The sequence below is a fragment of the Rhizobium sp. 0TCS1.26 genome (assembly GCF_050455525.1).
In the GTDB taxonomy this organism is placed as follows: Bacteria; Pseudomonadota; Alphaproteobacteria; order Rhizobiales; family Rhizobiaceae; genus Neorhizobium.
This window is the reverse complement of record NZ_JBCIYV010000003.1, coordinates 627,781-683,526: the sequence shown is the minus strand read 5'-3', so window position 1 is coordinate 683,526 and position 55,746 is coordinate 627,781. Positions and strand designations below refer to the sequence as shown.

56 protein-coding genes (2 of these 56 cut by a window edge) are annotated in these 55,746 nt (G+C 63.9%); 25 read left to right on the top strand and 31 right to left on the bottom strand.

The genetic code is table 11. The features are described from left to right. From AAIH46_RS17210 to AAIH46_RS17165, 10 genes are all read right to left on the bottom strand, one after another. Positions 1-800 carry the 5' portion of a sugar ABC transporter ATP-binding protein gene (locus AAIH46_RS17210; protein WP_430307232.1) on the bottom strand. Its footprint begins 715 nt before the window's first position, so the window shows 800 of its 1,515 coding nt (coding positions 1-800); it begins with the start codon at positions 798-800; its stop codon lies off the left edge, out of view. A gap of 124 nt (positions 801-924) precedes the next feature. Next, positions 925-1,815, bottom strand: a complete 891-nt coding sequence (locus tag AAIH46_RS17205) for a substrate-binding domain-containing protein (RefSeq protein ID WP_430307231.1) — start codon at positions 1,813-1,815, stop codon at positions 925-927. A gap of 150 nt (positions 1,816-1,965) precedes the next feature. Beyond that, positions 1,966-3,021 (bottom strand): ABC transporter ATP-binding protein, encoded by a 1,056-nt coding sequence (locus tag AAIH46_RS17200; protein ID WP_430307229.1) that lies wholly within the window; start codon positions 3,019-3,021, stop codon positions 1,966-1,968. A gap of 33 nt (positions 3,022-3,054) precedes the next feature. Continuing rightward, positions 3,055-3,999, bottom strand: a complete 945-nt coding sequence (locus tag AAIH46_RS17195; protein WP_430307227.1) for an SIS domain-containing protein — start codon at positions 3,997-3,999, stop codon at positions 3,055-3,057. Between the two features lie 14 nt (positions 4,000-4,013). Continuing rightward, on the bottom strand, positions 4,014-4,865 hold the full coding sequence (locus tag AAIH46_RS17190; protein WP_430307225.1) for a carbohydrate ABC transporter permease: 852 nt from the start codon (positions 4,863-4,865) through the stop codon (positions 4,014-4,016). After that, positions 4,865-5,764: a carbohydrate ABC transporter permease gene (locus AAIH46_RS17185; protein ID WP_430307223.1), complete on the bottom strand. Its 900-nt coding sequence runs from the start codon at positions 5,762-5,764 to the stop codon at positions 4,865-4,867. Before AAIH46_RS17185 ends, AAIH46_RS17190 begins: the two co-directional genes overlap by 1 nt. Further along, the gene (locus tag AAIH46_RS17180) at positions 5,764-7,011 is read right to left on the bottom strand and encodes an extracellular solute-binding protein (protein WP_430307221.1); all 1,248 of its coding nucleotides are present in this window, start codon (positions 7,009-7,011) and stop codon (positions 5,764-5,766) included. Before AAIH46_RS17180 ends, AAIH46_RS17185 begins: the two co-directional genes overlap by 1 nt. A gap of 17 nt (positions 7,012-7,028) precedes the next feature. Then, positions 7,029-7,946: an N-acetylglucosamine kinase gene (locus tag AAIH46_RS17175; protein WP_430307219.1), complete on the bottom strand. Its 918-nt coding sequence runs from the start codon at positions 7,944-7,946 to the stop codon at positions 7,029-7,031. Continuing rightward, the gene (locus tag AAIH46_RS17170; RefSeq protein ID WP_430307218.1) at positions 7,943-8,728 is read right to left on the bottom strand and encodes a DeoR/GlpR family DNA-binding transcription regulator; all 786 of its coding nucleotides are present in this window, start codon (positions 8,726-8,728) and stop codon (positions 7,943-7,945) included. Before AAIH46_RS17170 ends, AAIH46_RS17175 begins: the two co-directional genes overlap by 4 nt. Positions 8,729-8,872: 144 nt before the next feature. After that, positions 8,873-9,886, bottom strand: a complete 1,014-nt coding sequence (locus AAIH46_RS17165; RefSeq protein WP_430307217.1) for a zinc-binding alcohol dehydrogenase family protein — start codon at positions 9,884-9,886, stop codon at positions 8,873-8,875. 103 nt (positions 9,887-9,989) lie between these two features. On the opposite strand from AAIH46_RS17165, the gene AAIH46_RS17160 reads away from it, so the two are divergent. Beyond that, entirely contained in the window at positions 9,990-10,400 is a 411-nt protein-coding gene (locus AAIH46_RS17160) for a winged helix-turn-helix transcriptional regulator (RefSeq protein ID WP_430307215.1), read from the top strand. Positions 10,401-10,424: 24 nt separating this feature from the next. Here AAIH46_RS17160 and phnF read toward each other — a convergent pair whose 3' ends face one another. Beyond that, positions 10,425-11,159, bottom strand: a complete 735-nt coding sequence (gene phnF, locus AAIH46_RS17155; protein ID WP_430307214.1) for a phosphonate metabolism transcriptional regulator PhnF — start codon at positions 11,157-11,159, stop codon at positions 10,425-10,427. A 114-nt stretch (positions 11,160-11,273) separates the two neighbouring features. On the opposite strand from phnF, the gene phnG reads away from it, so the two are divergent. The 14 genes from phnG to AAIH46_RS17085 all read left to right on the top strand — a co-directional run bounded on the left by phnG (position 11,274) and on the right by AAIH46_RS17085 (position 24,629). Further along, positions 11,274-11,726, top strand: coding sequence for a phosphonate C-P lyase system protein PhnG (gene phnG, locus AAIH46_RS17150; protein WP_430307213.1), 453 nt, complete (start codon positions 11,274-11,276; stop codon positions 11,724-11,726). Beyond that, positions 11,726-12,319, top strand: coding sequence for a phosphonate C-P lyase system protein PhnH (gene phnH / locus AAIH46_RS17145; protein ID WP_430307211.1), 594 nt, complete (start codon positions 11,726-11,728; stop codon positions 12,317-12,319). Before phnG ends, phnH begins: the two co-directional genes overlap by 1 nt. Positions 12,320-12,324: 5 nt before the next feature. After that, positions 12,325-13,422, top strand: a complete 1,098-nt coding sequence (locus AAIH46_RS17140; protein ID WP_430307210.1) for a carbon-phosphorus lyase complex subunit PhnI — start codon at positions 12,325-12,327, stop codon at positions 13,420-13,422. After that, positions 13,419-14,297 carry an alpha-D-ribose 1-methylphosphonate 5-phosphate C-P-lyase PhnJ gene (locus AAIH46_RS17135; protein ID WP_430307208.1) on the top strand — a complete coding sequence of 293 codons (879 nt, stop codon included), beginning with the start codon at positions 13,419-13,421 and terminating at the stop codon, positions 14,295-14,297. The genes AAIH46_RS17140 and AAIH46_RS17135 overlap by 4 nt, the downstream gene beginning before the upstream one ends. Continuing rightward, entirely contained in the window at positions 14,294-15,067 is a 774-nt protein-coding gene (phnK, locus tag AAIH46_RS17130; RefSeq protein WP_430307207.1) for a phosphonate C-P lyase system protein PhnK, read from the top strand. The genes AAIH46_RS17135 and phnK overlap by 4 nt, the downstream gene beginning before the upstream one ends. 1 nt (position 15,068) lies before the next feature. Then, positions 15,069-15,815, top strand: coding sequence for a phosphonate C-P lyase system protein PhnL (gene phnL, locus AAIH46_RS17125; RefSeq protein ID WP_430307205.1), 747 nt, complete (start codon positions 15,069-15,071; stop codon positions 15,813-15,815). Then, positions 15,812-16,426, top strand: a complete 615-nt coding sequence (locus tag AAIH46_RS17120; RefSeq protein WP_430307204.1) for a DapH/DapD/GlmU-related protein — start codon at positions 15,812-15,814, stop codon at positions 16,424-16,426. Before phnL ends, AAIH46_RS17120 begins: the two co-directional genes overlap by 4 nt. Before the next feature lie 84 nt (positions 16,427-16,510). Beyond that, positions 16,511-17,353, top strand: a complete 843-nt coding sequence (phnC, locus tag AAIH46_RS17115) for a phosphonate ABC transporter ATP-binding protein (protein WP_430307203.1) — start codon at positions 16,511-16,513, stop codon at positions 17,351-17,353. Positions 17,354-17,378: 25 nt separating this feature from the next. Then, the gene (phnD, locus tag AAIH46_RS17110; protein WP_430307202.1) at positions 17,379-18,377 is read left to right on the top strand and encodes a phosphonate ABC transporter substrate-binding protein; all 999 of its coding nucleotides are present in this window, start codon (positions 17,379-17,381) and stop codon (positions 18,375-18,377) included. 137 nt (positions 18,378-18,514) lie between these two features. After that, positions 18,515-19,261 carry a phosphonate ABC transporter, permease protein PhnE gene (gene phnE / locus AAIH46_RS17105; RefSeq protein WP_430307201.1) on the top strand — a complete coding sequence of 249 codons (747 nt, stop codon included), beginning with the start codon at positions 18,515-18,517 and terminating at the stop codon, positions 19,259-19,261. 42 nt (positions 19,262-19,303) lie between these two features. After that, entirely contained in the window at positions 19,304-20,443 is a 1,140-nt protein-coding gene (locus AAIH46_RS17100; protein WP_430307200.1) for an alpha-D-ribose 1-methylphosphonate 5-triphosphate diphosphatase, read from the top strand. Then, positions 20,436-21,038 (top strand): phosphonate metabolism protein/1,5-bisphosphokinase (PRPP-forming) PhnN, encoded by a 603-nt coding sequence (gene phnN, locus AAIH46_RS17095; protein ID WP_430307199.1) that lies wholly within the window; start codon positions 20,436-20,438, stop codon positions 21,036-21,038. The genes AAIH46_RS17100 and phnN overlap by 8 nt, the downstream gene beginning before the upstream one ends. A 136-nt stretch (positions 21,039-21,174) precedes the next feature. Further along, the gene (locus AAIH46_RS17090) at positions 21,175-24,273 is read left to right on the top strand and encodes a PAS domain S-box protein (protein ID WP_430307197.1); all 3,099 of its coding nucleotides are present in this window, start codon (positions 21,175-21,177) and stop codon (positions 24,271-24,273) included. Beyond that, positions 24,270-24,629: a response regulator gene (locus tag AAIH46_RS17085; RefSeq protein WP_430307196.1), complete on the top strand. Its 360-nt coding sequence runs from the start codon at positions 24,270-24,272 to the stop codon at positions 24,627-24,629. Before AAIH46_RS17090 ends, AAIH46_RS17085 begins: the two co-directional genes overlap by 4 nt. Before the next feature lie 21 nt (positions 24,630-24,650). Here the strand turns inward: AAIH46_RS17085 and AAIH46_RS17080 are convergent, their stop codons facing one another. Together AAIH46_RS17080 and araD are read right to left on the bottom strand one after the other, a co-directional pair. Further along, a complete protein-coding gene (locus AAIH46_RS17080) occupies positions 24,651-25,376 on the bottom strand; it encodes a ribonuclease activity regulator RraA (protein WP_430307195.1) in 726 nt (241 codons plus the stop codon). Positions 25,377-25,396: 20 nt separating this feature from the next. Then, positions 25,397-27,133: an L-arabinonate dehydratase gene (gene araD / locus AAIH46_RS17075; protein ID WP_430307194.1), complete on the bottom strand. Its 1,737-nt coding sequence runs from the start codon at positions 27,131-27,133 to the stop codon at positions 25,397-25,399. Positions 27,134-27,415: 282 nt separating this feature from the next. On the opposite strand from araD, the gene AAIH46_RS17070 reads away from it, so the two are divergent. Continuing rightward, on the top strand, positions 27,416-28,102 hold the full coding sequence (locus tag AAIH46_RS17070; protein WP_430307193.1) for a GntR family transcriptional regulator: 687 nt from the start codon (positions 27,416-27,418) through the stop codon (positions 28,100-28,102). Between the two features lie 31 nt (positions 28,103-28,133). Here the strand turns inward: AAIH46_RS17070 and AAIH46_RS17065 are convergent, their stop codons facing one another. Continuing rightward, positions 28,134-28,592, bottom strand: coding sequence for a MarR family winged helix-turn-helix transcriptional regulator (locus AAIH46_RS17065; protein WP_430307192.1), 459 nt, complete (start codon positions 28,590-28,592; stop codon positions 28,134-28,136). A 127-nt stretch (positions 28,593-28,719) separates the two neighbouring features. Between AAIH46_RS17065 and AAIH46_RS17060 the strand changes: the two genes are divergently transcribed. Then, positions 28,720-29,151 carry an organic hydroperoxide resistance protein gene (locus AAIH46_RS17060; protein ID WP_430307191.1) on the top strand — a complete coding sequence of 144 codons (432 nt, stop codon included), beginning with the start codon at positions 28,720-28,722 and terminating at the stop codon, positions 29,149-29,151. 106 nt (positions 29,152-29,257) lie between these two features. Here AAIH46_RS17060 and AAIH46_RS17055 read toward each other — a convergent pair whose 3' ends face one another. The 3 genes from AAIH46_RS17055 to AAIH46_RS17045 all read right to left on the bottom strand — a co-directional run bounded on the left by AAIH46_RS17055 (position 29,258) and on the right by AAIH46_RS17045 (position 31,335). Beyond that, positions 29,258-29,788: a DUF4142 domain-containing protein gene (locus AAIH46_RS17055; protein WP_430307190.1), complete on the bottom strand. Its 531-nt coding sequence runs from the start codon at positions 29,786-29,788 to the stop codon at positions 29,258-29,260. An 11-nt stretch (positions 29,789-29,799) separates the two neighbouring features. Continuing rightward, positions 29,800-30,747, bottom strand: coding sequence for an alpha/beta hydrolase (locus AAIH46_RS17050; protein ID WP_430307189.1), 948 nt, complete (start codon positions 30,745-30,747; stop codon positions 29,800-29,802). Positions 30,748-31,059: 312 nt separating this feature from the next. After that, positions 31,060-31,335 carry a pentapeptide MXKDX repeat protein gene (locus AAIH46_RS17045; RefSeq protein ID WP_430307187.1) on the bottom strand — a complete coding sequence of 92 codons (276 nt, stop codon included), beginning with the start codon at positions 31,333-31,335 and terminating at the stop codon, positions 31,060-31,062. A 164-nt stretch (positions 31,336-31,499) separates the two neighbouring features. Between AAIH46_RS17045 and AAIH46_RS17040 the strand changes: the two genes are divergently transcribed. Together AAIH46_RS17040 and AAIH46_RS17035 are read left to right on the top strand one after the other, a co-directional pair. Next, positions 31,500-32,072, top strand: coding sequence for a sigma-70 family RNA polymerase sigma factor (locus AAIH46_RS17040; protein WP_430307186.1), 573 nt, complete (start codon positions 31,500-31,502; stop codon positions 32,070-32,072). After that, positions 32,059-32,700, top strand: coding sequence for an NrsF family protein (locus AAIH46_RS17035; RefSeq protein WP_430307185.1), 642 nt, complete (start codon positions 32,059-32,061; stop codon positions 32,698-32,700). The genes AAIH46_RS17040 and AAIH46_RS17035 overlap by 14 nt, the downstream gene beginning before the upstream one ends. A gap of 33 nt (positions 32,701-32,733) precedes the next feature. Here AAIH46_RS17035 and mnhG read toward each other — a convergent pair whose 3' ends face one another. Genes mnhG through AAIH46_RS17005 form a run of 6 tightly spaced genes read right to left on the bottom strand, consistent with a single transcriptional unit; the run spans position 32,734 to position 38,794 of the window. Further along, positions 32,734-33,156 (bottom strand): monovalent cation/H(+) antiporter subunit G, encoded by a 423-nt coding sequence (mnhG, locus tag AAIH46_RS17030; protein WP_430307184.1) that lies wholly within the window; start codon positions 33,154-33,156, stop codon positions 32,734-32,736. Continuing rightward, on the bottom strand, positions 33,153-33,434 hold the full coding sequence (locus AAIH46_RS17025) for a K+/H+ antiporter subunit F (RefSeq protein WP_430307183.1): 282 nt from the start codon (positions 33,432-33,434) through the stop codon (positions 33,153-33,155). The genes mnhG and AAIH46_RS17025 overlap by 4 nt, the downstream gene beginning before the upstream one ends. Then, a complete protein-coding gene (locus tag AAIH46_RS17020) occupies positions 33,431-33,907 on the bottom strand; it encodes a Na+/H+ antiporter subunit E (protein ID WP_430307182.1) in 477 nt (158 codons plus the stop codon). Before AAIH46_RS17020 ends, AAIH46_RS17025 begins: the two co-directional genes overlap by 4 nt. Then, the gene (locus AAIH46_RS17015) at positions 33,907-35,538 is read right to left on the bottom strand and encodes a monovalent cation/H+ antiporter subunit D (protein ID WP_430307181.1); all 1,632 of its coding nucleotides are present in this window, start codon (positions 35,536-35,538) and stop codon (positions 33,907-33,909) included. The genes AAIH46_RS17020 and AAIH46_RS17015 overlap by 1 nt, the downstream gene beginning before the upstream one ends. Then, positions 35,535-35,873 carry a Na+/H+ antiporter subunit C gene (locus AAIH46_RS17010; protein WP_430307179.1) on the bottom strand — a complete coding sequence of 113 codons (339 nt, stop codon included), beginning with the start codon at positions 35,871-35,873 and terminating at the stop codon, positions 35,535-35,537. Before AAIH46_RS17010 ends, AAIH46_RS17015 begins: the two co-directional genes overlap by 4 nt. After that, positions 35,873-38,794 carry a monovalent cation/H+ antiporter subunit A gene (locus tag AAIH46_RS17005; RefSeq protein ID WP_430307351.1) on the bottom strand — a complete coding sequence of 974 codons (2,922 nt, stop codon included), beginning with the start codon at positions 38,792-38,794 and terminating at the stop codon, positions 35,873-35,875. The genes AAIH46_RS17010 and AAIH46_RS17005 overlap by 1 nt, the downstream gene beginning before the upstream one ends. Before the next feature lie 102 nt (positions 38,795-38,896). Between AAIH46_RS17005 and AAIH46_RS17000 the strand changes: the two genes are divergently transcribed. The 4 genes from AAIH46_RS17000 (at position 38,897) to AAIH46_RS16985 (ending at position 43,477) form a co-directional block, all read left to right on the top strand. After that, positions 38,897-39,181 carry a helix-turn-helix domain-containing protein gene (locus AAIH46_RS17000; protein WP_430307177.1) on the top strand — a complete coding sequence of 95 codons (285 nt, stop codon included), beginning with the start codon at positions 38,897-38,899 and terminating at the stop codon, positions 39,179-39,181. A gap of 178 nt (positions 39,182-39,359) precedes the next feature. Then, positions 39,360-39,695 carry a hypothetical protein gene (locus AAIH46_RS16995; protein ID WP_430307176.1) on the top strand — a complete coding sequence of 112 codons (336 nt, stop codon included), beginning with the start codon at positions 39,360-39,362 and terminating at the stop codon, positions 39,693-39,695. Between the two features lie 85 nt (positions 39,696-39,780). Next, positions 39,781-42,294, top strand: a complete 2,514-nt coding sequence (secD, locus tag AAIH46_RS16990) for a protein translocase subunit SecD (protein ID WP_430307175.1) — start codon at positions 39,781-39,783, stop codon at positions 42,292-42,294. A gap of 160 nt (positions 42,295-42,454) precedes the next feature. Beyond that, entirely contained in the window at positions 42,455-43,477 is a 1,023-nt protein-coding gene (locus tag AAIH46_RS16985; protein ID WP_430307174.1) for an LLM class flavin-dependent oxidoreductase, read from the top strand. Between the two features lie 52 nt (positions 43,478-43,529). On the opposite strand, the gene AAIH46_RS16980 is transcribed toward AAIH46_RS16985, so the two are convergent. From AAIH46_RS16980 to AAIH46_RS16960, 5 genes are all read right to left on the bottom strand, one after another. Further along, positions 43,530-44,330, bottom strand: a complete 801-nt coding sequence (locus tag AAIH46_RS16980) for a phosphodiesterase (protein ID WP_430307173.1) — start codon at positions 44,328-44,330, stop codon at positions 43,530-43,532. A gap of 71 nt (positions 44,331-44,401) precedes the next feature. Next, complete coding sequence (locus AAIH46_RS16975) at positions 44,402-45,697, bottom strand: ABC transporter substrate-binding protein (RefSeq protein WP_430307172.1); 1,296 nt, start codon at positions 45,695-45,697, stop codon at positions 44,402-44,404. Between the two features lie 45 nt (positions 45,698-45,742). After that, positions 45,743-46,564: a carbohydrate ABC transporter permease gene (locus AAIH46_RS16970; RefSeq protein WP_430307171.1), complete on the bottom strand. Its 822-nt coding sequence runs from the start codon at positions 46,562-46,564 to the stop codon at positions 45,743-45,745. Further along, positions 46,564-47,463 (bottom strand): carbohydrate ABC transporter permease, encoded by a 900-nt coding sequence (locus AAIH46_RS16965; protein WP_430307350.1) that lies wholly within the window; start codon positions 47,461-47,463, stop codon positions 46,564-46,566. The genes AAIH46_RS16970 and AAIH46_RS16965 overlap by 1 nt, the downstream gene beginning before the upstream one ends. Positions 47,464-47,495: 32 nt before the next feature. Then, the gene (locus tag AAIH46_RS16960) at positions 47,496-48,644 is read right to left on the bottom strand and encodes an ABC transporter ATP-binding protein (protein ID WP_430307169.1); all 1,149 of its coding nucleotides are present in this window, start codon (positions 48,642-48,644) and stop codon (positions 47,496-47,498) included. 246 nt (positions 48,645-48,890) lie between these two features. On the opposite strand from AAIH46_RS16960, the gene AAIH46_RS16955 reads away from it, so the two are divergent. Next, positions 48,891-49,403 (top strand): PAS domain-containing protein, encoded by a 513-nt coding sequence (locus AAIH46_RS16955; protein ID WP_430307167.1) that lies wholly within the window; start codon positions 48,891-48,893, stop codon positions 49,401-49,403. Between the two features lie 174 nt (positions 49,404-49,577). On the opposite strand, the gene AAIH46_RS16950 is transcribed toward AAIH46_RS16955, so the two are convergent. The 3 genes from AAIH46_RS16950 to AAIH46_RS16940 form a co-directional block, all read right to left on the bottom strand. Continuing rightward, on the bottom strand, positions 49,578-52,760 hold the full coding sequence (locus AAIH46_RS16950; RefSeq protein WP_430307166.1) for an efflux RND transporter permease subunit: 3,183 nt from the start codon (positions 52,758-52,760) through the stop codon (positions 49,578-49,580). A 220-nt stretch (positions 52,761-52,980) separates the two neighbouring features. Then, positions 52,981-54,159 carry an efflux RND transporter periplasmic adaptor subunit gene (locus AAIH46_RS16945; protein ID WP_430307165.1) on the bottom strand — a complete coding sequence of 393 codons (1,179 nt, stop codon included), beginning with the start codon at positions 54,157-54,159 and terminating at the stop codon, positions 52,981-52,983. Positions 54,160-54,406: 247 nt separating this feature from the next. Beyond that, positions 54,407-55,204: an alpha/beta hydrolase fold domain-containing protein gene (locus tag AAIH46_RS16940; RefSeq protein WP_430307164.1), complete on the bottom strand. Its 798-nt coding sequence runs from the start codon at positions 55,202-55,204 to the stop codon at positions 54,407-54,409. A gap of 151 nt (positions 55,205-55,355) precedes the next feature. Here AAIH46_RS16940 and AAIH46_RS16935 point away from each other — a divergent pair, with 151 nt between their 5' ends. Next, on the top strand, positions 55,356-55,746 hold the 5' end (the start) of the coding sequence (locus AAIH46_RS16935; protein WP_430307163.1) for a LysR family transcriptional regulator. Its footprint extends 545 nt past the window's final position; 391 of the gene's 936 nt are visible here — the first part of the coding sequence; its start codon is at positions 55,356-55,358; the stop codon falls past the right edge of the window.

Below are 55,746 nucleotides of genomic sequence, written 5' to 3'. Positions count from 1 at the left end.
GACAGGATCGGGGGGACAGACGGCTCGGGAGCCGCGGCGACGCGTTCGGGATAGATCTCGTCCATCGTGCGGCCGACCATCAGCGCAATGAGGTCCTCGATCGTTGTCTCTTCGCGGCGCTTGGTGGCGATATAGGTGCCGTCACGGATGACGGTGATGTCGTCGCTGAGCCGCATGATCTCTTCCATGCGGTGGGAGATGTAGATGACCGCGACGCCCTTCGCCTTCAGCCGCTCGATGATGCGGAAGAGGATTTCCGCCTCGCTGTCGCTCAGGGAGGATGTCGGTTCGTCGAGAACCACCACGCTTGCCTCGATGCTCAGGCCCTTGGCGATCTCGACCAGCTGGCGTTGCGCGATCGACAGGTCGCCAACCTTGTCGGTGACGTCAATCGGCAGCCCGAGATCCTGGACGATGCGCCGCGCCTGGGCGACAAGCGCCCGGTCGTTGATGAAGCCGGCGCGCGACGGCTCCCGGGTTGCCAGGATGTTTTCGGCGACCGTCAGGTTGTTGCAGAGGCTGAGTTCCTGGAAGACGATCGTCACGCCGAGCGCGGCAGCCTCCTGGGGATTTCCACAGTGGTACGGCCGGCCGTTCAGATGAATGCTGCCGGAGGACGGCTGGTAGACGCCGCTGAGGATCTTCATCAGCGTCGATTTTCCAGCGCCGTTCTCGCCCAGCAGGGTGTGGACGCGACCGCGCCTGACGTCGAGGCGCATGCTCTTCAGCGCGGTGACGGGACCGAAGGTCTTGGTGATGTCGCTGATCCGGAGGACCGTGTCGTCATCGGCTGTGCCCATCACAACCTCTCCTCATCTCGGTATCAAATGGCGGCTCCCGACGGTTCACTGACGCCGAGGTGCAGCGGGAACGGCCGGTTGCCAGAAGCCGCCGAGCGCAGGCCCGGCGGCTCCGGATGCGGCATTACTTCTTGGTGTAGACGCCGGGAACGATCGGCTGTTCGGCCGGAACTTCTTCTCCGGCGATCACCTTGATCGCCGAGTCGACGGCCTGCTTGCCCATCTGGTCCGGGAACTGCTGGATGACGCCGACCATGACCGGGTTGCTGTCGACGGCCTTGCGGGCTTCTTCCATACCGTCGAAGCCGATGACCTTGACCTGGCTCTCCAGATTGGCTGCCTTGACGGCAACAGCGGCGGCAAGTGCCGCGTCGTCGCCGAAGCCGAAGATGCCGGCGATCTCGGGATCTGCCTGCAGCATGTTCTGAGCGGCGGCCAGCGCCTCGGCGCGGGTGATGCCGGTCTGGATGGCGACGATCTTCATCTCGGGATGCTCGGCGATGGCCTTCTTGAAGCCCTCGACGCGGTTCACCACCGACTGGACGGTCGGGTAGTCGATCACTGCGACCTTGCCCTTGTTGCCGAGTTCCTTGGCCATCAGCTCGCCGGCCTTGACGCCGCCGGTGAAGTTGTCGGTGCCGATGTGCGACGTGACCTTGGCGTCCTTGGCCGGCACGTCGACGGTAATCACCTTGATGCCGGCACGCTCGGCCTTGGTGATGGCTGCGAGGACGCCCTGGCTATCGACCGGCGAGATGACGATGACATCGACGCCCTTGACGATGAAGTCCTCGACGTCGGCCAGCTGCTTGCTGAGGTCCTGGTTGGCGATCGCCACTTCCAGCTTGACGTTCTTTGCCGTCGCCTCCTGCTTCATGGCGTTGGCAAGCTCGATGTAGAACGGATGCTGCTGCGTCAGAAGCGACGCGCCGATGCCGTCCGCATGCGCGGATACGCTAGCGGCCGACAGCAGGCCGAATGCGAGGATGGCCTTGAGAATGGGGGTGCGGTTCATAGTTCCTCCCGAACTTTTCGCGGGTCTGCAGTCAGATGGCGCAGTCGGGACGCAGACCCTCCTCAGGTCCCGATCACACGGTCCGAAAAATCATAAATATTTACGCGCGTCAAATTTAAAATATTAGCGCGCTACTCTTGAACTTTGCGATCACTCGATCCGCAAACCAGTCCCGGCGTCGAACAGATGCTGTCGCGTCGGATGTGCCTTCAGATAAAGGACGTCGCCCTTTGCGACTTTGGGCCGGTCAGTGAACAGCGCCGTCAGCGTTAGTCCGTCCGTCTCAGCGAGGATGAAGGTGGCGTGGCCGGTGCTCTCGACGCCGGTAACGCGCATGGCAAACGCGCCGTCGGTATCGGCGGCAGCCAGTTCCAGATGCTCCGGCCGGATCCCCCAGATGACTTCGCCCGAGGCGTTTACGGGTGCCGGAACCGAAAGAATGGCACCGAGCCGGATCATGCCGTCGCTGGCGTGGCCCTTCAGCAGGTTCATCGCCGGAGAGCCGATGAAGCCGGCGACGAAGACGTTGCCGGGACGGTCGTAGAGATCGAGCGGAGCGCCTGCCTGCTCGAGGCGACCCGCCCGCAAAACGACGATGCGGTCCGCCATCGTCATCGCTTCCACCTGGTCGTGGGTAACGAAGATGGAGGTCGAGCCGAGACGGTCGTGTAGCGCGCGGATCTCGGCGCGCATCTGCACCCGCAGCGCGGCATCGAGGTTCGACAGCGGCTCGTCGAAGAGGAAGACTGCCGGGCGCCGGACGATGGCCCGGCCCATCGCCACACGCTGGCGCTGGCCGCCGGACAGCTGGCGCGGCATCCGTTCCAGGTAGTCGCCAAGACCCAGAATGGCGGCCGCTTCCTCGACGCGCGCGGTGATCTCCTCCTTTGGCGCCTTCCGCAGTCGCATCGAGAAGCCCATGTTCTCGCGGACCGTCATATGCGGATAGAGCGCATAGTTCTGGAACACCATGGCGAGGTCGCGATCCTTGGGCTCGACCTCGTTGACGACGCGCCCGGCGATCGAGATCGTTCCGCCGGTGACCTCCTCAAGGCCGGCGATCATCCGCAGAAGCGTGGACTTGCCGCAGCCCGACGGCCCGACCAGCGCCACGAACTCGCCGTCCGCGACATCGAAGCTTACGCCATGCATCACCTGATGCGTCGCGTAGGCCTTGACGAGATTTCGCAATTCTACCTGGGCCATGTTCTCTCCGTTACCGAACCGCGCGTGCCATCCTCAAGCGAGGACGACGACCTTGCTGAGGTGGCGGGGTGCTGCGGTATCGACGTTCTTCTGGTTGGCGACGCGTTCTCCGAGGATCTGCAGCGCCGGCAGCAGTTCGAGCGCCCGCGCGGCGCCGGTCCGGACAAGCGGAATGCTGAGATCGCCCGGTCCGCCGAGACCGATGACGCGGGCGCCCTTGGCCTGCACTTCGCTGGCCACCTTCGCCTCCTCGTCGGTCGTGTCGGCCGAATAGAGAAGAACGACGAGCGAGGTCTCGTCGATCAGGCTGATCGGCCCATGGCGGTATTCGAGTGGGTGGAAGGCCTGGCTGTAGGTGATCGACATTTCCTGAAGCTTCAGCGAGCCTTCAGTCGCCATGCCATAGAGTGCACCGCCGCCGAGATAGACGAAGTGCGAACGCCCGGCGATGAGCGGAACGGCGGCTTCCGCCGCACCCAACGCGGCCTGCGCCTCGGCCACGGTGCCGACCTCGACCCCCGCCATACGTAGGCCGGCCAGCAGCATCAGCGAGGCCGAAACGGTCATGACGATGCCTTCCTCGGCATGCGTCGGGATGTAGACCGGCACGTCGGCCACCTCCAGCAGCGCCGTGTCCGGCGCGCAGGAGATGCCGATGGTGCGGATGCCGGCAGCCCGCGACGCCTCAAGCGCCTGCACGGTTTCGGTCGTCGTGCCGGAGCGCGAAAGTCCGATCACCGTGACATCCGCGCGATCGGCCAGATAGTCGTCCATGCGGCGCGCCCATTCGGCGCCCGGCACGGCGATCGCGTTGCGGCCGTTGTGGTTGAAGGCGGTGGCGATCGACTGGGCAAGGAAGAAGGAGGTTCCGCAGCCGGTGACGACGACGGTCTTGCCAGGGACCTCGGGCAGGCTTTGCAGCAGCGCCTTTTCCCAGAACGGGAACTGTTCCTTGATGACTTTTTCGGTCAGATTCATTGCAGTCATACCCTTTATTTGCTCGCGCCGGCCATCAGGCCCTGCACGAGGAAGCGATTGAGGAAGATCACCAGGAGCACCGGCGGCACGATGGCGACGATGCCGGCGGCGTTCATCAGGCCGTAGTCGACATAGTTGCGGGTGACGAATTCGGGGATCAGGACGGTGAGCGGCTTGGTGGACAGCGTCGGCGAAAACACCAGCGGCACCATGAACTGGCCCCAGGCCGACAGGAAGGTAAGGATCGCGGTGGCGACCAGTCCGGGGCCGGCAAGCGGCAGGACGATGCGCACGAGCGTGTGGAGTTTCGAGGCACCATCGAGCCAGGCTGCCTCCTCCAGCGACAGGGGCATCGCCTGATAGACGCTGCGCATCAGCCAGAGCGCCAGCGGCAGGAAGGCCGAGACATAGATCAGCGTCACGCCGACATAGGTATCGACGAGCCCGGCACCGATCATGATCCGGTAGAGCGGGATCATCACGGTATAGGCCGGAACGCCGAGCGTCGCGACGATGATGACGAACAACGCGTCGCGGCCGGGAAAGCGCAGCCGGACGAAGGCCCAGGCACCGAAGGCGGCAACGATAACCGTGACCAGTGTCGCCGCCAGCGAGGTGACGATGCTGTTGGCAAGCGCCCGCGAGAACTGCGGCCAGACGGACTGCACCTGGTTGCCCTGGCTGATCGAGGCCGCACCGAACAGCTTGCCGTAGTGTTCGAGGGTCGCGGCTTCCGGCCAGAACCTGAGGCCGGTTCCGACGAGCGCGTTGGGCGGCGTCAGCGAGGTGACGAGCGACCAGTAGATGGGGCCGACGGACCACAGGATGAGGATCGCGACGGCGAGAAGATATCCGAGACGCCGCATCAGTCGTACCTGGTTTCTTTGTAGACGCGCAGCACGTAGAGCGCCGACACCGAGAGCGAGGCGATCATCGCCAGGATCGACAGCGCCATGCCGAGCGAAAACTTCATGTTCTGGAAGGCCGACAGATAGACCTGGATCATCACGCTGCGGGTTCCGAGCGAACTGCCGTTAAGGATCCATGCCTCGTCGAAGAGATTGAAGGCGAACACCGTCGACTGGCTGAGCGCGATGGCCAGCCCGCCGGCAATCAGCGGCAGGGTGATCATCGTGAACTGGCGCCAGCGCGAGGCGCCATCCAGTCGTGCAGCCTCGTAGAGGTTCGTCGGGATCGACTGCAGCGCGGCGAGCAGGATGATTGCCGTCAGCGGCATCATCCGCCAGGCGTGCACGACCGACACGAGAAAAAGGCCCGTGAAGCGGTCATTGAACCAGACCTGGTTGGTCGACGTCAGGCCAACCGCCTGGAGCAGGCTGTTCAGCAGTCCGTAGCTCGGGTTGTAGATCCACAGCCAGATGATCGCGTTGACCACCGGCGGCAGGCACCACGGCAGGATGACGATGGCGAGCAACCAGCGCCGGCCGATCGACGCATGATGCAGCAGCAGCGCGGCGGCCAGCCCGCCGACGGTCTCGATGGTCACGGCAATGAGCACATAGGCGAAGGTGTTGACCCAGCTCGTCAGCACGTTGCTGTCCGACATCAGGGCAATGTAGTTCCTGAAGCCGACAAACGGCGTACCGGGCCGCATCGGCTCGATGCGGAAGAAGCTGTCGAACACCGTGATGACGAGGGGCAGGATCACCAGCCCCCCCATCACCGCGATGACCGGAGCGGTGAGGCCGAGACCGAGCCGCGCCTCCCGTCCCAGGAGGCGCTTCGCTGGGAAGCTGAACGCCATTACTGCCGTGCCTCTTCGGCTGCGGCGGCAATCGCCTGAACCGCATCGGCGACCGACATCTGGCCCTTGGCGGCGGCATTGAGGTTGGTCGCAACGGCGCTCGAGAACTCCGGATACCAGCCGGGCGTACCGCCGGCAAACAGCGGCTCGACCAGGGCAGCCTGAGCGATCAGCACGTCGCCCTGCTTCAGCTTGCCGTCCTTGTTGAGCTTTTCGAGCACGGAGATGCGCGTCGGCAGGTTGCCGAGCTTTTCGTAGTTGTCGATCATGGTTTCCGGATCGAGCATCCAGTTGATGAAGGCGTGCGCCGTCTCCTTGTCCTTGGCCGAGACCGGGACGCCGAGCGCACCGGGCAGGCCGATCGTGCGCGACTTGCCGGAGACGTTCGGCAGCAGGGCTGCGGCGGCATCGGCCGATACCTGCGACTTCGACGCATCGGTATAGACCGCAAGGTTACCGGCCCAGCCGGCAACGTCGAATGTAGTCTTGCCCGATTTGAACAGTTCCTGGATCTCGACATCCTTCAGCGACGTCGCCGCAGGGTCGATGAGACCGGCCTTCAGCGCTTCCACCTCGAATTCCATGGCTTTGTAGCCGGCGCTCGACGCCTCGGTGAACAGCGGCTTGAACTCCGCATCGAAGAGATCGCCGCCGAACGCCTTGGTGAGGAGGTACCAGGCAGTGGCCGAGCCTTCGGTCGCCGAAAGCGGCAGGCCGATCGGATATTCAGCGATGCCCTTGGCCTTGACCGCCTTGGCGGCGGCGAGCAGCTCATCCGGCGTCTTCGGAACCGTGGCGCCGGCCTTTTCGAGATGCGCCTTGTTGTAGATCATTACCCGGTAGTCGTTGTTATAGGGGATGCCGACCAGCTTCCCGTCGAAGGTGAAGATCGAGGTAGTCGGCAGATCCTTCTTCAGGTCCTCGGACAGCAAGCCCGACAGATCGTCATACCAGCCGGCGCTGCCGAACTGGCCAACCCACGACCAGTCGACTTCGGTCGCCGATGCCGGCGCCGTGCCGGCGACCATCGAGGTGATGATCTTGGTGCGGATCTCGTCCCAGCCGAGCGTCTGGATATCCAGCGTGCCCTTGGTCTTGGCGGTATATTTGTCGGTCATGTCCTTGGGCAGCGTGACCCAGGGCGGCAAGAGGACGGAGAGCGCTTCGGCGGCGTGAGCGCTCATCGTGCCAAAGCTCGTGGCAAGCCCGAGCAGTGCGGTGGAAGCAAGGAATGTGCGGCGTTTCATCAGCTGTTCTCCTGTTATTATGGTTGAAGGCATGCAGAAACAGTCGGTGCGAAGCGGTCCTCCATCGGCCAGCCCGCCAAGGTGCCGGCGCGCCAGATGGCGCCTCCGACTGGTGGCAGCTTCGGCGTGGAGGACGCGCCGAGCAGTGTTTCGAGATGGTGGGTGATCGTCCGCGAGCCGAACACGCTGCCGGCATGCGACCAGGCGAGCGTCGGATCTGCCAGCCGCAACCGGGCCGCCTCGACATGGGCGGCGAGAAATTCCGCGGCACCGATGAGAAGCTGGACTGCGGATGCATCGCCGCTGTCGGCCATCGCATCCACATGCCGTGAAAGGCCGCCGACGCCGGCACGGGAATTCTGCTGCGCATAGGCCCAGTCGATCAGTGTCTCAGCCGTACAGCCGCAGGCGGAGAGGATGCCCTGGGCAAAATCATGAGCGCGGCTGCGGCCGTCGAGTGCCTGGGACGCCAGCGACAGCGCCTGACGGCCGATCCAGAAGGCCGACCCTTCGTCGCCGAACGCATCGCCCCAGCCGCCGACCCTCAGGCTTCTCGCCCCTGCCTTCGCCCAGGCCATGCTGCCGGTTCCGGCCAGCAACAGCACGCCGCTTTCTCCGGTGAAGGCGCCATCATAGGCGACCTCGACATCGTTGAGGACGAGATGCGGGCAAGGCAACAGCGTGCCCGCCACGCGCTGCTGCTGTTGGCTGAGAGACACGATCTCGCCATGCATCGGCAGGCCGAGAACGGCCGCTTCCGGCGTTTCGCCGCCGCAAACCTCGGCAATTGCTCCCGCCAGCAGGGACTGCCAGTCGGACACGTGGTGCGGATCGAGGCTCGGCCCCTCAAATCGGCGACGCACGGTGCCACTCGGATCAGCGATGGCTGCGATCGTCTTGCTGCCGCCGGCATCGAGCCCGAGGACGAAGCTCATGGCCGCACCGCATCCTGGAGCGCAGCAATCGCGATTTCCGTCCCAAAGGCTTCGATCCGCTCGATCCATTCGGCGCCAAGGCCATTGTCGGAAATGATCGTCTGCAGGCGCGACAGAGGCGCGACCTTGTAGGTGAGCCGAGCGCCGAACTTGCTGGAATCCGCCAACAGGATGCGTTGCTCGGCGCGGCTCAGCATTACCGTGTTCAGCCGCGACTCGTTCTCGTCGACCGAATAGATGTTACCATCCTCGGCGATCGCGCCGCCGCCGAGGAAGAGCTGCTTGAACCACAGGCGGTCGAGCATTTCCTCCGCAAGCGGGCCGACGAGGGAGGAATTCTCCTTGCGCAAATGCCCGCCGAGAAGCGTCACCTTGACGCCCTCGACATCGATCAGCAGCTGAGCAGCCGGCAGGCAGTTGGTGAAGATGTTGAGCGGCAGCGGATCAAGCCGGATGCGCCGTGCCAGCTGAAGCACGGTCGTGCCGGAATCGAGGAATACCGAGGTTCCCGGCTGGAGCATGTCATAGGCGAGATCACCGATGGCGCGCTTTGCCGCCAGCCCCTGCGCCTCGCGCTGCTCGAACGCCACCTCGCCCTCGAAATGATCCGAAAGCCGCGCGCCGCCGTGGGTCCGGACGATGACACCCTGCTCCTCGAGCTGGGTCAGATCCCGGCGAAGCGTCGGCACGGAGGCACCGACTGCTTCGGCGATCGCCGCGATCTGCGACGAGCCGTTGGAGAACAGGAACTGACGGATGGCTTGAGCGCGGTCGCTTTTCATCGGTGGCCGTTCGTCTTGCTTGAACTGGCCAAACTATCGATGGGCGGCGGATCAATGTCAATCACTTTTGTGATCGTTATTGATCGTTTTCAGCTTCTGAAACGGTGAGTGCGGCGCGCCAACCTAGGCGGCGCGCCGCAAGGGTTAGAACCCTTCCAGCACGATCTTGCCCTTGGCCCTGCCGCTCTCGATCGTGGCGTGCGCCTTCCTGAGGTTTTCGGCGCTGATGGGCTTGAGCACCTCGGTCACGGTGGTGCGGATCCGCCCGTCGTCGATCAGCTTTGCCACCTCGTTCAGAAGCGCTCCCTGCTCGCCCATGTCCGGCGTTTCGAAGAGGCTGCGGGTGAACATCAGCTCCCAGTGGATGGAGACCGCCTTGCGCTTGAACCCCACCACATCGAGAACGTCCGGATCGTCGATCAGCCCGAACCGCCCCTGCGGCGCGATCAGATCGATGATCTCCTTCAGATGCCGGTGGGTTTCGGTGGTGGAGAACACGAAGGCCGGAGCGCCGATGCCGAGTGCTTCCACCTGGGCAGCAAGCGGTTGGCTATGATCGATCACGTGATGAGCACCGAGATCTTTGACCCATGCCTGGGTCTCAGGGCGCGATGCCGTGGCGATCACCGTCAGGTCGGTCAGCGCCCGCGCCAGCTGGATGGCGATGGAGCCTACCCCGCCTGCCCCGCCGATGATGAGAATGGCGTTCGCGGCGCCCGGAACCGGCTTGCGCACGTCCAGCCGGTCGAACAGCATTTCCCAAGCCGTTACCGCCGTCAGCGGCAGCCCGGCGGCCTCGGCATTCGACAGTGTCTTTGGCTTGTGGCCGACGATCCGCTCATCGACGATGTGGAACTCGCTGTTGACGCCCGGGCGGCCAAGCGCGCCAGCATAGAATACTTCGTCGCCGGGTTGAAACGCTGTGACGTCCGGTCCGACTTCGGCGACCGTGCCGACGGCATCCCATCCGAGGACTTTCCAGCCATTGTCTTCAGGCCGGGCGCTACGGCGAACCTTGGTGTCGACTGGGTTGACGGCGACAGCCGCTACCTGAACCAGGATGTCGCGGCCGGAAGCGCGCGGCCGCTCGAGTTCGATATCCTCAAGTGCATCATCCCGATCGATTGCACCGGGGATCCTGTATCCGATCGCCTTCATCGTCTTCTCCTTTGACGGCAGTTGTTGTCGCCTCAAAATGTGCTAGCCTCGGAAAACTGCAATACGCACAAGCAACGCTAATACTATCAAAAAGGATAGTGTGATGGCCAAAGTCCGGCACTCGCGCTTCGACTGTAGTCCGGGCTGTTCGGTGGAAGCAGCCGTCGGCCTGATTGACGGAAAATGGAAGTCGGTGATCCTCTACCATCTGCTCGACGGCACGCTGCGCTTCAACGAGATCCACAGGCAGATCGTCAATGTGACGCCGCGCATGCTGACCAATCAGCTGCGCGAACTGGAAAGCGACGGGCTGATCGAGCGCAAGGTTTATGCCCAGGTGCCGCCGAAGGTGGAGTACAGCCTGTCGCCGCTCGGCCGGAGCATGGAGCCCATCCTTCTATCGCTGAAGGCCTGGGGCGATGCCAATATCGGCCTCTACGGCAAGCCGACCGCCGCACCCGCCAATGACGAAAAAGCAGCCTCGGCCGGCGGCCGTCTGAACGACTGCGCCTGATCGGGAGACGGAAGGCCAATCGCGTCAGGATTGCTCGGATGGGTTGGCAAACACCAGTTCCATCCGGTCTGCGAGGAACCGGGTCACCACGCTCTGAACCGTGCGGTCCTCCGCATCGACATCGAGTGCACGGCTGACAAGGACGATGCTGTCGGCAGCGCACTGGAGAAATTCCGCATCCCGCGCGGTGATCCGCTCCGCCGTCAGCCGTGTCTCCTTCCGCCGGTAGTCCGCCAGCCCCTCCTGCAGGAATGCCTTGGTGATCGATCCGCTCTCGGCATAGGCGGCAATGATGCCCGGGAATCGATCGGCTGAAAACCACGACGTCGATCGCGACAGAGGCGCGCCTTCGACGACCGACAGCCGTTCGAGCCGGTGCAGCGGCGCGCCCATGCGGCAGCCGAATAGTCGGGCCTGGGTCGCATCAGCTGCGACGATGTCGGCCTGGATGAGGCGCCCTGACGGCTCGAGCGACTGGCGCATCATGTTTTCGGAGAAGCGCGTCCTCGCTCCGATCGGATAGACGATCCGCTGCGGGACGGCTCTGACAAAGGTGCCTCGCCCGCGCTCCGCCCGCAGCAAACCCTCGACCGAGAGCGCGGCAATGGCACGCCGCACCGTGTGTCGATTGACGCCGAAGCGCGACGCCAATTCCGTCTCCGGCGGCAGTTGATCGGCAAACTCTCCCATAGACACCGCACTCCGGAGTTCGTCCGCCACCCGGCGCCAGCGCGAGATCCCGTCATCCGTTCCGTTCATGCCGTTTCCCTCAGGGCGTCATTCAATCGTCATCATTCACCGGGTATAACCTAAACATATCCGATTGTCTAAACAAATAGACAACTTTGCTGTTGATGACAAAGGTTTGCCGCCGTGGGTTCAGAAACATTCAGTCGAAAACAGGCGCTCGACATTCTTGCCGCCGCGCCGGCCGAGATGCTGGCGGAGCGTTACGCGCTGCTCGCCTCCAATCTGCCTTCCGCCACGCCGGTGCGCGGGCCGGAGATCGGCACCGTCATGATCCGCGGCCGAGCCGGTGGCGGCGGCGCCGCGTTCAATCTGGGCGAAGCGAGTGTCACGCGTGCGACGGTCAAGATCGCCGGCGGCGAGGTAGGACATTCGATCATCCTCGGCCGCGACCAGCGCAAGGCGCAAATCGTCGCGCATCTGGACGCCGTCCGCCAGTTGAACGCCTGGGTCGGACGCATCGACGACGAGATCCTGCGCCCCGCCTTCGAACTCATCAATGCGGAAAAGCTGCGGCGCGCCGAGGAGACCGAGGCGACCCTCGTCGACTTCTTCACCGTCGCGCGGGGAGAAGACTGATGCAGAACGTTTCCTTCGACGGCGGATTCAGCGATCCGGTCTATACGTCCCAGGCGGTCTTTCGGGCCGTCATGGACGCGTTTTCCAGCCCCGGCACAGTGGCGTCGCTCTCCGGTCACGCTACAGGCCCGGCACCGCTCTGTGCCGCCGCCTCGGCGATCCTGCTGACGCTTGCCGACTACGACACCCCTGTCTGGTTCGAAGGCGAGGCAACGCAGGACGCAGCTGCCTGGCTAACCTTCCATACCGGCGCTCCCGCCGCGTCCGATCCGTCCAAAGCCGCACTGGTGGTGCTGTCTGAAGGCGGCCATCCGGCGCAGTGGGAGGATTTTTCCCGCGGCACGGTCAACTACCCGGATCGTTCCGCCACCGTGCTGCTGCCGGTGCGGTCGCTGATTGACGGAACACCGCTGGAATTGTCCGGCCCCGGCATCGAGACGACCCGCCAGATCGCGCCTGACGGGCTTGGCCCAGAGTTCGTCGCCTGGGCTCAAGGCAACCATGCCGCCTACCCGCTCGGGCTGGACCTGGTCCTCGTTTGCAACGGCGACACGCTCGCCTTGCCGCGCACGACGCGCATCAGGGAGATCTGAAACCGATGTATGTAGCGGTAAAGGGCGGCGAAGCCGCCATCGACAAGGCTCACAAACTTCTTGCCGATCGCCGGCGCGGCGATCGTGACGTTCCGGCGCTGACACTGGCGCAGGTGGCAGGACAGCTGTCGCTGGCCGTCGACCGGGTGATGGCCGAAGGCTCGCTCTACGATCCCGAGCTTGCTGCCATGTGCGTGCGCCAGTCGCGCGGCGATCTCATCGAGGCGATCTTCCTGCTTCGCGCCTATCGCACGACGCTGCCGAGATTCGGCTACTCGCGGCCCGTCGAAACGGGTTCCATGCAGATCGAGCGGCGGGTCTCGGCGACCTACAAGGATATTCCGGGCGGTCAGCTTCTTGGCCCCACCTTCGACTATACGCACCGCCTGATCGATCCCGCAATGGCAGGCGACGAGCCGGTCGATCCACCGGCACGGCGAGAGCTTGGCGAGGACAAGGCATTCCCACGGGTCACCGACATCCTGAACGGTGAAGGCCTGATCGAACCGGACGTGCGCTCGGACAAGGAGCCCGCCGACCTGACCCGCGATCCGACCAGCTTCCCAGTCGATCGCGACCAGCGCCTGCAGGCGCTTGCCCGTGGCGACGAAGGCTTTCTGCTGTCGCTCGCCTATTCGACGCAGCGTGGCTATGGCCGAACGCATCCGTTTGTCGGCGAGGCACGCATCGGCCTCGTCGAGGTCGAGATCGACGTGCCGGAACTCGGCTTTGCGGTCGCCGTCGGATCGATCCGCGTCACCGAATGCCAGATGATCTCGCAGTTCCGCAACCAGGGGGATGAGGGTCCGCGGTTCACGCGCGGCTATGGCCTGGTGTTCGGCCAGTCGGAACGCAAGGCGATGGCGATGAGCCTTGTCGACCGGGCGCTCCGCGCCGACGAGTTCGACGAGCAGCGGACGGCACCGGCGCAGGACGAGGAATTCGTCCTCGCCCATTGCGATAACGTCGAGGCGACCGGCTTCGTCGAGCATCTCAAACTTCCCCACTACGTGGATTTCCAGGCCGAGCTTGGCCTCCTGCGCATGCTGCGACAGGAGCACGGCGACGCGCAACGACTGCAGGCCGGGGAGACGGCGGAATGAACCTGCCCAGCTACAACTTTGCTTATCTGGACGAACAGACCAAGCGGATGATCCGCCGGGCGATCCTGAAAGCGATCGCCATCCCCGGCTACCAGGTGCCTTTCGCCTCGCGCGAAATGCCGATGCCTTACGGCTGGGGAACCGGTGGCGTGCAGGTGACGGCAGCGATCCTCGGTCCGACCGATGTGTTGAAGGTCATTGACCAGGGCGCCGACGACACCACCAACGCGGTTTCCATCCGCGCCTTCTTCGCCAAGACGGCCGGCGTCGCGACGACGACGAAGACCACCGAGGCGACCGTCATCCAGACGCGCCACCGGATCCCCGAAACGCCGCTGACCGCCGGGCAGACCCTCGTCTACCAGGTGCCGATCCCCGAGCCGCTGCGCTTCCTGGAACCGCGCGAAACCGAAACCCGCATCATGCACGGGCTGGAGGAATACGGTCTGATCCAGGTGAAGCTCTACGAGGACATCGCCCAGCACGGGCACATCGCGACGACCTATGCCTATCCGGTGAAGGTCGAGGATCGCTACGTCATGGATCCGTCGCCGATCCCGAAATTCGACAACCCGAAGATGGACAACTCGCCGGCGCTACAGCTTTTCGGGGCCGGACGCGAGAAGCGGATCTATGCGCTGCCGCCGTTCACCAAGGTCGTCAGCCTTGATTTCGAGGATCATCCATTCGCCGTGCAGCGCTTCACCGCGCCTTGCGCGCTCTGCAACGCGACCGGCGTCTATCTCGACGAGGTGGTGACCGACGACTGCGGCAGCCGGATGTTCGTCTGCTCTGACACCGATCATTGCGAGACGCGCCAGGCCGAGGGTCACCATGGCTCCGGGCTGCCGCATGCCGCAGGAGAACAGCCATGACCGGTCCCATCCTCTCCGTCCGCGATCTGGAACGGCGCTATGGCAATTTCATCGGCTGCACGGACGTCTCGTTCGATGTCTGGCCCGGTGAAGTCGTCGCCATCGTCGGTGAATCCGGCTCCGGCAAGACAACTCTCCTCAACTGCATATCGGCCCGGCTCGAACGGTCGTCCGGCAGCGTCCGTTACCGCATGCGCGACGGCGGCTTTCCGGATCTCGCCGATCTATCCGAGGCGGAGCGCCGCTTCCTGATGCGCACCGACTGGGGCTTCGTGCATCAGAACCCGGCTGACGGCTTGCGGATGCGCGTCTCCGCCGGCGCCAATGTCGGCGAGCGGCTGATGGCGGTCGGCGAGCGGCACTACGGCGACATCCGCCGCACCGCCGGCGACTGGCTGTCGCGCGTCGAGATCGGCACCGAGCGGATCGACGACCAGCCAGTGACATTCTCCGGCGGCATGCGTCAGCGCCTGCAGATCGCCCGCAACCTCGTCACCCATCCGCGGCTGATCTTCATGGACGAGCCGACGGGTGGTCTCGACGTTTCGGTCCAGGCGCGCGTGCTTGACCTCCTCCGCAATCTCGTCACCGACCTCGGCCTGTCGGTCGTCATCGTTACCCATGACCTGGCCGTCGCACGGCTGCTGTCGCAGCGGATGATCGTCATGAAGAGCGGCCGGATCATCGAACAGGGGCTGACGGACCGTGTGCTGGACGATCCGCAGCATGCCTATACGCAATTGCTCGTCGCCTCGATCCCGGAGAACTGAGATGACCCTGCATCAAACTCAACCGGTGATCGCCGACACTCTGCTTTTGTCGGTTCGCGACGTTGCCAAGTCTTTCACCATGCATCTGCGCGACGGCTTGGTGCTGCCGGTCGTCCGCAATGTCAGCTTCGAGATCCACAGCGGCGAATGCGTCGTCCTCGGCGGACCATCCGGCGTCGGCAAGTCGTCGATCCTGCGCATGGTCTACGGCAACTATGCCATCGACGAGGGCCAGATCATGGTGCGCAACGGAGCCTCCGGTGAGATGCAGGATCTCGGCAGCGGTGACGCGCGGCTGGTGCTGGAACTTCGAAAGAACAGCATCGGCTATGTGAGCCAGTTCCTGCGCGCCGTGCCACGCGTGTCGGCCCTGGAGGTCGTCGCCGAGCCGCTGATCAGCCGCGGCACGCCGCGCGACGAAGCCGTCGACCGGGCCGCCACGATGCTGGCACGGCTCAATCTCCCACGGGCCCTGTTCGGCCTGCCGCCGGCAACCTTTTCCGGTGGTGAGAAACAGCGCGTCAACATCGCCCGCGGCTTCATCACCGATCACCCGATCCTGCTGCTTGACGAGCCGACCGCCTCGCTCGACGCCGAGAACCGCGACGTGGTGGTCGCGATGATCGCCGAAAAGCGCGCCAGGCGGACGGCGATCCTCGGCATCTTCCACGACCAGCCGGTGCGCGATGCGGTCGCAACGCGGATCCTCGATGTCGCCGCCTTTTCTGCCCGGAGGACCGCCGCATGACCAAGCTCTCCATCGAACCGCTGATCGATCCGACGGCGCGGGTCAGCGACTGCACGCTCGGGCGCTACACCGAAATGGCCGAGGGCTGCCGCATCTCGGAGACCGACCTCGGCGACTATTCCTACATCGAGCGGGGCGGACAGGTCTGGTGCGCGACGATCGGCAAGTTCGCTAATATCGCTGCCGGCGTGCGGATCAATGCCACCAACCATCCTATGGACCGCGCCAGCCTTCACCACTTCACCTATCGGGCCGGCGACTATTGGCCGGGCGAGCAGGATGAGAGCGAATTCTTCGCCGCCCGCCGTGCCAAGCGGGTGTCGATTGGTCACGACGTCTGGATCGGCCACGGGGCGACGCTTCTTCCGGGTGTGACGGTCGGGAACGGCGCCGTGATCGGTGCCGGCGCAGTCGTCAACCGCGATGTCGCCGCCTACACCATCGTCGGCGGCGTTCCGGCACGGCTGATCCGCAACCGCTTCGAAGGGACGATCGGTGCGCGGATGGACAGCCTTGCCTGGTGGAACTGGTCGCACGAACAGATCCACGATGCCCTGCAGGACTTCCGCAATCTCTCGGCCGAGGCATTTCTCGACCGTTACCGGCAGTGACGCAAAAACTTCACAGAACTGTCACGGCACGATCATCGAAGCCTACGCAAGCTACCGCAGACAGCGCACAGCAGGAACTCCACAATGACTGCGATCACGGTATCCAACCTCTCCAAGACCTACGGTTCGACCCAGGCGTTGAACGGTGTCAGCCTGACGCTGGAACGCGGTGAGATGGTGGCCCTGATCGGCGCATCAGGCTCCGGCAAGAGCACCCTCATTCGCCATCTCGCCGGGCTTGAAACGGGCGACGGGCGGGGCGGTCAGATCGACATCCTCGGCCGCACCTCGCAGAAGGCCGGGCGGATGAGCGGGCAGGTGAAGCGCGGCGCCGTGTCGGTCATCTTCCAGCAGTTCAACCTGGTTGGCCGCCTGTCGGTGCTCACCAACGTCCTGGTCGGCCATCTCGGCCGCGTGCCGCAGTGGCGCGGAACGCTCGGACTGTTCAACCGCGCCGAAAAGACCAAAGCGCACGCAGCACTTGCGCGCGTCGGCATCCCGCAGGTTGCCGCACAGCGCTCCTCGACGCTTTCGGGCGGCCAGCAGCAGCGCGCGGCGATCGCCCGAACCCTTGTGCAAGGCGCGGAGATCCTGATCGCCGACGAGCCGATCTCGGCGCTCGATCCGTCGTCGGCACGCCGGGTCATGGACGTGCTCGCCGACATCAACAGCCAGGACAACATCACCATCCTGGTCTCGCTTCACCAGGTCGAATACGCCCGTCGCTACTGCAAGCGGACGATCGCCATGCGCGACGGCGTGATCGTCTTCGACGGCCCGTCGACGGCGCTTTCCAACAGTTTCCTCGCCGAGCTCTACGGTTCGGCGTCCGAAGAATTGGTCCTGCCGGATGCTCCGGCGGAGCAACTGCCTCCCGCACCACACACGGGGTTACAGAGCCGCCACCCGGCTCTCATCGACGCCTGACCACATCCATCACCGGAGACCAATCATGAACGCGATCCTCAAGAGCATGGCGGCGGTATCTGTCGCCCTTACGATCACCACATCTGCGCTGGCGCAGGAGACTACCATCAACTTCGGCATCATCTCGACGGAATCCCAGCAGAACCTGAAGACCACCTGGGACCCGCTCCTGAGCGACATGAAGACGAAGACCGGCCTCGACGTCAAAGCCTTCTTCGCCTCCGACTATGCCGGCGTCATCGAAGCCATGCGCTTTAACAAGGTGCAGGTCGCCTGGTACGGCAACAAGTCGGCCATGGAAGCCGTCGATCGCGCCGAAGGCGAAGTGTTCGTCCAGAGCGTGCCGAAGAACGGCGAACCCGGCTACTGGTCGGTGGTCATCGTTCCGAAGGACAGCAAGATCCAGACGATCGACGACGTGCTGAAGTGCGACCAGTCGATCAACTTCGGTCTCGGCGATCCAAACTCGACGTCGGGCTACCTGGTGCCGATGACCTTCGTGTTCGGCGCTCGCGGCATCGACCCGAAGAAGTGCTTCAAGAACGTCACCAACGCCAACCATGAAACCAACGCCATGGCCGTCGCCAACAAGCAGGTCGACGCGGCTGCCAACAACACCGAGAACATGGCGCTGATCAAGCAGAACAAGCCGGACGCTTTCGCCAACATCCGCGAGATCTGGCGTTCGCCGCTGATCCCTTCGGACCCGATCGTCTGGCGCAAGGATCTGCCGGATGCCACCAAGACGAAGATCCGCGACTTCTTCATGACCTACGGGACCGACAAGTCCACCGGTGACGTGGCTGCCGAGAAGAAGGTGCTGGAAGGCCTGAAGTGGGCACCGTTCCGTGCATCGACCGACAAGCAGCTCCTGCCGATCCGCGTCATGGAACTGTCGAAGTCGATCGCCCAGGCGCAGGCCGATGCGACGCTTTCGGCAGACGCGAAGAGCGCCAAGATCAAGACGCTGACCGAGCAGAAGACGAAGTTCGAAGCCGAACTCGCCGCTGCTTCCAAGACCTGACCTCAACGACAAACGCGGGCGGGTTACAGGAACCCGCCCCCTTTCTCGGCACCGGAACCATGACCATGACCGACGCAGCTCTCCCCGCCGGCCCAAGCTCGAGACCGGCTTTGCCAGATGTTAAACAACCGAGCAGCATGCGCAGCATGCTGCTGATGATCGCCGTCGTTGCAGCGCTCGCCTTCAGCTGGGCGCCCGCTGAAATGGACCGCTGGACCTACCTGTTCAGCGACAGCGGCAACATGGCTGCCTACGCCCGCGACTTCATGAAGCCGGACTTCAGCACCTGGCAATACTATCTCGAGGAAATACTGGTCACCGTCCAGATCGCGCTCTGGGGCACGTTCCTCTCGGTCGTCCTCTCCGTGCCGTTCGGCATTCTAAGCGCTCACAACATGGCGCCCTGGTGGATCAACCAGCCGGTGCGCCGGGTGATGGATCTGTTCCGCGCCATTCATGAGGTGGTGTTCGCCGTGCTGTTCGTCGTCGCCGTCGGGCTCGGCCCGTTTGCAGGCGTCATGGCGCTGTTCGTCCACACCACCGGCATCCTCGCAAAGCTGTTTTCCGAGGCGGTCGAGGCCATCGATCCCCGTCCCGTCGAGGCCATCCGCACGACCGGCGCATCGCGCATGCAGCAGGTGATCTTCGGCGTCATCCCGCAGGTTCTGCCGCTGTGGATCTCGTTCTCGCTCTACCGGCTGGAATCTAACATCCGCTCGGCCACCGTTCTCGGGCTGATCGGCGCCGGCGGCATCGGCCAGGTGCTCTTCGAGACGATCCGCGGCTTCTACTACCCGCAGGCTTCCGCCATCATCATCATCATCGTGCTGACAGTCACCGTCATGGACCTGATCTCGCAGCAATTGCGCAAGATCGTCATCTGACGCCTCCGACCTGTTCGCCAACCTCATGAATGTCCCGTACCCATGTCTTCCGAACTGATCTTCACCAACTGCGCCATCATCCTCCACGACGAGATCGTCCATGGTTCGATGGTGGTGCGCGACGGCAAAATCGCTGACATCTCCTCCGGCGCCGTTGCCTCGGGCACGGATCTGGACGGCGACTACGTCATGCCGGGCTGCGTAGAACTGCACACCGATCACCTGGAAACGCATTTCCAGCCGCGCCCGAAGGTGCGGTGGAACATGGATGCCGCACTGCAGGCGCATGACGGACAGATCGCCACCTCGGGCATCACCACCGTCTTCGATGCACTGCGCGTCGGGCTGGATGGCGACACGGAACTGGGTGCGGCAGAAATGTCGGCAATGGCCGAGACCATTTCCAGCGCCTCGAAAGCCGGCAGACTGCGCGCCGAGCACTTCATTCACCTGCGCTGCGAGGTCTCCGTCGCCGATGTCGTCGATCATTTCGACCAGATGAAGGGCAATGACCGGATACGCCTCGCATCGCTGATGGACCACGCGCCGGGCCAGCGACAGTTCGTCAGCCTCGAAGCTTACCGCATCTATTATCAAGGCAAGAAGAAGCTGTCCGACAGCGAATTTGCCGCCTTCAGCGAGCGCCGGATCGCCGAATCCGCGGCCAATTCAGCGAAGAACCGCAGGCTGATCGCCGAGCGCTGCCACGCCTCCGGCATTTCGATCGCCAGCCATGACGATGCGACCGCCGAGCACGTCGCGGAAGGCCTGGAGCTCGGCATCTCGCTTGCCGAATTTCCGACGACCGTTTCGGCGGCCGAGCTTTCGCGCGAGGCCGGACTGCAGGTATTGATGGGTGCACCCAACGTCGTGCGCGGCGGATCGCATTCCGGCAACGTCTCGGCCCTCGACCTGTTGAACCGGGGGGCGCTGGACATCCTGTCTTCCGACTATGTACCTTTTAGCCTCGTCCAGGCAGCATTCCTGCTCGCCGACAAGCAGATCACCGATCTTGCGAGCGCCGTCAGGCTCGTCTCCGCCAATCCGGCGGATGCCGCCCGGCTCAACGACCGCGGCAGGATCGAGATCGGCCGCCGTGCCGACCTCGTCCGGGTTCGCGCCACGCCGGGAATGCCGCCGTTCATCGCCGGCGTCTGGCGGGAGGGCGCGCGCGTTGCCTGATCGTCGCGGGATCTTCGTCGCCATCGTCGGACCGAGCGGCGCCGGCAAGGACACGCTGCTGTCCCTCGCCCGAGAGGCGCTGCAGGATTGCCCCGGCATTCGGTTCGCCCGGCGGGTCATCACCCGCGATGCCGACGGGGCGACCGAGGATCACGACACGCTGGATGTCGCGTCGTTCCAGGAGGCGCGCACGCGTGGCGACTTCTGCCTGAGCTGGGAGGCACATGGCCTCTGCTACGGGCTGCCGGCCTCGATCGCCCTAGAATTGAAGGCTGGCAACGTGGTGGTGGCCAACATGTCGCGCCGTTCCCTCGACCTGGCGGCCGGGATCTTCGGCGGCATCGACGTGGTCGAGATCACCGCACGGCCGGAGCTTCTGATCGACCGCCTGACGGCGCGTGGGCGTGAAACGCCGGAGGAGATCGCCGCACGCGTCGCGCGCTACGCACCGGTCGAACGCCCGGTGTCAGCGATCGGCTTCCTTTCCATCGACAATTCCGACGACGTTTCGGCTGCTGCCGGGCAACTGGCGCGGCATCTGAAATCTCGAACCCGCGCCGCGGACGATCCATCGATCTCCAGTCGCACGGCCTGATCCAGGATCGAGATACTCAGGCATCCGCACGTCGCGACATCGCGCCGCAGCACATTTGCGCAAGGGGACCTTTGCAACCCCGGGCGACGCTTCTGGTTAGGAACACCGACGATAGCAGATCGTAGGATGTCCGCCGATGGAAACAATGTCTCGGGTCGGAGCCTGGCCCATCGGCGAAAGCGAGATGGCGCAGCGCATTCGGGCGCATGATTGGAGTGCGACGCCATTCGGTCCGGTCAACGCCTGGCCGGACCGGCTGAGGCACGCCATCGAACTGACCCTCGACATGCCGTTTCCAGCAGCGGTGGGCTGGGGGCCAGATCTCCTGCAGATCTACAACGACCGCGCCATCGACAGCTACGGACACCGCCATCCGGCCGCACTCGGACGGTCGTTGCTGGAGAACTTCGTCGAATCCGCCACCCGCCTGCGTGCCGCGCGCGACCGCATGTTCGCCACCGGCGAAGCCTTCGACTACGATGACGAGGCGATGCTGCTGCCCTCCGGTGACGGCGGATCCCGGCAGAGGCGCTTCACCGGCGGCTGGACGCCGATCAGGGGCGACAGTGGGGACATCCTCGGCGTCATTGCCAGCGGCATGGACACCACCGATCGGGTCCGGTCCGAAGCCGCGGTGCGGAACTCTGAGCAACTGCTCCGGGCGCTCAACAAGGCGAGCTCCTATCTCTCCTACCGCATGAGCGCCGATTGGGCAGAGATGCACGAATTCGAAGACGGAAGCGCCGCCGCGCCGGACGTCGGATCGGGCCGGGCCTGGCTGATGGACTATATCCTGCCGGCCGATCAGGATCTCGTCAACGCAGCCATCGACGAGGCAATTCGCAACAAGAGTGTCTTCGAGCTCGAGCACCGCATCCGGCGCCCCGACGGCAGCATCGGTTGGGCGCTGTCGCGTGCCGTTCCCATTCTCGGGGCGGACGGCGAGATCGTCGAATGGTTCGGTGCCGGAAGTGACGTGACAGATCGCCGGCAGCAGCAGGAACGGCAGACATTCCTGCTGCGGCTGAGCGACGAGCTGCGATCCGTGTCGGAGCCGCGCCGGATCCAGGAGGAGGCCGCACGGCTGCTCGGCGAGCACCTTCAGTCCAGCACCGTCTGCTACGACGAACTGGACGCAACGACCGGACGCTACATCGTCGGCGGGGAGTGGCATCATCCGGACGAGCCGGGTTCCAGCACCCATTGCCTGCTCGAAGAGTGGACGATCCCAGGTCTCACTGCCGGCCGGACCTGGGCGGTTGCCGACACGAGCATCGATCCAGCGGTGCCCGACGAGCACAGGTCCGGCCGTCGTGGCGATGCAATCGGCGCATTGATCGCCGCACCGTTGGTCAAGGAAGCCAGGCTGGCCGCCGTCCTGCTCGTGACCCAGAAGGCTCGACGCAAGTGGACGGCGGGCGAAATCGGTCTTGTCGAGGAAACAGCCGAGCGAACCTGGGCGGCTGTCGAAAGGGCTCGCTCGGAAGCCGCCCTTCGCGAGAGCGAGGCGACGCTCGCCGGCGTTATCGAACAGGTGCCGATGGGCGTAGCTCTCTTCGATGAGCACGGCCGGATCAAGCTCAAGAACCCGCATTTGCAGCATCTGATCGGCGACTTCATCCCCTCTCAAGACGAGGCCGGCGGGCATCACTGGCAGGGCGTCGATGCGGCTGGCCGCCCCATAGCGCTTCAAGAATATCCCGGAGTGCGCGCCCTGCGCGGCGAGGATGCGAGCCTGCCGACCGACTTCAAGCGTGTGTCAGACGGCGACGAGCGATGGCTCCGCGTCTCGGCCGTACCCGTGAAGAATGGTGCCGCGATCATCGGCGGGATCACGATCGTTCAGGACGTCACCGCAGAACGAAGCGTCCAGGCCGAGATCCTGGCACTCGGCGAGCGGAACCGGGAGATCCTGGAGAGCATCTCGGACGCCTTCTACGCAGTCGATTCCGACCTATGCTTCACCTACGTCAACCGCCGGGCGGAAGAGGTGTGGGGCAAGAAACGCGAGGAGCTGCTCGGATCGAGGTTCCTCGACGTGTTTCCGGCGGCGCTGGGTTCGGAGGCCTATGAGGCGCACCTGCAGGCGATTTCCGCGCGTGAGGTCGTGCGGCTGGAAACCGTTTCGCTCATTCTCCGGCACTGGATCGACGTCAGCATCTATCCGACGGCCGACGGCGGCCTGTCCGTCTATTTCCGCGACATCTCGGAGAAGAAGCAGGGCGACCTGGCGCGGCGCGAGAGTGAGGAACGCTATCGGATGATCCTCGAGAGCGCCCGCGACTACGCCATCTTCGCGACCGATCTCGACGGCTGCATCCAGACTTGGCCGGCTGGAGCCGAAGCCGTGTTCGGCTGGACCGCCGAGGAAGCCATTGGCCAGGACAGCGCGATCACCTTCGTGCCGGAGGATGTGGCGAAGGGTCAGCCCGGACGGGAACTGGCGGAGGCAATGGAAAATGGCGTTGCCCCGAATGTCCGCTGGCACCGCCGAAAGGATGGGGGGCGGGTGTTCATCGAAGGTTCGACCCGTCTCCTGCGCCAGGAGAACGGCGCGCCGTACGGCTTCCTCAAGATCGGCCAGGACACGACGAACCGGCACGAATGGGAAGAGACGCAGAAGGTGCTGGTCGCCGAGTTGCAGCACCGGACCCGCAACCTGATCGCAGTGGTGCGCTCTATCGCCACCCAGACCATGGCGCATACGGGTCCGACGGAAGCCTTCAGGACCGAATTCAGCGATCGCCTCTCAGCACTTTCGCGGGTTCAGGGTCTGCTCTCCCAGGCGCAGGATGAGCGGATCACGATCGGTGGTCTGGTGAAGATGGAGCTCGATGCGCTGGGTGCGGTCGCTAGCGAGCGCCTGGTGATGTCCGGCCCCGCGGTTCCGTTGCGGCACTCGGTCGTCCAGACGCTGGCGCTGGCGCTGCACGAGCTGGCGACCAACGCCCGCAAATACGGTGCGCTCTCGGCGCCGGACGGCTCTCTCCGGATCACCTGGACGACCTCCAGCGTCGAGGGCGAAGGTCGGCGGCTGCTTCTGGAATGGCTGGAGGAAGGGCTGACCCTCGCAGCCCCGTCTGGCGGTTCGGAGCGCAAAGGGTTCGGGCGTGAACTGATCGAGCACGCACTCCCCTACAGCCTTCGGGCGAAGACCAGCTTCGAACTGGGCGATGGCCGATTGCGATGCACCATCGACCTGCCTCTCGCCAAACGGAAAGGATCCGGTGGATGACGGACACGCAGCACTTCAGCGGCAAACGCCTGCTTCTCGTGGAGGACGATTACTTCATTGCGCGGGATACTGCCCGTCTTCTGACCGCCGAAGGTGCCGAGGTCGTTGGGCCGGCGTCCAACGTCGCCCGGGCGCTCGAACTGATCGATGCGCACCAGATCGATGCGGCAGTGCTCGATGTCCACCTTGGGAGCGAGATGGTATTTCCCGTCGCCGCGGCGCTCGCGGCCCGGGGTGTGCCGCACGTGTTCGCAACAGGCTATGACCAGGCCGCCATTCCGGCCCAGCACGCCAATGTCAAGCGCTGCGAAAAGCCCGTCGAGGCCTCGGCGCTGGCGAAGGCACTGTTCGGCTAACTTCCGTCCAGACCTGGAAGATCACCGGCCGTTACGATCCTTCCAGCCATCGTAGGCCGCCTGCGCTTCGTCCGTCGTCGGTGGATAGAGGCCGATGACCGAGGCGCCGGCCTGAACCTGCTCCAGCACGAAATCCTCGAATGTCTCCATGCCCTGGCATTCCTCGGCGATCTCGTCGGCGAGGTGAGCCGGAATGACCATCACGCCGTCGCCGTCACCGACCAGCACGTCACCCGGGAAGACCGGCGCATCGCCGCACGAGATCGGCACGTTGATGTCGAGCGCTTCATGGAGAGTGAGGTTGGTCGGCGCAGAGGGTCGCTGGTGGTATGCGGGCATGTCGAGACGGCCGATACCTTCCGCATCGCGGAAGCCGCCATCCGTAACGACGCCCGCGCAGCCGCGCATGGCAAGCCGGGTGATGAGGATCGACCCCGCAGAGGCCGCCCGCGCGTCCTTGCGGCTGTCCATCACCAGCACCGATCCTTCCGGGCAGGTATCGACGGCAACCCTCTGCGGATGATCCGCCTTGCGGAAGACGGTAATCGGATTGCGGTCCTCGCGCGCCGGAATATAGCGCAGGGTGAAGGCCTGGCCGACCATGTTCCTGCCTTTCCAGGCGATCGGGAAAACGTTCTGGATGAACTGGTTGCGAAGCCCGCGCTTGTAAAGCGCCGTGGCGACCGACGCTGTTGACACCTTCATCAGCTTGGCGCGGGTCTCCGTCGAAAGCACGTACTCGGTCATCGTCGTCTCCGGCTTGTTCGTCAGTTGATGGCGGGTTCGTCGACGCGCGGTCCGAACTCGGTTTTCAGGAAGTCGAAATCGCAGCCCTTGTCGGCCTGCTCGATATGCTTGGAGAACATCACGCCGTAGCCTCGCCCGTAACGCGGCGGTGGCGCCTGCCAGGCGGCGCGGCGTGCTTCCAGCTCCGCCTCCGGCACCAGCATGTTGAGGCTTCGCGCCGGAATATCGAGCTCGACCATGTCGCCTGTCCTGAGGAGCGCCAGCGGCCCGCCGACATAGGCCTCCGGAGCCACATGCAGGACGCAGGCGCCGAACGAGGTGCCGGACATCCGCGCGTCGGAGAGCCGCACCATGTCGCGCAGGCCGAGTTTCAGGAGCGCCTTCGGCATCGGGATCATGCCCCATTCCGGCATGCCAGGCCCGCCCTGCGGACCGGCATTGCGCAAGACCAGCACCGTATCGGGCGTCAGCGGATAGTCGGGGTCATCGATGATCGTCTTCAGTTCAGCATAGCTGTCGGCAACCAGGGCCGGCCCCGTATGCCGGTGAAATTTCGGATCGCAGGCCGCCGGCTTGATGACCGCGCCATCCGGACAGAGGTTGCCCTTCAGCACGGCCAGCGAACCTTCATGATAGACCGGATTGTCGAGCGGCCGGATGACGTCGTCGTTCCACACCTTGACGAGGTCCAGCCCCTCGGTGATCGGCCGCCCGTTGACGGTGATCGCCGAGGAATCGAGCTTGTCGCCGAGCTGCTTCATCAGCGCCCGAAGACCGCCAGCATAGTAGAAGTCCTCCATCAGATAGGTGGTGCCCGAGGGGCGGATATTGGCGATCACCGGCGTCGTGCGGCCGATGCGGTCAAGGTCGTCCAGTTCGAGGGGAATGCCGGCGCGCCGCGCCATGGCGATCAGGTGGATGATGGCATTGGTCGAGCAGCCTGTCGCCATCGCCACCGTCACCGCATTTTCGACGGCCGCCGGCGTGACGATCATGTCCGGCGTCAGGTCTTCCCAGACCATCTCGACGATACGTCGCCCGCACTGCGTCGACATCCGCTGGTGCCCCGCATCGGCGGCCGGAATGGACGAGGCGCCGGGCAGCGTCAGCCCCATCGCCTCGGCAATTGCCGTCATCGTCGAAGCCGTGCCCATCGTCATGCAGTGGCCGTAGGAGCGGGCGATGCCGCCCTCGATGCCCGTCCACTCGTCCTTGCTGATCGTTCCGGCCCGGCGCTCGTCCCAGTACTTGAACCCATCCGTGCCGGAGCCAAGGTACTTGCCCGCGTAGTTGCCGCGCAGCATCGGACCGGCCGGCAGATAGACGAACGGCAGCCCCATGCTGAGCGCCCCCATCACCAGACCAGGCGTTGTCTTGTCACAGCCACCCATCAGCACCGCACCGTCGACCGGGTGCGAGCGGAGCAGCTCTTCCGCCTCCATCGCCAGCATGTTGCGGTAGAGCATCGTCGTCGGCTTGACGAAGTTTTCCGACAGCGACAGTGCCGGCAGTTCCATCGGGAAGCCACCGGCCTGCAGCACGCCGCGTTTTACCCATTCGACGCGATCCTTGAAGTGCATGTGGCACGGCTGCGCGTCCGACCAGGTATTGAGGATGGCGATGATCGGACGGCCTTCCCAGTCGACCGGATCGTAGCCCATCTGCATGGTGCGAGAGCGGTGACCGAAGGAACGCTGGTCGTCTGGAACCATCCAGCGCGCCGAGCGGAGCTGGTCGTAAGTCTTGCGCTGCTTCATGATGATGTCCGATGGGTGGTGGAGCCTCGCCCGAGCCGGGTCCTGATGCGGTCGGACCGCGATCGGCAACGACGGCAGTGCGACGCAGGCTGGTGCGGCGATGGGATCATGATGCCCGTCGATGCGACGCGAGGATCGATCACGGAACCCTCCTCCGAAGCCCATGAGCCGGGAACGCTCCCGTTCACAGATTGATAAACTAAAACATCAGTTGGTCAACGGGCTTATATATCAGTTTCTTGTTCTCCTCCCGCGCGCTATATTCGATGCCACGGAGACCTGATGGATACGCTGCCTTTACCCGCCGCCCCGCCCACCCGGCGGATATCGACCTCCCGCCAGGTCTACGACCTGCTGCGCGATCGCATCATCTCGCTCGACCTCGTCCCGGGCGCGCAGCTTTCGCGCAGCGAGATCGCGCTCTTCTACGGTGTCAGCCAGACGCCGGTGCGCGATGCACTGCAGATGCTGGCGACGGAAGGGCTGGTCCTCGTCTATCCGCAATCACGGACCGAGATCTCGCGGATCGACATCGGCCAGGCACGCGAAACGCAGTTTCTGCGCATGTCGCTTGAGCTGGAGGTCGTCCGGGCGCTTGCGGCAACGCGGCCGAAGGCGACGCTCGACAGGATGCAACAGCTGGTGGCCGAGCAGGAGAGCGCCCGGGATACGGATCTCGGCCAATTCGCCCTGCTCGACCGGCAGTTTCACCGGACGATGTTCGAAGGCGCCGGCATTCCCAATCTCTGGACGCTGATCCAGTCGAGATCAGGCCATATCGACCGGCTGCGCAAGCTGAACCTGATGGATCCCGGCAAGGCAGGAGCTATCCTTGCGGCACATACGCAGATCGTCGACCACCTGCGGCATGGCCGCATTGCGGCGCTGGAAGACGTCGTGCGACGGCACCTGACCGGGACGCTGGCGACGGTGGAAGCCATCCGTGTCGCACACAGCCAGTTTTTCTGAAGCAATACCGGAAAAGAGATGCGGACCGGCGTCAGTCGTTGCGGACGGCACTCAGATTGGCGGTCAGCTGATTGATCGTCGCCAGCGTTTCTTCCGCCGTCTTTCGATCCATGCCGATTGCCTCGGTGACGTGGCGCGTCACCGATTCGGATGCAACTTCGAGCCGGCGGCCTTGCTCGGTCAGGAAAATGTCGACGCGCCGTTCGTCGGCTGCACGCCGCTCCTTCTTCACCAGCCCCATCACCGTCAGCCGCTTGAGGATCGGCGTGACGGTACCGGTGTCGAGACCGAGTCGTTCGCAGATATCACCAACGGACAGAGAACCATCTGCCCAAAGCAGGCGCATGATCAGGAATTGCGGGTAGGTCAACCCGACCGGCTCAAGGGCCGCGCGGTAGACGCGATTGAACGCCTGCCCCGCCTTGTAGACGGAGAAGCACAGCATGCGGTCAAGACCAAGCTCGTCGTATGTCTGATGCGGTGTGTCCATGAGCGGGATATATATTGCGCAAAATATAATTGCAAGGCGTTGACAGGCGGATGATCAACCAATAGATTGCGTGCTATAAGATCACGAACTATAGAAATCGATCATCGTTCACACAAGGAGAGCACCTATGTCTGTTGATGCAAAGTACAAGACAACTGCAACCGCAAACGGCGGCGGCCGTGATGGCAAGACGGCACTCGCCGACGGCACGCTGGAACTGCAGCTGGTCGTGCCGAAGGAACTCGGCGGACCGGGCGGCGACGGTGCCAACCCGGAGAAGCTTTTCGCACTCGGTTACTCGGCCTGCTACCTCGGCGCCCTGCGCGTCGGCGCACAGCAGCTGAAGACGAAGGTGCCGGAAGGCTCGACGGTCACCGCGACCATCGGCATCGGCCCCCGCTCGGAAGGCGGCTTCGGCATCACCGCGGCTCTCGACGTCTACCTGCCGGGCATGGCGGAAGCCGAAGCCCAGCAGCTGGCGGAAACCACGCACGGCATCTGCCCCTATTCGAACGCCATCAAGGCAAGCGTCGACGTCGCAACGACCGTTCGCACCTGATTTCCAGCGGAAACCTGTCCGCTTCCGAGAACCCGGCCATACCCCGTATGGCCGGGTTTTTCTTCTGAGGGACAGCGACCTGCAAAGGGACGCTGTCCTCTCTCCATCAATGCGCGGCGACGAGCTTCGCCACGTGCATCTTGTGCATTTCGAGCGTCGGCAGCGTCTTCTTCGCGAACGTCTTGGTGGCGTCATCGTCGCCGCCCTTGGCGTAGGTCGCAAACAGCGTGACGGCCTCCATATGTGCGACGTTCTGCATCTCGATGTAGAGCGGCTGGAACTCCTGCTCCGAGGCGCCTTTCAGCGTTTCCAGCATGGCGGCGTGCTTGGGCGAGAGCATGCCGTCGGCATCCACCTTGGCGGCACTCTTCAAGTCCTTGCCGGCTTTGGTGTGATCCTTGATCATCTGCTGCGCGAACTCCTTCACGTCTCCATCGCGAGCCTTCTGTTGGGCGAGCTTGCTGGATTCGATCTCGAACATGTTGGAGCTCTGGACCTGCTTGACGAAGGATCCCTTGTCCATGTTCATCGCCGGGGCCGCGGTATCCGCCTTGGCCGGCATTTTGGCGGTGGAGAGCGAAGCTCCGCTGACGAGAAGCGCGGCCGCGACGAGCGAAGTGGAAATGATGTTTTTCATCGTGAGGCTCCTCAGTTGGCCTTGCCGAATGCGGCTTGCAGATCGGCCACGGCCAGATCCATTGCGTCCTTGGCGGCCGGCACGACCTTGGCCATGCCGAAGAACTCGTGCGTCACGCCCGGGAAGATCTTCGAGTTGACGGCAACGCCGGCATCCTTGAGCTTGGCGGCATAGGTTTCGCCATCCGAGCGAAGCGGATCGATCTGGGCGAGGATGACAGTCGCCGGCGCCACACCGGCAAGATCGGAACGACCATTCAAGTTGATGCGCGGATCGGCGGCCTGATCCATCGAGGTCGTGCTGTTCTTCACGAACCACTCCATGTCGGCCTTGCCGAGCGGCTTGGCCTCGGCATTTTCCTGGTAGGACGGCGTGTTCATGTCGTTGCCGGCGATCGGGTAGACCAGCAGCTGATGCACCGGCATCTTGGCCTTCTTTTCCTTCGCCATCAGCGCCACGTTGGCAGCCAGGTTGCCGCCGGCACTCTCGCCGGCCACGGCGATGCGGTCAGCGTCGCCATTCAGTTCGTGGATGTTCTCGACCGTCCACTGATAAGCGGCCCAGGCATCGTCGTGGGCAGCCGGAAACTTGTGTTCCGGTGCGTGGCGATATTCGGCGGACACCACGATGGCGTTGGTGTTCAGCGCCAGCGCCCTCGGCGTCGCATCATAGACATTGATGTCGGCGACCACGAAGCCACCGCCGTGATAGTAAACGACCACCGGGAACGGGCCCTCGCCGCCGGGAATGTAGACGCGCGCCGCGATGCTTCCCTGCTTTGTGGGGATCGCGATGTCGCGCGTCGTCACCTGCGCATCAGGATTGCTGGAAATGCGCTTGTCCCACTGGATGGCACGGGCGGCGTCGGCTGCGCTTGCCTGCGTGCGGGCTTCCGCTACCGTCAGGCTGGCGAAGGGATTGGCATCGAGAGCCTGCAGCTTGTCGAGTACGGCCTGCATTTCCGCGGCCGGCTTCGGCGCTTCCTGTGCCTGCGTGGTACCAGCCAGGCACAGCAACAGGGCCGCTGCCGCAGCGCTGCTCGATGACGTAATGTCATGAGAGTTCTCCGTTGGATAGCAACCGAAGAACCGCGAGAAACAGCTAATGTTCCAGCTTCTTATGGGAGGCTGCACCCGCAACTCGACGCTGAAATCTGCAACGGCAGGAAAGATCGACACCAGCTCATAGTCTTGTCAAAGAACCGCGCCGGTAACGGCAATCAGATCGCCGGCGCGGTGACGTTAGCGTGAGGTCCTACGACACGGACCGGATCAGTTCATCGTATCGCAGGCCTTCATCATCTCGGACTTCTTCATGCTGTTCTTTTCCATGCCTGCCTTATGCATGCAGTCCGTCTTGGTGCCGGCGGTGGTCGTCATTCCGGAGGACTTCATCGGATCCGCCTTCATGGTGTCGGTCTTCATCGTGTCGGTCTTCATGGTGTCCGTCTTCATCGGCGCAGGGCTGGTCTGAGCTTGGGCGACGCCCGCCGTCATGGCGAGACCCAGAAGGATGGCACCGACGGTGCTGGAACGGTGGCTGATCATGTTGCTTCTCCCGGTTGATGTGCTCGCCGCAGGTCGCGCCAAAGGTCACATGCTGGAAGTTCGGCGCGAGCGAAGCAACGGTTACAAGGATCACGACCAAGTGATCGCAAGCCTTCCCTCGCATTTTCCGACATACGGGTGTAACCGTTTCACGGCAGCGCCGTATGAAGCTTACCGACATGACGCAGTTGATCGAGCCTGAGCTGAAATCGCTGATGCTCTTGTCCCTGGATGGAGACGAGGTCGCCTACCGCTGCCTGCTCAACGCCCTGCGACACCTGCTCGTCAACTACTATGGCCGGCGCATGAATGGTTCGGCGGGCGGAGACGTTGACGACCTGGTACAGGAGACCCTGCTGGCGCTGCACCAGCGACGAATAACCTACGACCGGCAAAGGCCGTTTACCGCCTGGTTCTTCACGATCGCCCGCCACAAGCTGGTTGATCACTACCGTCGCCATGGCGGCCGTCACCACGTACCGCTGGATGCAGTCGGCGACATCGTCGACAGCAGCAACGGCAGCGAGGCCGCAGCGGCAAGCCTCGATGTCGAGCGGTTGCTGGCAAGCCTGCCGGCCTGGCAGGGGCAGATGATCCGCCAGGTGCGACTGGAAGGGCGTTCGGTCGCCGAGACCGCAGCAAGCGGCGGGCGAACCGAGGCGATGGTCAAGATCGGCGTGCACCGCGGCATCAAAGCGTTGGCCGCAAGAATGAGAGGCGACCGTGACGACGGATGATCTGATCGACAGACTGGCAAGCGACCTGCGCCCCGTCGCGCCGAATGCGCTTGGCCGCCTGCTGGTTCTTGCGCTGCCGCCTGCGCTTGCGGTCTCTGCGGCCCTGATCGTCTTCGTCCATGGTCTGCGTCCCGATCTTGCGCAGGCGATATTGCTTCCGGCGTTCTGGGTGAAGTCGGCCTATCCGCTGCTGCTGGCGATCATCGGCATCGGTGCGATGGTGATCGTTGCTCGTCCCGGCGGCGTGCCGAGGGCAGCGGGTGCTAGCGCACTCCTCGTCTATATCGGAGTTCTGACGCTTGCATTGTGGCAGTTGCACCTGGCACCTGCCGCCGACTATCGGCAACTTGTATTCGGTGTTTCGGCCTGGTTCTGCCCGATCGCGGTGCTGGCAAGCGGTGCGCCGATACTCGCCGCACTCACCTGGTTCCTGCGCAAGGCGGCGCCGACCAGGCTGCGGCTGGCGGGCTTCGTCGCCGGCATTACATCCGGAGCTGCCGGCGCCTGGGTGTATTCCTGGGGCTGCATCGAGAACGGCCTCACCTTCGTCGCGCTCTGGTACACGACGGGCATCCTGCTGATGGGCCTGATCGGAATGGCATCCGGTCGCCGGCTGCTCGCCTGGTAGGCATCGCCGAGCCGGTCCAGCTGCGCGGCGACGTCACTTCGGCAACGGCGTCACTTCGGCGACGGCATCGCGCGGCGTGGCCTCGGCCGCTTCCACCACCGCATGGACGGCATGCTTGGCGGGAACCGCAGCATTTCCTTCGGACCGATCGCGATGCAGCGCTGCACGGGCCAGCAGCATGAAGGTCACAGGCGTGGTGATGGTGACGAACAGGCCGATCAGGATCTCATGGACGACGAGACGCGACGACCCCACCGAAAAGTAGATGATCGACGCCACCATGATCCCGCCGGTTCCCCAGCTGGTGCCAAGCGTCGGTGCATGCAGCCGCTCGTAGAAGGTCGGCAGGCGCAGGAAGCCGATCGTGCCGATCAGCGCCAGGGCTGCGCCGAGAAGCAGGAAGAACGCGACGATGATCGCCGCCCACAGCGGCAGGTCGAGGACTGGCTGAGTCATTCGATCACCTCGCCGCGCATCAGAAATTTTGCGAGCGCCAGGGTCGCGACGAAGCCCAGCATGCCGATCACCAGGGCGGCCTCGAAGTAGACGGTGCGTCCGGTGCCGATGCCGAAAGTGACGAGCAGCAGCATGGCGTTGATGTAGAGCGTATCCAGGCTCATGATGCGATCCTGGGCTCGCGGACCGGTGAAGATCCGGACGGCGGCGACCAACATCGCGCAACCAAGCAGAAGCTGGGCGATCGAAACGGCGGTGAACAGGATGATGGCGCTCATGCGAAAATCTCCAACAACAGGGCCTCGTAACGCTGCTTGATCGTGGCCGCCCAGGTCTCCTTGTCGATCAGGTCGAGCACGTGGATCAGCACAGTCTTGTCGCCGCTGTCGTATTCCAGCCATGCCGAACCGGGCGTCGCGGTGAGGATGACGGCCATGATGGCAAGCGCTGTCGGATCCTCGATCTTGAGCGGCACGAGCAGGAAGCCCGAGGTGTTCTCGCGCCGCTTGCCCTGCAGCAGCAGCCAGGCGACGGCGATATTGGAGCGGATGACGTCGACGAACACGACGACGAACAGCTTCGGCAGCAGATACCACTTCCTCAGCCGCGGCTTGTCGGGTCGAAGCGCTGCCTGAGCCCAGCCGGCAAAGATCGCCACCATCGAGCCGAAAAGCAGGTGACCGACAGTGAACCCGTTGAGCAGCAGCCACATCAGGACAAGGCAGAGACTGAGAACTGGGTAGGGCAGCATCACGGCGCCCCCTTTGCAACGTCCGGCGTCGGACGCCAGCCATCGACCCGGACGGCGTTTCGCACCGCGTCGATGTAGATCGACGGCTGGGACAGCGTCCGGATGGTCGTATCCATGTAGCGCATCGCCGGGCCTGCCTGGATGGTCAAAGCCATGGTCAGCGACAGCAGGAACATTACCGGCACCAGCTCGATGACCAGCACCCGCGGAACCGTCCCCTCGAGCGAGCTCCAGAAGGTGCGGATCCCGACGCGCGTCATGGCGATCAGCGCCGCGACGCCAGACAGGATGACCAGCACGATCAGCGTCCAGACGGCAGCATCCGGCGGCGTGCCGATGGCGCCGATCCCCATCATCGCCGACAGCATGGCGAACTTGCCGATGAAACCGGACAGCGGCGGCAAGCCGGCCAGCAGGATGGTGCAGGCGGCAAAGCAGGTTCCAAGGATCGCCATCGTTCCCGGCATCATGACGCCGTCCTCCTCCTCCAGCCGCTCGTCCTCACCGTCGCCATAGGCCTCCATCGTCACCGTCAGAACGTTGGCGCCAGCATCCTGGCCGCGCTCGACGAGTTCGATCAGCATGAACAGGGCGCTAATGGTGAAGGTGGAACTGACCAGATAGAGCAGCGCACCCGACGAGACCGCCCCGTCGCTGATGCCGACGACCATCAGCATCGTCCCGGACGACACGAGCACGGAATAGCCCGCAAGCCGGCCGAGCGCCTGCGACGCCAGCACGCCGATGGTGCCGAAGATGAGCGTGGCGATGCCGCCGAACAGCAGCACCTCGGAGCCGAAGCCGGCCGAAGGGCCGTCGGCAAACAGCAGCATCGTCAGCCGCAGGATGACGTAGATGCCGAGCTTGCTGAGGATGGCAAAGATGCCAGCGACGGGTGCGGCGGCGGCGCTGTAGGCCGTCGGCAGCCAGAAGCAGAGCGGCCACATGCCGGCCTTGATCAGGAACGCCACACCGAGCACCCCCGCCCCAGCCTCCATCAGCATGCGGCGATCCGGCTCGATCTGCGGAATGCGGGCGGCGAGATCCGCCATGTTGAGGGTGCCGGCCGTTCCGTAGATCAGGCTGACGCCGATCAGGAAGAAGAACGCCGCGACGAGGTTGACGGCGATGTAATGCATCCCCGCCTTCACCCGCATCGGACCCGAGCCGTGCAGCAGCAGGCCGTAGGAAGCCGCCAGCATGACCTCGAAGAAAACGAACAGGTTGAACAGGTCGCCGGTCAGGAAAGCTCCGTTCAGCCCCACCAGCAGCAGCTGGAACATGCTGTGATAATGGGCACCGACCGCATGCCAGCGGGCCATCGAGAACACCAGTGCGGCAAGCGCCAGCAGCGCCGTCAGCAGCAGCATGAGCGCCGACAGCCCGTCGACGACGAGCACGATGCCGAAGGGGGCTGCCCAGTTGCCGAGCAGGTAGACGCCGTCGAAATCGTTCGGATTGCTTTCGATGCGGAACAGGACGAAGGCAATGAGCAACATGATGATCGCCGAAGCCAGGCTGATCATTGCCTTGGTGACGCGCTTGCGCTCGTCGAAGAACAGCAGCACGGCAGCGGCGATCAGCGGCACCAGGATCGGCGCGATGATCAGATGGTGGCTCCAGGAGATCATTTCAGGTCGTTCCTCCCGTCCACGTGGTCGTTGCCGGTCAGCCCGCGCGAGGCGAGCATGACGACGAGGAACAGCGCTGTCGTGGCAAAGCCGATGACGATGGCCGTCAGGACCAGCGCCTGCGGCACCGGATCGGACAGGACCGAGGGATCGACACCCTCTTCGAGGATCGGCGGCAGGTTGCTCTTCACGCCGCCGACGCCGAAGATGAACAGGTTGACGGCATAGGAGAGCAGCGAAAGCCCGACGATCACCTGATAGGTGCGCGGCCGCAGGATGAGCCACACGCCGCAGCCGGTCATCGCGCCGATGGCAATAGACAGGACCAGTTCCATCAGCTGTCCTCCACCTTGGCCGCGCCGATCGCCTTCAGGCGATTGTTGCGGATGGACTGGTGGGCGAGCGCCACCATGATCAGCACCGTCGATCCGACGACGAGAGCGAAAACCCCGAGGTCGAAGAGCAGCGCGGTGGCTGCCGGCACCTTGCCGATCAGCGGCAGATCCAGATACCGTGAATGCGAGGTGAGGAACGGATAGCCGAGGAACCAGGCGCCGATGCCGGTCGCCGCTGCGATCAGCAGTCCGCCGCCCATCCAGCGCACCGGCAGGATGCGGATGCGATCCTCCGCCCAGCGCGTTCCACCGGCCAGGTACTGCAGCAGGAAGGCGATCGACAGGGTAAGCCCGGCGGAAAATCCGCCGCCCGGCATGTCGTGGCCGCGCATGAACAGGTAGACGGAAAGCGTCAGGATGACCGGGAACAGCCACTGCATGATGACCGACGGGACGAGCAGGTAGTCGCGCACGGTATCGCCCGGAGAGCGCTCGGGACGCTCCTCGTCGAAGCGGTTCTGGATGCGCTGCTGTTCGGGCATGTCGATGCTGTCGGCCGCCGGACGGAAACGTCGCAGCAGGGCATAGACCGTCAGTGCCACGACGCCGAGCACGGCGATTTCGCCCAGCGTGTCGAAGCCCCGGAAGTCGACGAGAATGACGTTCACGACATTGCGGCCGCCGCCCTGCTCGTAGGCGTTGTCGAGGAAATACGTGGCGATCGCATCGGGCACCGGCATGGTCATGACGGCGAACGCGATGAACGACATGCCGACGCCGCAGGCGATGGCCAGCAGCAGGTCGCGGAACCGCCGGAAGCGGCTGCGCAGGGTGATCACCTCGCCGACATCGACATTGCGCTTCGGCAGCCATCGAAGACCGAGAAGGATGAGAACCGTGGTGACGATCTCGACCAGCAGCTGGGTGATGGCGAGGTCCGGCGCCGACAGCCAGACGAAGGTGATGCACACGATCAGCCCCACGCCGCCGAGCATCACCAGGGCCGCAAGCCGGTGATACTTGGCGAGATAGGCCGCGCCGATAGCTAGCGCCGTTCCGAGCAGCCAGACAATTGCGAAAGCCGGGTCTATGCCGGAAAATGCCAGCGGCCGCACTTCGAAGCCCGAGAGCAGCAGCGGCAGCAGTCCCGCCATGAAGCCGGTTGCGACGACCCAGCGCAGTTGCGGCTGCAGATTTCGCGTGCCGATGCGGCTTTCCGCCATGCGCGCCCAGCGCCACGACACCGTGACCAGAACCCGTTCGAAGATACGCTGGCCGCGCAGCCTGCGGAAGAACGGCGGACCATCCTGACAGCACGACAGGTAGGGCTTCAGGGCGAAATAGAGGACGGTTCCGCCGATCAGAGCGATGAAGCTCATCAGCAGCGGCAGGTTGAACCCGTGCCACACGGCAAGGCTGAATTCCGGCGCCCGGGTCCCCAGCACGCTGGTGACCGCCGTATCGAGAAACGGTCCGATCGACAGGGACGGGACAATGCCGACCACCAGGCAGACGACGACGAGGAACTCGACCGGGAAGCGCATCCAGCGGGGCGGCTCGTGCGGCTTCGGCTTCGGTAAGTCGACCGGCGGCGGTCCGAAGAAGACGGTGTGGATGAAGCGCAGCGAATAGGTGACGCTGAAGGCGCTGGCGAGCGTCGCCACATACGGCAGGATGCTGTCCAGCAGCGAATCGGCATGCGTCTCGACGGCCTCGGCGAAGAACATCTCCTTCGACAGGAAGCCGTTGAGCAGCGGCACGCCGGCCATCGCCGCACTCGCCACCATCGCCAGCGTTGCCGTGAACGGCAGGTAGCGAAACAACCCGCTCAACCGCTGCATGTCGCGCGTGCCGGTCTCGTGATCGATGATGCCGGCGGCCATGAACAGCGACGCCTTGAAGGTAGCGTGGTTGAGCATGTGGAAGATGGCGGCGACCATCGCCAAAGGACTGCCGAGGCTCAGAAGCGTGGTGATAAGGCCGAGATGGCTGATCGTCGAATAGGCGAGCAGGCCCTTCAGGTCCCGCTGGAAGACGGCGAAATAGGCGCCGAGCAGAAGCGTCAGCATGCCCGCAGCGCCGAGCAGGAAGAACCACTCGTAGGTCCCGGCCAAAGCCGGCCAAAGGCGCGCCAGCAGGAAGACGCCGGCCTTCACCAGCGTTGCCGAATGCAGATAGGCTGACACCGGCGTCGGCGCTGCCATGGCGTTCGGGAGCCAGAAGTGGAACGGGAACTGCGCGCTCTTGGTCAAGGCGCCGAGCAGGATGAAGATCAGCGTCGGCAGGTACAGTGCGTGGGCGCGGATGGCGTCGCCGGACGCCAGGATCTTGTCGAGGTCGTAGCTACCGACGATGTTGCCGAGCAGCAGCATGCCTATCAGCAGGCAGAAGCCGCCTATGCCGGTGATGGTGAGTGCCATGCGGGCCCCGTCGCGGGCCGAGGGGATGTGATGCCAGTAGCTGATCAGCAGGAAGGAGAAGATGCTCGTCAATTCCCAGAAGATCGACAGCAGGATCACGTTTCCCGAAATGATGATGCCGAGCATGGCACCCATGAAGGCGAGCAGGAACGAGAAGAAGCGCGGGATCGGATCATCGTCGCCCATGTAGTAGCGGGCGTAGAGCACGACGAGGAAGCCGATCGCCGTTACCAGCATGGAGAAGATCCATGCAAAGCCGTCCATCCGAAGCGTGAAGTTGAGACCCAGCTGCGGGAGCCATTCGGCTTCAAACCGCAGCACATTGCCGCTCGTCACATAGGCGTAGGCGATTGTCGTCAGGCAGAGCGAGGCAAGCGCCACACCGCCGGCGACGAACACGGGCAGGTCGCGCGACGTCGTATTGAGAAGCAGGCCGGAGACGAGGCTGCCGATGAATGGCAGAGCAAGCAACAGGACGAGGAGATAGGGCTCGAACGTTATCCCAACGGATTATTTCCTTTCACGCTGCGAACGAGTGCACCGGCATGACCGCCGCAGATCGCCGCAACTGGCCCCCTAGCAATTTTTCCAAGGACGCCATATATGATCAATATCAACCAATATGGGCAGCTTGGTCCGATGGGTCAACTCGCACACGACAAAATTTTATCGCCGGCACTGTGTCGCGCCGCACGTGGTTTTCTCGACTGGACACAGGCGGAACTGGCCGACCGGTCGGGCGTATCGCGCAGCACGATCCGCGATTACGAGGGCCACCGGCATGATGTGCATCGGGCGACCGAAGCGCAGCTGCGGCTGGCATTCGAGCGCGGCGGGATCTCCTTCGTCCCGATCGAGGGCGATACGATCGGCATCTGCAATCCCTGATCTTGCCGAACACGTGGGGGCCAGGATTTCGCGACGATCGGTTTGTATCGGACCGGACACTCGTATATGCCGTGCCTTCCAACGTAAAGGAGACACGCCGATCCGCCTTTCCGCCTCCAGCAGCCCTTGGAGCTTTGCCGCGACCCTCGCTCACGCGATCGCCTGCGCGCAGAGCCTGTTGCTGCTGTTGCTGCTGTTCTACCCATCGGCGCAGAGCAAGCGCGACCTCGATGTCGCCGATCTGCTTGCCATGTCCTCGACGCCCGCCTCCGCGGATCACGAGGGGTTGGCAAAGCGCGAGAGCACGCGTCCGACGCTTGCTGCCGATCACGGGACCCGCAGCAAGGCGCGGCTGATCGATCCGCCGGACTTCGACCTGTCCCATGGCGCTCGTGTCGCCGGCTCCAGCTGGCACAGTCAACGAACAGGTCGGGATGACGGCTGGCTTTCGGCTTCGGCGCCTGTTGCTGCATTTCAGCCGCGCGCACCGCCGCCGGCAGGTCACACGTCATGACCTGAAGCCTTCGGGCTTTCACGACTTATCCGGCGACCGCTGCCTTGAATCAGGCAGACCGCCCAGCAAATCTGGAACGACGACATTGAAGAACTCACTCTGGAAGGTGATGACGTATCTGATCGTCATCGTCATCGGCGTGCTGATCGCCCTGCCGAACGCACTGCCTGAAAAAACCCTTGCCGGCTGGCCCAACTGGCTGCCGCACGAACGCGCCTCTCTCGGTCTTGACCTGCGCGGCGGCTCGCACCTCGTGCTCGAAGTGGACCGGCCGTCGCTCGAAAACGAATGGCTGCAGACGCTCACCCAGGAATCGCGCACCAGCCTGCGCGAAGCCGGCATCGACTTCCGCTCGGTGCAGCGGCAGGGCGGATCGGTGGCGGTGACCATTACCGATCCCGCCAGGCGCGATGCCGCACGCGATGAACTTGCCAAGCTCGGCAGCGGCGTGCCAACCGGCATCGGTGCAGGAGCAAGCGAGCTCGACGTTTCGTTGCGTGGCAACGACACCGTGCTGCTGCGCCCGTCAGAAGCCGGCGTCACCTACCGCATGAGCAATGCCGTCGAGCAGAGCCTCGAGATCATCCGCCAGCGCGTCGACCAGGTCGGCGTCGCCGAGCCGACGATCCAGCGGATCGGCGGCGACCGGGTTCTCGTCCAGCTACCGGGCGAGCAGGATCCGTCCAACCTTCGCGCACTTCTCGGCTCGACGGCCAAGATGAGCTTCCACCTGCTGGGCCGCGAAGGCGAACCCGGCATCACCATGATCGCCGACGAAGAGGGCCGCAACTACCCGGTCCAGGATCGTGTCCTGCTGTCCGGCGACCGCCTGACGGATGCCCGCGTCTCGTTCGAGCAGAACACAAACCAACCGGTCGTCAGCTTCCGCTTCGATCAGGCCGGCGCCACCCGCTTTGCCCAGATCACCCGCGAGAACGTCGGCAATCCGTTTGCCATCGTGCTGGACGGAAAAGTGCTGAGCGCGCCGGTCATCCGCGAACCGATCACCGGCGGCTCAGGCCAGATCTCCGGAGACTTCTCGGTCGCCAATGCCAACACGCTGGCGGCCCTCCTGCGCGCCGGCGCGCTGCCGGCCAAGCTCACCGTGATCGAGGAACGCACCGTCGGCGCCGATCTTGGCGGCGACGCCATCGAGCGCGGCATCCTGTCGGGCCTCATCGGCTTTGCGCTGGTCGTCGGCTTCATCATCGTCCTCTACGGATCCTGGGGCATCCTCGCCGTCGTCGCTCTGGCGCTCAACGTCATCCTGACGTTTGCCGGCCTGACGATGGTCGGCGCCACACTGACGCTGCCCGGCATCGCCGGTATCGTGCTCGGCATCGGTCTTGCGGTCGACGCCAACGTCCTCATCAACGAGCGCATCCGTGAAGAGACGCGCAAGGGCAGAGGCGCCTATGCGGCGATCGACCAGGGCTTTGCCAAAGCCTATTCGACGATCATCGACAGCAACGTCACGGCGCTGATCGCAACGGTCCTGCTGTTCTGGTTCGGCTCGGGCCCGGTGCGCGGCTTTGCCGTCACCATGGGCCTCGGCATCGCCATCTCGATGTTCACCGCCGTCGCCGTCGTTCGCGTCGCGATGATCGCCATCGTCCGCCGCCGGAAGATGAAGGTCATCAACATCCGACCGCTGGTGGCCATCGGCCTCATCCGCGACGGAACGAAGATCGACTTCATGAAGGCGCGGATGTTCGGTATCGGCATCTCCGCCTTCCTGTCGATCTCCTCGATCATCCTGTTCATCACCCCCGGCCTCAACTACGGCGTCGACTTCAAGGGCGGCATCCAGCTTGAGGTGTCGACCCGCGAACCGGCCGATCTGGCGCGCTTCCGTTCGGGCATCGAAGGCCTCGGTCTCGGTGAAGTGGCGCTGCAGGAATTCGGCGACCGCAACCACATCCTGATGCGCCTCGAACGCCAGCCGGGACCGGAGACAGCGCAGACCGAGGCCGTCGAAAAGCTGAGGTCGGAGATCGTCAAGATCGACCCGACCGCCAAGGTCGAGCGCACCGAGGTCGTCGGCCCGAAGGTCAGCGGCGAGCTGGCAATCGCCGGCATCACCTCGGTGGTGCTCGCCAGCCTTGCAATGCTCATCTACATCTGGGTGCGCTTCGAATGGCCGTTCGCGGTCGGCGCCATCGCGACGCTTGTCCTCGACGTGACGAAAACGGTCGGCTTCTTCGCGCTGACCGGGTTGGACTTCAACCTGACGGCCATCGCCGCCCTGCTGACGCTGGTCGGATATTCGGTGAACGACAAGGTCGTCGTCTACGACCGAATGCGCGAGAACATGCGGCTCTACAAGTCGATGCCGTTCCGCGACCTGATCAACCTGTCGATCAACGAAACGCTGGCGCGAAGCCTCTACACCTCCGCCACGGCGTTCCTGGCCATGGTGCCGATGGCCATCTGGGGCGGAAGCGCGGTGGAAAGCTTTGCCGTACCCATGGTGTTCGGCATCTTCATCGCGGCGTCCTCGTCGGTGTTCATCGCCGCTCCCATCCTGCTGTTCCTCGGCGACTGGCGAGCCAAGCGCCAGAAGCAGCAGCAACTGGCTCCGGCAACGGCCTCGGAATAGGCCCGCGAAACAGGACCATCGGTGTTTCGACGCCGATGGTCCAACATACGGGCGGTTATTCGGGAAGCGAACAGTGCGTTCACGTCGCTCCTCTCGCATTGAACGGCGCCTCGCTCCTATATGGGAGCCAACCACGTTCACCACCGCGAAGGCGCGCATCATGAAGAATATCGGTTTTCTATCCTTCGGCCATTGGTCGCCCTCTCCCCAGTCGGGCACGCAGTCCGCCGGGGATGCCCTGTTGCAATCCATTGATCTGGCGGTTGCCGCCGAGCAGCTCGGTGCCGACGGCGCCTACTTCCGCGTCCATCATTTCGCCCGGCAGCTCGCCTCGCCCTTCCCGCTGCTCGCAGCCGTCGGCGCCCGTACGTCCAAGATCGAGATTGGCACCGCCGTCATCGACATGCGCTACGAGAACCCACTCTACATGGCCGAGGATGCCGGCGCTGCCGACCTGATTTCAGGGGGTCGCCTGCAGCTCGGCCTCAGCCGCGGCTCGCCGGAACAGGTCATCGACGGCTGGCGTCACTTCGGCTACGAGCCGGAAGATGGCCAGAGCGACGCCGACATGGGCCGCCGGCATGCGGAGGTGCTTCTGGATGTGCTGAAGGGCGAAGGATTTGCGAAGCCTAATCCGCGTCCGATGTTTCCGAACCCGCCGGGACTGCTGCGGCTCGAGCCGCATTCGGAAGGACTTCGGGAGCGGATCTGGTGGGGCGCCGGATCAAACGCCACCGCCGTCTGGGCTGCCAAGCACGGCATGAACCTGCAGAGCTCGACGCTGAAGGACGACGAAACCGGCGAACCCTTCCACATCCAGCAGGCGGCGCAGATCCGCGCCTATCGCGAGGCCTGGAAGGAAGCCGGCCATGCCCGCACGCCGCGGGTGTCCGTCAGCCGCAGCATCTTTGCGATCGTCAACGATCTCGACCGTGCCTATTTCGGCCGCGGCGGCAAGGAGCAGGATTCGATCGGTTATATCGACGAGAGCACGCGCGCCATCTTCGGCCGCTCCTATGCGGGCGAGCCGGATAACCTGATCGAGCAGTTGCGCGCTGACGAGGGCATCGCCGAAGCCGATACGCTGCTGCTGACCGTCCCGAACCAGCTGGGCGTCGAATACAACGCCCACGTGATCGAGGCCATTCTGACGCATGTGGCGCCGGCACTCGGCTGGCGCTGAGGTCACGGTCGGGAGCGGCGGCGCACGCCCGCCGCTCCGCACCGTCGTTCGTTTAAGGGCCGGCGCAGACCGGAGCGCGTTCCGTCGGCACCTGTCCGACCTCGACGCCATAGGCCCTAAGTCCCTGATCATCGACGCGGAGGATCCGGTAGCAGGGATTGCCGCCCGTCCACCAGGGATCGGGAATGTCCAGATCGGTGATGAACCTGTGCGAGCAGGCCTGCCCGGAGCTGTAGGCGATGCCCTCGGCGCTGGTGCCTGCCAGCGGCACATGGATGTGTCCAAAGACAACGTGCCGAACCCCGGCCGGGTGGGCGCTGAGGCTGCGCATCATAGCACCCTCGTCATGCATCCCGATGTTCTCGAAGTGACCGATGCCCGGGTCCATGGGCGGATGGTGGATGAACACGGTCACCGGCAGGTCGCCGGCACCGGCCAGCGCGCCGCTTAACCATTCCAGCCGGTCCGGACCATAGATGCCGCCGATCACCGCTGCCTCGTGGCTGTCGAGAAACAGCAGCCGGCCAAACTTCGTATCCATGAACGACTGGATATAGCCGTTGCCATCGCGCGGCTGGTCCGGAAAGGATTCGACGAATTCCGGCCGCTTGTCATGATTGCCGAGCAGCAGGCGCGCCTCGAAGGGAAGCGGCGCCAGGATGTCGCGCAGCAGTTCGTATGCTTCCGGGTCTCCGTAGTTGCAGAGATCGCCGGTCATCACCAGCAGATCGGCATCGGCGTGCTTGTCGATGATGTCGGTCACTGCGGCGCGCAGCTGCTTTTCCGGGTCCACGCCGTTCACGACGACACCCGGAGGCATGAGATGGGTATCGGTCAGCTGGATAATCTTCATCGTCTGTCTCTCTGCTCAAGAAATGGCTGCGGGGATCATCTCCCCGCAGCCCTGTCAATTCGCCTTGCGGCTCAGTTCATCAGCGCGTTGGTCTGCGCGACGATCTGCTTCAGGCCTTCTTCCGGCGTCACTTCGCCACGCATTACCGTGCCGATGATGTCGCGCTGGGTGCGCCAGATGCGGACCGAATCGCCACCCGGATAACCGGCCCACGGCAGCGAGCGGTCTGCCTGCAGCGAGGCAGTCTTGACGTTCGGATGCTCGGCATAATAGGGCGCCAGGAATTCCGGACCGGTCGCCAGCTTGTTGGTCGGAAGATAGCCGGTGATGCGGACGATCAGGTTCTGAGCTTCCGGACCGGTGATCCACTTCAGGTACTTCCAGGCAGCATTCTGCTTGGCCTTGTCCTGGGTCAGGATGACGGCGGAGTTGCCGCCGGTCGGTACGCCGCCCTTTTCCGCGTTATCAAGCGGGAAGGTTGCGGTCTTGAGCTTGAACCGATCACCCACGAGACCCTCGACCGTCTGCACATGTGCCGGTGTCGAGAAGATGAAGCCGGTCAGGCCCGCACCGAACTGCTGGCGCGACTGGTCCCAGTCGAGCAGCGTCTGGTGACCTTCCGTCACGAACTGGCGCACCAGCTTCAGCGCGTTGAGGCCGATTTCGTTGTCGAAGCCGGCAGTCTTGGTTGCCGTATCGACCATCTTGCCGCCCTGCTGGACGATCAGGGCCTGCCACAGCCAGTCGTCAGGCCAGCCGTTGATGTCGTAGCCCATGCCGGCGACCTTCGGGTCGAGCGCATGGATCTTGGCGGCCAGTTCGATCAGCCCGGCAAAGGTCTTCGGCATGTTGTCCGGGTCGCCGCCGGCTTTGCTGACCAGATCGGCATTGATGTAGATGATCGGCGAAGAGGCGTTGACCGGCAGGCCGTACTGCTTGCCGTCGATCTGGCCGAGGGCGGCCATCTTCGGGCTGTAGTTCTTGTCGAGGAACGCCTGGCCGCCATCGGCCTCGATGAACGGGCCGAGGTCGGTGATCTGCTTGCGCGGCTCAAGGGTGTGAACCAGTTCGGCCGTCAGGTTATAGCCGGAGAAGTAGACGTCCGGCAGGTTGCCGGTCACCGCGGCGCGCAGCACCTGCTGCTGGCCCTCATTGTAGCCGGCGGCCGGTGCGAGGAAGTTGATCGTCACATCCGGGTTCTTCTTCATGAACTCGTCAGCGAGCGGCTGATGGAATTTCGTGAAGCCGGGAAGATTGTAGAGCACGTCGAGCGTGATCTTGTCGGCTGCCAGCGTCGGCTGTCCCAGTCCGGCAGCAGCCAGGCCGAGGACGAGGCCGCCGAGCGCGGTACGTCGGTTGATGTTCATGTCAGTCTCCAGAGGTGAGTGGTCGTTGGAAGGAGTGGTGAAGGGTTACTTGACGCCGGTCATGGTGATGCCGGCGATGAAATGGCGGCGCACGAGGAGGAAGCAGATCAGCATGGGTGCGGTGATGATCGTCGCGCCGGCCATCAGCGCGCCGTAGTTCGCCCCGGATTCGACATCCGAGAAGTAGAGCATCCCGAGCGGCGGCGGCGCGAGATTGGTGTCCGACACGACGATCATCGGCCAGTAGAGGTCGTTCCAGTGGGCCACCAGAGAGAAGACGGCGAAGGCGGCAAGCGACGGCAGAGAGCCGCGCAGCACCAGTCCCCAGCAGATCTCCAGCTCCGAAAAGCCGTCCATCCGGGCGGCTTCGATGATTTCGTTCGGATAGCTGCGGAACGACTGGTGGAACAGGAAGATGGCGAAGACCGACAGCAGGAACGGCGCCATCATCGCAAAGTAGGTGTTGAGCAGGTTCGTCTTCGCCAAGCCGACGAAGAGCGGCAGCGCCAGCGCCTGGATCGGCACGCAGAGCGCTGCGATCACCAGCGTCATCATCAGCCTGCGGCCGGGAAACCGAAGCTTGGCGAGCGCATAGGCAGCCGGAACCGCCGTTACCACCTGCACGATCAGGATGCCGAAGCAGACGATAACGCCGTTCAGCATGAACCGCGCCATCGGCACCTGGCCCGCCGCTCGGGCATAATTCTCGGCCGCGTCGAATTTCTGCGGGATCGGCCACAGTGATACGTTAAAGATCTCCGCCGGAGAGCGGATCGACGTCAGCACCATCCAGTAGAACGGCAGCAGCATGGCGAAGGCGCCGAGTGCGAGCACCAGATGCGGGAGATATCTGCGCAGCGACGCCATCAGTAATGCACCTTCCGGTCCATATGCACCGTCTGGCCGATCGACAGGACCAGAACGATAACAAGGAAGATCAGCGTCAGGGCGGCGGCATAGCCGGTGTTGGCGTATTCGAACCCCTCGAGGTAGAGATCGAACAGCAGCGTCTCCGAGCCGAAGCGGCCCTTGGTGAGGACGGCGACCGTCTCGAACACCTTGAAGGCGGAAATCGAGGTGGTGACGACGACGAACATCGTCGTCGGGCCAAGCATCGGCCAGGTGACGGTAAAGAACCTATCGATGGGGTTTCTGGCGCCATCCAGCCGGGCCGCCTCGTGCAGATCCTTCGGGATTGCCGTCAATCCCGCGAGAAACAGCACCATGTTGAAGCCGACGATCTGCCAGACACCGATCAAGGCCATCGTCGGGATCAACAGCACCGGGTTCGACAGGAAGGCGACCGGCTCGAAGCCGAACCACTTGATCGCAGCGTTTACCGGCCCGAGCGACGGATGCAGCAGGAACTGCCAGACGGTGGCCATGGCCACCAGCGTCGCGGTGACGGGCAGGAAATAGGCGACTTCCCAGAAGCCGCGGCTGCGCTTGCGGTTGTAGACCAGCAGCGCGACGCCAAGCGCCAGGAACACGCCGAAGGGTATGACGATCGCCGCATAGATTGCCGTGTTCTTCAGCGATCTCATGAACACAGGATCGTGGTAGGCCTTGATGAAATTCTCAAGTCCGACGAAGCGGCTGGAAAGGGCCCCGAGCTGGTAGTCGGTGACCGAGAAACCGGCGAGCACGACCATCGGAACGATATAGATCGCCACCAGCAGCAGCGCGGCCGGGGCAACGAACATCAGCCCGCGCCACATCATCCGCCGCTCCGCGCGCGCCGCTCGGGGTTTTTGCCCGACCGTCATAGTGGAGGCCGGCGTATAGAAGTCCGCCGCCGTCATGCCGCCACCCGCTCGAGAACCGAGACCCTGCGGCGCTCGCCGTCGGTGCCGAACAGGTGCGCCTGCTCCGGCGCAAAGCCGAGACGCATCGTGCCGTCCGCCTCAACGGCCAGTCGCTCGTCGGATGCCTGACGCATCGTCAGGCGAACGGTCTCATCGGCGAGCAGATGGGTGGTGACGAAGCGGTCGGCGCCGTGGGTCTCGCTGCGCACCACGCGAACCGCAAAACCGTCGGCCGCGTGGCGCAGGTCCTCGGCGCGGATACCCAGCGTCGCGGGACCGGCATCCTTGGCCGCCGCCTGGATCTGCAGGTTCTGGCCGAAAGCCGAGACGCGTCCCTGCCCATTGATCTCGACCGGCAGGAGGTTGATCGACGGCGTGCCGATGAAACGGGCGACGGTGAGCGTTGCGGGCGAACGGTAGAGCTCGTCCGGCGTCCCGAGCTGCTCGATCCGGCCCTCCGACATCAGCGCGATGCGATCGGACATCGTCATCGCCTCGATCTGGTCGTGGGTGACGTAGATGAAGGTCGCGCCCAGGCGGCGATGCAGCGACGCCAGCTCCTCGCGCATATGGGCGCGCAGCTTGGCATCGAGATTGGAGAGCGGCTCGTCCATCAGGAAGGCTGCCGGCGAGCGGACGAGTGCGCGGGCCAGAGCCACGCGCTGGCGCTGGCCGCCGGACAGCTGCGCCGGCTTGCGGTCCAACAGATGTGCAATATGAAGCGTTTCCGCCGCCTGCTCGACGGCAGCATCGATCGCCTTCATGGCTTCTGCCGGAGCCAGCAGCCGCCCGATCAGCGGCAGGCGGGCAGAAAATGTCAGGCGCCGCATCCGCAGCGGCGTGGCGATGTTCTGCCGAACGCTCATGTGCGGGTAGAGCGCGTAGGACTGAAACACCATGGCGAGGTTGCGATCGCTGGGATCCGTCTCGGTCACATCGTCTCCGCCGATCGAGACGGTGCCGCGATCCGGCGCTTCCAGCCCGGCGATGATCCTCAGCAGCGTGGACTTGCCGCAGCCGGACATACCGACCAGCGACAGGAATTCGCCGGGGCGGATGGAGAGGTTGATCTCCTTCAGGACCTCATCGTTCCCGAAGCTCTTGCCGATGCCGAGAAGGTCAAGCGATTGAGGCGTCGTCATTCTGCGCTCCTTTTTCAAAGCGCGTATGCGACCCCTGCATGACAGATGGACGACGGTTCCAACAAAGTTTGATGACCGTCCAGAAGAGATGTGACGGCATTGCCCGCCGGGCGATTACCCGCAGCAGCGCGGCAATTCTACCGAGAAGCGTACGGCATCGGACGTAACAGGTCCGACGGTTGCGAATTCCGTATATGCATTCAAATGCATGTGACAGATGCCGACATCAAGTGGAGGATTCGACAAATGGACAGCGCATCCGCTCCGGACGCCAATGCCTTGGTTATCGTCGCCCAGGACGTCGGAATATTCTCCTGGGATGTCATCAGCGACCGGTTGAGAGGCGACAGCGAGATCGCCGGTTTCTTCGGACTGCCGTCGGAGGACGTCGCACGGGGGCTCGGCATCAGCCAGTATCTCAATCGGGTGTTCTATGAAGATAGGGAACGCGTGGCGGCTGCCATCCACGGAGCGATCGTTGCCGGCGGCCCCTACCAGGAGGAGTACCGGATCACCAGGCCGAACGGCGAGACCGTCACCGTCACCGCCATCGGCCGCTGCTTCTTCGATGAGCAGGGTGACCCGGTTCAGTACTGCGGCGTGATGTTCAAATCGGTCGAGGAGAAGGCTGAGGTCGGCCACGATATCGTCCGAAGCTTCGTCACTGCCGCTCACAAGCATGCAGCGGAACTCGGCAACCCGAAGATCGCAGCACTGCTGGAGCCGGTGCTCGAAGAGCTTGAGAGCTCGGCGCTCTAGGAGGAACGCCGGCAGTGGCTCGAATGCAGAAACGACGCTTGCGCGCCGTTCGTTGCAGCCTTTCAAGGGAGGACACCGCGCGGGTCTGCGGTGGATAGACCCGCGCGGCGCAGTCGAGGATGGTTCACATCATTGCGGCAGACAATGTGTGGCCCCGACCAGGAGACGGCGTAATTACTCCGCTGGAGAGAGAGCGGGCACCGCCTCCGTACCGTGCTGGCGCAGCGGCCGACCACCGGTCAGCATGCGGGCCAGCATGTAGAACACCGGCGTCATGAAGATGCCGAAGAAGGTCACCCCGATCATGCCGGAGAAGACGGCGATGCCCATGGCGGATCGCATCTCGGCGCCGGCACCCGTCGACAGGACGAGCGGGACGACACCCATGATGAAGGCCATGGAGGTCATCAGGATCGGGCGAAGGCGAAGACGGCTTGCCTCGACCGCGGCTTCGAATGGCTTGCGCCCCTCGAATTCCAGCTCCCGGGCGAACTCGACGATCAGGATCGCATTCTTCGCCGATAGCCCCACCAACACCACCAACCCGATCTGGGTGAAGATGTTGTTGTCACCTCCCGTCAGCCAGACACCGGTCATCGCCGCCAGCACGCCCATCGGCACGATCATGATGATCGCCAGCGGCAGGGTGAGACTTTCATACTGTGCCGCGAGCACCAGGTAGACGAGCAGCAGCGCCAGCGGGAAGACCACGAGGCTGGAATTGCCCGCCAGGATCTGCTGGTAGGTCAGATCCGTCCATTCGAACTCGATGCCCGGCGGCAGCGTTTCGCTGAGGATCTTGGTGATCGCCGCTTCCGCCTGGCCGGACGAGAAGCCCGGAGCCGGACCGCCGTTGATGTCGGCCGACAGGAAGCCGTTGTAGCGCGTCGCGCGTTCCGGACCGGTCTGCGCATCGACCTTCAACAGTGCCGAAAGCGGGATCATCTGGCCGGACTGCGAGCGGACCTTCAACTGGCCGATGTCCTCCGCCTTTGCGCGGTACTTGGCATCCGCCTGAACCCGCACGCTGTAGGTGCGGCCAAATGCGTTGAAGTCGTTGACGTAGAGCGAACCGAGATAGATCTGCAGCGTTTCGAAGACGTCGGTCACCGATACGCCGAGCTGTTCCGCCTTGGCGCGATCCAGATCCGCATAGAGCTGCGGCACGTTGATCTGGAAGCTCGAGAAGATGCCGGCAAGTTCCGGCGTCTGGTAGGCCTTGGCGATGACCGCTTTGGTCGCTTCGTCGAGAGCCTGATTGCCGAGGCCGGCACGGTCCTCGATCTGCAGCTTGAAGCCCCCGGTCTGCCCCAGGCCGTTGACCGGCGGCGGCGGGAACATCGCGATGAAGGCGTCCTGGATGCCGCCGAACTTCTGGTTCAGCTGCATGGCGATCGCGCCGCCGGAAAGCTCCGGCGTGGTGCGCTTGTCGAAGTCGTCGAGGATGGCGAAAACGATACCGGCATTGGAACCGATCGTGAAGCCGTTGATCGACAGGCCAGGGAAGGCGATGGCGTGCACCACGCCCGGCTGCGCCAGGGTGATCTCGCTCATCCGCTTGATGACGTCTTCGGTGCGATCGAGCGTCGCGCCGTCCGGCAACTGGGCAAAGCCGATCAGATACTGCTTGTCCTGCGCCGGCACGAAGCCGCCGGGAACGGCATTGAACATGCTGTAGGTTGCCGCGACAAGCGCCAGGTAGATGATCATCACCAGGCTCTTGCGCGACAGGAGCCCGCCGACCGTGCGGCCGTAGCCGTTGGATGCCGCGCCGAAGGCACGGTTGAAGCCACGGAAGAACCAGCCGAAGGTGGCGTCCATGAAGCGCGTCAGCCAGTCCTTCTTGGCATGATGGTCCTTCAGCAGCAGGGCGGCCAGCGCCGGCGACAGCGTCAGCGAGTTGATCGCCGAGATCACCGTCGAGATGGCGATCGTCAACGCGAACTGCCGGTAGAACTGGCCGGACAGGCCGCTGATGAAGGCGAGCGGCACGAACACGGCGACCAGCACCAGTGCGATCGCGATGATCGGGCCGGACACTTCCTTCATCGCCTTGTAGGTGGCGTCGCGTGGGCTGAGACCGTTCTCGATATTGCGCTCGACGTTTTCCACCACGACGATCGCATCGTCGACGACGATGCCGATCGCCAGCACGAGCCCGAACAGCGTCAACGCGTTGATGGAGAACCCGAAGGCATACATCACAGCGAAGGTGCCGATGATCGACACGGGCACGGCGATCAACGGGATGATCGACGCGCGCCAGGTCTGCAGGAAGACGATGACGACGAGAACGACGAGAGCAATGGCTTCGAGCAGCGTGTCGACGACCTTCTCGATCGAAGACCGGACGAACTTCGTCGTGTCGTAGACGATCTCGTACTTCACGCCTTCCGGCATGGCCAGCTGCAGCTGGTCCATCGTCGCCTGCACGTTGTCGGCGATTTCGATGGCGTTCGAGCCGGGTGCCTGCAGGACGGCGACGGCAACCGCCGGGCGGCCGTCGAGCAGCGAACGGAGCGTATAGTCGGCCGCACCGAGTTCGATGCGGGCGACGTCACGCAGCCGGGTGATCTCGCCGTTCTCACCGCTCTTGACGATGATGTTGCCGAACTCTTCCGGCGTCCGCAGGCGGCCCTGTGCGTTGACGTTCAACTGCAACTCGACGCCCGGCTGCGACGGCGACGCACCGATGATGCCGGCTGCGGCCTGTACGTTCTGGCTGCGGATGGCATTCGAGATGTCGCTTGCGGCCAGCGAATGTTCAGCGGCCTTCTGCGGGTCGATCCAGACGCGCATCGAATAGTCGCCGGCGCCGAACACCTGCACCTGTCCGACGCCCTGGATCCGGGTCAGCCGGTCCTTGACGTTGAGCGTTGCATAGTTGCGCAGGTAGGTGATGTCGTATCGGTCGGTATCGGAGACAAGGTTCACGACCATGATGAAGTCGGGCGAGCTCTTGACGGTGGTGAGACCGAGTGCGCGGACTTCCGCCGGCAGGCGTGGCTCCGCCTGGCTGACGCGGTTCTGCACCAGCTGCTGCGCCTTGTCCGGGTCCGTGCCGAGCTTGAACGTCACCGTGACGTTCAGTACGCCGTCGGAGGTTGCCTGGCTCGACATGTAGAGCATGTCCTCGACGCCGTTGATCTGCTCTTCGAGCGGCGTCGCGACCGTTTCGGCAATGACGGATGGGTTGGCGCCCGGATAGCTGGCGCGCACGACGATCGACGGCGGAACGACCTCGGGATACTCCGAGATCGGCAGCGAGCGCAGGCCGATCAGACCTGCGACGACGATGAGGATCGACAGCACGCCGGCAAACACCGGCCTGTCGATAAAGAAGCGGGAAATATTCATGTCAAAGCCCTCTCTCCGGGGTTAACAAGAAACGGAAGACGCCTGTCCCGCGGCCAATGGAACGCCGACGCCCTTTCGAGCGCAGGCGAGATCCATCCTTCGAACCACGCGCCGAGCCTGCGAAAACCGTTCTCGGTTTCCGGCTCGACGCGTGAGGCCGCAGGCGACACAGGCGAACGATATGGTTTGAATGTTCCGACCGGCAGAGCCGGTCAGGGCATCAGTTGTTGGCGACCTTGGCTTCTTCCTCAGGCGCAACCACCGCGCCGGGACGAACTCGTTGCAGGCCGTTGATGACGATCCGATCGCCGGCGTTCAGGCCCTTCTGCACGATCCTCAGGCCCTCGACCGCGGAACCCAGCTCCACCTGCCGGTATGCGATGGTATTGTTTGCATCGACCACTAAGACGAACTTCTTGTCCTGGTCGGTGCCGACGGCCTTTTCGCTGATCATCAGCTGGTCCGACGCGGTTGGCTGGCCGAGGCGAACGCGGACGAACTGGCCCGGAATGAGCTTGCCGCCCGGGTTGTCGAAGACGGCGCGCACACGGATCGTGCCGCTCGACGCGTTCACCTCGTTGTCGATCAGCTGCAGCTTGCCGCGGATCGGCGTGCTGTTGGCGGCGAGCGTGCTGACCTCGACGGGTACCCGGTCGATGGCCGGAACGCCGTTTTCGGACGGCAGGTCAGCGATGATCTGCGCCACCAGTTCTTCGCCGGCATCGAAGCTTGCATAGATCGGATCGATCGAGACGATGGTCGCCAGCGGACTGGAGGCCGAGCCGGCGGCAACGAGATTGCCGACAGTCACTTCGATCTTGCCGACGCGGCCGGCGATCGGGGCCTTGATCTGCGTATAGTCGAGGTTGAGCTGAGCGACCTTCAAAGCCGCCTTTGCAGACTGGACGCCGGCAAGCTCATCCCGCTGCGCGCTTTGCCGCTGGGCAAGCTCGCTCTGCGAGATGGTGTTCCTGGCCAGGAGATTGTTGCCGCGTTCGAGCTCGGTATTGGCGAGTTCGAGCTTGGCTTCCGCCGAGGCGACAAGCCCCTGCGCCTGGGCGACGGCTGCCGCATAGGGTTCCGGATCGATGCTGACCAGCAGGTCGCCGGCCTTCACGAGGCCGCCTTCGCGGAAGTGTACGGACTGAACGGCGCCGGCGACGCGCGGGCGCAGCAGCACCCGGTCGACAGCTTCCAGCCTGCCGGAGAACTCCTGCCAGGTGGTGACCTTGCGCGGCTCGACGGAGGTGACCGTGACCGGTACCGCCGGCGTTGCCTGTGCAGCCGGGGCAGCCTTGGCCGCCTGCGGCATGTCGAGATAGATGGATGCGCCGGCGATCAGGGCAGCGACGCTCAGCCCGGTACCCCACAGGGCCCAGCTTGTGATCTTCGATGTCATTTTGCTCTCCTGCGGACCCATGGGAAGCCCGCTCTCTAGTCGAAACGTCAATGGATCCGACCACGCCGGAAACCGGCGGTCGGCTGCGCGGCGCTGACGCCGCGGTGATCTGAATGTGTCTGCTTTTTAGTCTGTGAACCGGGCCGCGAAGGGCATCAGTGTCACGAAATCGAGAACCTGTATGATGTCATTCCGGTCTCCTTCAGAGATGAAATGCTGAATGTGATGCCGTCTAAAAATCGTCGGCCTAGACCTGCAGTCCGTCGACGAAACTGGTGAATTCCGAACAGAGAGGAGCAAGCCATGTGCCCTTCCCTTCCTTGTAAATGCTCGTCCAGCCGCAATCGGCTGAAAAGATGCGCTGTTGCACAGTGACGCCGAAAGCCCTCAGGCTGTCCGCATAACCGATGACTTCGTCCCGTAGCGGATCGTCTTCCGATGTCACCACGAGAGCCGGTGCGACGCCCGCAAGCCGCGAACAGAGACACGGCGCCGCATAGGGATGCTGAAAACCCAGATGCGAGCCAAGATAGTGGCTCCAGCCGTCCGACCAGCGCTCCCGCATGCCGACGTCGTCCGCCTTGCGAAACGAGGCGCTCGTCATCTGCGGATCGATCATCGGCGAAAACAGCATCTGTCCGTTCAACTCGCCGGGCAGCAGATCACGCGCCTTCAAGGCGACACCTGCAGCAACGTTGCCACCCGCCTCGTCACCGGCCACGAACAGCGGCGACTTGGCGCTGCCGAATTGCTTGCGGCGGGTAGACAGGCAGGTCAAAGCCTCGAACGCAACTTCCATCGCCTTCGGAAACGTGTTGCTCGATACGCCCGCATAGTCGGCCTCAAGAACGATCGCGCCGGTCTCCGCAAGCGCCTTGGCAATCGGCCTTTCCATCTCGCCGCGGTCCTCATCGAGAAACGCACGGCCCCGCAGGTAGAGGACGATCGGCGGCACCTTGCCGGGCTTCGTCCCCTCATACAGCCGCATCGGCACCGGCGGTGTCGCCGACCGGTCGAATGCGATGTTTTGCCACTGCAGCGTCATGAAAGTCCCGGTGCCATCGATTGGATGAGCAAGCGTTGCCGAATTTTCTGAGTATGATATTATTATCCCAGAAAACTTGCACAAGTCGCCCTGCAGGGTAACACTGTTCCGAAAATCGGAATAATGCTGCAGCGCGTCACGGGAGCTGTACATGGATCAGTTGTCTGCAATGCGTGTCTTCGTGCGTGTGGTCGAAACCGGCAACTTCACCCGTGCCGCGACCGCTCTCGATATGCCGAAGACCACCGTTACCACCATGGTGCAGAGCCTGGAGGCCCACCTTCGCACGACGCTGCTGAACCGCACAACCCGACGGGTCATGGTGACCACCGATGGCGCCCTCTATTACGAGCGGGCAATCCAGATCCTTTCGGAGCTCGACGAACTCGATGGGTCGATGTCGAAATCGCAAGCACAGCCATCCGGGCGGCTGAGGGTGGAGATGGCCGGCGCCTTTGCCGACCTCATCGTCATTCCGGCGCTTTGCGACTTCTACCAGCGCTATCCGCAGATCCAGCTGGATATCGGGGTCGGCGACCGGC

Bases quoted from the DNA above. Each gene is read 5' to 3' on its own strand.
- AAIH46_RS17205 (WP_430307231.1), bottom strand. From the start codon at position 1,815: ATGAACCGCACCCCCATTCTCAAGGCCATCCTCGCATTCGGCCTGCTG.
- AAIH46_RS17200 (WP_430307229.1), bottom strand. From the start codon at position 3,021: ATGGCCCAGGTAGAATTGCGAAATCTCGTCAAGGCCTACGCGACGCAT.
- AAIH46_RS17195 (WP_430307227.1), bottom strand. From the start codon at position 3,999: ATGAATCTGACCGAAAAAGTCATCAAGGAACAGTTCCCGTTCTGGGAA.
- AAIH46_RS17190 (WP_430307225.1), bottom strand. From the start codon at position 4,865: ATGCGGCGTCTCGGATATCTTCTCGCCGTCGCGATCCTCATCCTGTGG.
- AAIH46_RS17185 (WP_430307223.1), bottom strand. From the start codon at position 5,764: ATGGCGTTCAGCTTCCCAGCGAAGCGCCTCCTGGGACGGGAGGCGCGG.
- AAIH46_RS17180 (WP_430307221.1), bottom strand. From the start codon at position 7,011: ATGAAACGCCGCACATTCCTTGCTTCCACCGCACTGCTCGGGCTTGCC.
- AAIH46_RS17175 (WP_430307219.1), bottom strand. From the start codon at position 7,946: ATGAGCTTCGTCCTCGGGCTCGATGCCGGCGGCAGCAAGACGATCGCA.
- AAIH46_RS17170 (WP_430307218.1), bottom strand. From the start codon at position 8,728: ATGAAAAGCGACCGCGCTCAAGCCATCCGTCAGTTCCTGTTCTCCAAC.
- AAIH46_RS17165 (WP_430307217.1), bottom strand. From the start codon at position 9,886: ATGAAGGCGATCGGATACAGGATCCCCGGTGCAATCGATCGGGATGAT.
- AAIH46_RS17160 (WP_430307215.1), top strand. From the start codon at position 9,990: ATGGCCAAAGTCCGGCACTCGCGCTTCGACTGTAGTCCGGGCTGTTCG.
- phnF (WP_430307214.1), bottom strand. From the start codon at position 11,159: ATGAACGGAACGGATGACGGGATCTCGCGCTGGCGCCGGGTGGCGGAC.
- phnH (WP_430307211.1), top strand. From the start codon at position 11,726: ATGCAGAACGTTTCCTTCGACGGCGGATTCAGCGATCCGGTCTATACG.
- AAIH46_RS17140 (WP_430307210.1), top strand. From the start codon at position 12,325: ATGTATGTAGCGGTAAAGGGCGGCGAAGCCGCCATCGACAAGGCTCAC.
- AAIH46_RS17135 (WP_430307208.1), top strand. From the start codon at position 13,419: ATGAACCTGCCCAGCTACAACTTTGCTTATCTGGACGAACAGACCAAG.
- phnK (WP_430307207.1), top strand. From the start codon at position 14,294: ATGACCGGTCCCATCCTCTCCGTCCGCGATCTGGAACGGCGCTATGGC.
- phnL (WP_430307205.1), top strand. From the start codon at position 15,069: ATGACCCTGCATCAAACTCAACCGGTGATCGCCGACACTCTGCTTTTG.
- AAIH46_RS17120 (WP_430307204.1), top strand. From the start codon at position 15,812: ATGACCAAGCTCTCCATCGAACCGCTGATCGATCCGACGGCGCGGGTC.
- phnC (WP_430307203.1), top strand. From the start codon at position 16,511: ATGACTGCGATCACGGTATCCAACCTCTCCAAGACCTACGGTTCGACC.
- phnD (WP_430307202.1), top strand. From the start codon at position 17,379: ATGAACGCGATCCTCAAGAGCATGGCGGCGGTATCTGTCGCCCTTACG.
- phnE (WP_430307201.1), top strand. From the start codon at position 18,515: ATGCGCAGCATGCTGCTGATGATCGCCGTCGTTGCAGCGCTCGCCTTC.
- AAIH46_RS17100 (WP_430307200.1), top strand. From the start codon at position 19,304: ATGTCTTCCGAACTGATCTTCACCAACTGCGCCATCATCCTCCACGAC.
- AAIH46_RS17090 (WP_430307197.1), top strand. From the start codon at position 21,175: ATGGAAACAATGTCTCGGGTCGGAGCCTGGCCCATCGGCGAAAGCGAG.
- AAIH46_RS17085 (WP_430307196.1), top strand. From the start codon at position 24,270: ATGACGGACACGCAGCACTTCAGCGGCAAACGCCTGCTTCTCGTGGAG.
- AAIH46_RS17080 (WP_430307195.1), bottom strand. From the start codon at position 25,376: ATGACCGAGTACGTGCTTTCGACGGAGACCCGCGCCAAGCTGATGAAG.
- araD (WP_430307194.1), bottom strand. From the start codon at position 27,133: ATGAAGCAGCGCAAGACTTACGACCAGCTCCGCTCGGCGCGCTGGATG.
- AAIH46_RS17070 (WP_430307193.1), top strand. From the start codon at position 27,416: ATGGATACGCTGCCTTTACCCGCCGCCCCGCCCACCCGGCGGATATCG.
- AAIH46_RS17065 (WP_430307192.1), bottom strand. From the start codon at position 28,592: ATGGACACACCGCATCAGACATACGACGAGCTTGGTCTTGACCGCATG.
- AAIH46_RS17060 (WP_430307191.1), top strand. From the start codon at position 28,720: ATGTCTGTTGATGCAAAGTACAAGACAACTGCAACCGCAAACGGCGGC.
- AAIH46_RS17055 (WP_430307190.1), bottom strand. From the start codon at position 29,788: ATGAAAAACATCATTTCCACTTCGCTCGTCGCGGCCGCGCTTCTCGTC.
- AAIH46_RS17050 (WP_430307189.1), bottom strand. From the start codon at position 30,747: ATGCAGGCCGTACTCGACAAGCTGCAGGCTCTCGATGCCAATCCCTTC.
- AAIH46_RS17045 (WP_430307187.1), bottom strand. From the start codon at position 31,335: ATGATCAGCCACCGTTCCAGCACCGTCGGTGCCATCCTTCTGGGTCTC.
- AAIH46_RS17040 (WP_430307186.1), top strand. From the start codon at position 31,500: ATGAAGCTTACCGACATGACGCAGTTGATCGAGCCTGAGCTGAAATCG.
- mnhG (WP_430307184.1), bottom strand. From the start codon at position 33,156: ATGACTCAGCCAGTCCTCGACCTGCCGCTGTGGGCGGCGATCATCGTC.
- AAIH46_RS17025 (WP_430307183.1), bottom strand. From the start codon at position 33,434: ATGAGCGCCATCATCCTGTTCACCGCCGTTTCGATCGCCCAGCTTCTG.
- AAIH46_RS17020 (WP_430307182.1), bottom strand. From the start codon at position 33,907: ATGCTGCCCTACCCAGTTCTCAGTCTCTGCCTTGTCCTGATGTGGCTG.
- AAIH46_RS17015 (WP_430307181.1), bottom strand. From the start codon at position 35,538: ATGATCTCCTGGAGCCACCATCTGATCATCGCGCCGATCCTGGTGCCG.
- AAIH46_RS17010 (WP_430307179.1), bottom strand. From the start codon at position 35,873: ATGGAACTGGTCCTGTCTATTGCCATCGGCGCGATGACCGGCTGCGGC.
- AAIH46_RS17000 (WP_430307177.1), top strand. From the start codon at position 38,897: ATGATCAATATCAACCAATATGGGCAGCTTGGTCCGATGGGTCAACTC.
- AAIH46_RS16985 (WP_430307174.1), top strand. From the start codon at position 42,455: ATGAAGAATATCGGTTTTCTATCCTTCGGCCATTGGTCGCCCTCTCCC.
- AAIH46_RS16980 (WP_430307173.1), bottom strand. From the start codon at position 44,330: ATGAAGATTATCCAGCTGACCGATACCCATCTCATGCCTCCGGGTGTC.
- AAIH46_RS16975 (WP_430307172.1), bottom strand. From the start codon at position 45,697: ATGAACATCAACCGACGTACCGCGCTCGGCGGCCTCGTCCTCGGCCTG.
- AAIH46_RS16970 (WP_430307171.1), bottom strand. From the start codon at position 46,564: ATGGCGTCGCTGCGCAGATATCTCCCGCATCTGGTGCTCGCACTCGGC.
- AAIH46_RS16965 (WP_430307350.1), bottom strand. From the start codon at position 47,463: ATGACGGTCGGGCAAAAACCCCGAGCGGCGCGCGCGGAGCGGCGGATG.
- AAIH46_RS16960 (WP_430307169.1), bottom strand. From the start codon at position 48,644: ATGACGACGCCTCAATCGCTTGACCTTCTCGGCATCGGCAAGAGCTTC.
- AAIH46_RS16955 (WP_430307167.1), top strand. From the start codon at position 48,891: ATGGACAGCGCATCCGCTCCGGACGCCAATGCCTTGGTTATCGTCGCC.
- AAIH46_RS16950 (WP_430307166.1), bottom strand. From the start codon at position 52,760: ATGAATATTTCCCGCTTCTTTATCGACAGGCCGGTGTTTGCCGGCGTG.
- AAIH46_RS16945 (WP_430307165.1), bottom strand. From the start codon at position 54,159: ATGACATCGAAGATCACAAGCTGGGCCCTGTGGGGTACCGGGCTGAGC.
- AAIH46_RS16940 (WP_430307164.1), bottom strand. From the start codon at position 55,204: ATGACGCTGCAGTGGCAAAACATCGCATTCGACCGGTCGGCGACACCG.